Below are 52,435 nucleotides of genomic sequence, written 5' to 3'. Positions count from 1 at the left end.
TGAAAAACACCAACCGCGGGGCAATGGACCAACTATTTGGCGAGGCGTTCCCGACGTAGTTGGGCAACATCCTCGAGATCAAGCGGAGCCAACTCCGCAAGCGGCACGTCCAGCGCGCGTGCAATGAGCAAATCCGCCAACTGCGGGTTTCGCGCGAGCGCCGGACCGTGCATGTATGTGGCGATCACGCTGCCCTGCACCACGCCATCCACCTTCGCGCCAGTGGTCGCAGCGGTGCCCGCAGCACCGGCACTAGCGCCATCACCGGCACCGTTGCCGACGCCGCGCGTCACCACGCCCAGCGCCTGCGCCTCGGGGCCGAGCACGGTGGCGCCCATGTGGTTCTCAAAACCAGTTAGCGGCTCGGTCAGTTCGGCGGTGATGCCGGCCTGCGTCGGCTCGGACAGGAGTTCGCCCGTCGCGCGGGTATCCAACGGCGACGTGGTGATGTCCAGAAGCCCCACGCCCTCAACCTCCTCGCCATGCGCACGGAACGTATGTCCCAACACCTGCAAACCGGCGCACACCGCGAAGACCGGACGACCATCAGCGGCAGCCGCCTGCAGCCCCGGCGAGGCGTTCAGGCGGGCAGCGGCGATCAACTGGGCGGAGTCCTCGCCGCCGCCGAGGGTGTAGATGTCACAGGTGGCGGGGATGTCGTCGTTAAGTAAAAAGCGCTCGATGTGCACATCGATACCGCGCAGGCGCGCACGCTCACGCAACACCAACGCATTGCCGTCATCGCCGTACGTGCCCAACACGTCGGGCAACACAAGACCAATGGTGAGTTTAGGCACGGTAATCCTCCTGCTTCGACAGCGCGCGGCGCAGATTCAGCAACGCCGTGTAGTTGGCCAACACCTCCACGCGACCCGGAGGGCAGGCACGAATCGCCTCCACAGGGTCGGGGATGCGCTCGTGGTCAATGCCGCCGTACGTCAGGCGCACCGCAAGGTCAGTGGCGCGCTCGCCGGCGGCGACGACGTGGGTGTCGCCGAAATCCTCAAATTTGACGTCCCACAGCCACGAGACGTCCTCGCCGTCGCCCTGCTTGGCGTTGACGGCGATGACCACGCCGTCGGCGTCGCGGTCGATCATCGACAGCGCCTCCTGCCACCCGGCCGGGTTCTTGGCCAGCAGCAGGTGGATGTTGTGTTCGCCGAGGTGGACGGTGGTGTAGCGGCCGGCGACGTTGTCCACTTCGCTGGCGGCGCGCACGGCGTCGTCGAGCGGCACCCCGAAGGCTTCGACGGCGCACGCGATGGCTTGGGCGGCGTTGCCCCGGTTCGCGCGCCCGGGCAGTTTCAGGTCGAGCACCGCTGCGCCTTGCGGGGTTTGCAGGGCGTTGTCGGTGACGGTGTATTGCGGGGTGGGGCGGCGGAATTCGCGGCCGTCGGGGAGTTTTTCGACGGCGTACCAGTCCATATCGTCGTTGTTCGCGAGGGACGAGCGAACAACGTGCCCGCCGGAGCGTGGGTTGGTTACGGAGTCGCCGAGCCAGCCGGCGCCCGCGGCGACCCAGATGACGTTGGGGTGGTCGTAGGCGATCGAGGAGATGAGCACATCATCGCAATTAGCGACGACCACCGCATCCGGATGCGCCATCACCGCCCCACGTAGCGCGCGTTCGATGGAGTTGATCTCGCCGACGCGGTCTAATTGGTCGCGCGTGAGGTTCAGCAGGACGAACGCTTTCGGCTGCAGACGCTCGGCAACTTTGGGGACGTGCAGTTCGTCGCACTCGAGCACGATGGCCTCCGCGTCCTTGCCGGCGAGTAGGGCGGAGATGATGCCGGCGTCCATGTTGTCGCCGCCGTCATTGGTGGCCACGGTGTGTTTCGTGCGGACGGCGCCGGCGAGCATGCGTGTGGTGGTGGATTTGCCGTTGGTGCCGGTGACCAGCACGGTGGGGCGGCCGCCGCCGAGGGAGGCCATGATGTTTGGGTCGATCGCACCTGCCACGAGGCCGCCGATCATGCCGCCGGCGCCGCGTCCGGTGGCGCGGGAGGCTGCGGTGGCGAGGTTGGCTGCGGTCGTCGCTAGGCGTGCCCGGGCTCGGGAGATGGGTCCTTGCATGCGCACAAGGCTACTCTGCGGGGGTCATGTCTCCTAGTAGGCGGACGAATTCGTCGCCGGAGACGACGGGGATGTTTTTGCGGTCGGCGTGCATGGCTTTGCCGCGGAGTTCGGCGCCGTGGAGTTTGGCGTCGGAGACGGCGACGGAGGTTTCGCGGGTGAGTTTTTCGCGGTAGGTCAGGCCTGCGCGCATGGCGGCGTCGATGAGGTCGTCGGGGTTGCGGCTGATGTCGTCGGAGATGACGAATTCCATGCCGGGTTTGAGTCCGTCGTTGCTGAGTGTGCCGGGGTTTGCGGTGAGTGCGGGGGCTTTTTCGGCGTCGACGCGGATGGCGCTGCGTTGGAGGCCGAATTTGTCGCCTGTGAGGTCGGCGGGGTTGTAGGTGGCGGGGTTGTCGGCCATGTGGAGGTACATGGCGATGAGTTTGAGGGTTTGGTCGCGGGAGAAGTCGGCTTCGGGGGTTTGCGCGCGTTCGAGCGAGGCGGTGGCGGGTGGTGATGCGACGCCGATGAGGTTGGCGACTGCGTTGATGCGGGTGTCTGTGGGGATGTGGCCATTGCGTTGCGACGACGCCAGCACGTCCACAATCATCTCCGGCCGTGGCACGTGGCCGACGCGTTGGCGTCGTTTGTTGCCTCGGCCGCGGCGTGAGCGGTTGGCGCGGGCGGCGGCGTTCATGGCACGTTTCGCCTCGGAGACGATGAAGCCCCAGGTGGTGGGGGCGTCGTGGACGATGAGGGTGCGGCCGTCGAGAAGTTTGTCCAGTGTGCGCAGGTGGCGGGAGAAGCGTGGCGCTTGGGCGAAGTCGTGTGGGGTGAGGCCGTGGGTGTGGGCGGGGCCGGGGTCGGTGCCGGGGTTGATCACGGCGTGGAAGTCTTCGCCGATGCGGCCGGAGGCGTCGAAGGTGACTGCGTCGATGGTGAGCAGGCGTGCGGTGGCCGGGTGGATGCCGGTTGCCTGCACGAATACTGCGACGAAGGGGTAGTCACTCATTGTTCAGAGGGTACTACGGCTCGGTGACCTCATACAGTGGGCGGTCGAGCGGGGCGTTGGATCGGACTTTGAAGCCGCCGATGGAGTATTCGTATGGGCGTGGGTCGGGCGCCGGAGCAGGTGCGGGTGCGGGTGCGGGGGCAGGAGCCGGTGCTTGCTCTTGTGCCGGAGCGGGTGCGGGTGCGGGCGCGGGCGCCGGAGCGGGTGCGGGAGCGGGCGCGGGTGCCGGTACGGGCAGTTGCTGCTGCGGGGTGGGCACTCGCACGGCGGGGGCGCTTGGCGCGGGCGCTTCGGAAGGCTCGGGCGACTCCGACGCCTCCGACGGCTCCGAAGGCTCGGACGTCTCGGGCGTCTCCGACTCAGACGATTCCGACGATTCCGACGTGGTCGTGTTGGTGACGGTTTCGGGGAATGGGGAGACGGAGCGTTGGTCTTCGCGCCAGGATGCGCTGATCATGGCGGTGCCGACGACGGTGACGGCGACGGCGATGACGGCGGCGCCTGCGGCGACGAGTCGGCTGGCGACGCTGCTGCGGCCTGCGGTGTCGAGTTCGGCGTTGTCTTCGGTGTCGGCTGCGAGGGCTGCGGCTTCGGCGTCGACGGTGGCGAAGAATCCGGTGTCGTCTTCGCGCGGCAGGGCGGGCAAGAATGGCAGGGGTGAGATGTTGAGGTCGCCGGTGTGGGGTGCGGCGTCGATGGTCAGCGTGTGGCCGTCGGCGGTGCCGCGGGCGACGATGGTGAGGTCGCGCGCGGTGAGGTCGGCGATTGTGTCGGCAAGCTCCGGGGCCTCTAGCTTTGCGACGACCCGCCCATCGACCGACACGTCCCCATCCGGAGCAATGACGGCGAGGACTTGGGTGGGGTGTTGGTCGGTTCCGTATGGGCCCACCGCGTAGGTCTGGCCGCTGGGGAGGAGGACCCAGGGGGCGCGGGGTGGTTCGTTGGTGGGGATGGACAGGCTTGGGACGGCGAGGTCGAGGACGATGTCGTTGCCGTCGATACGCGCGCGCACTTGGGGTGCGAAGCCGTGGCGGGCGATGTGGTCGAGGTCGGCGCGGCGTCCGGCGCTGAGTGTGCCAACCACGGCGTCACCGTGCAGTACCTCGAACCCGCCTCGGTCGAGGGGGTTGAGGGTGGCGGTGAAGGGGGTGGCGGTGGAGTCGTCGATACGCGGTTGCTCGATGGGGACGTCAAATCCGCCACCGGGTACCGCGTACGTTCGCATCCGTCCTCCTCACCGCCTGTAAAGGTGTGCCCAAGTATAGACCTCTTGGGCAGGGCGGCCTAGTTCTTGACGTAGGAGCGGTTCACAGCCGACACGATCGCTTCAAGCGAGGCACGTGTGGTGGAGCCGGCAATGCCTACGCCCCAGGCGGAGGTGCCGTCGACGTCGGCGTAGATGTAGCAGGCTGCGTCGGCGTCGTCACCTGCGGTGCGGGCGCGCTGCGAGTAGTCCTGCACTTCGAAGTCGATGCCGATGTGCTCGAGTGCGTTGGCGAACGCCGCGATGGGGCCGTTGCCGGAGCCTTGCACTTCTCGACGAGCCCCCTCGTACGACACCACCGCCGACACGCGCGTGTCTTCGCCTTCTTCTTCGGCGGCGTCGATGCGGTAGGACGCCAGGTCCAGCGGCTCGGCCAAGTCGAGGTACGTCTGGGCGAAGATGTCCCACATGTTCTTGGAGTTGACTTCGCCGCCTTCGGAGTCGGTGATGTTTTGCACCACGGCGGAGAACTCGGGCTGCATGGCGCGGGGCATGTTGATGCCGTGGTCGGTCTTCATGATGTAGGCAACGCCGCCCTTGCCGGATTGGGAGTTGACGCGGATGACGGCTTCGTAGGTGCGGCCGACGTCCTTCGGGTCGATTGGCAGGTAGGGCACTTCCCAGGTGGTGTCGCGCAGTTCGTCCCAGGTGACGTCTTCGCTGGTGGCGTCGGGGCGCACGGTTTGGGCGAGCGCGTCGAGGCCTTTGTTAATGGCGTCTTGGTGGGAGCCGGAGAATGCGGTGAAGACGAGGTCGCCGCCGTACGGGTGGCGTTCGGGTACGCGCAGTTGGTTGCAGTATTCGACGACGTCGCGGATGCGGGTGATGTCGGAGAAGTCGATTTGGGGGTCGACGCCTTGGGTGAGCATGTTCAGGCCGAGGGTGATCAGGTCGACGTTGCCGGTGCGCTCGCCGTTGCCGAACAGGCAGCCTTCGATGCGGTCGCCGCCGGCGAGGTAGCCGAGTTCGGCTGCGGCAACGCCGGTGCCGCGGTCGTTGTGGGGGTGCAGTGACAAGATCACGGCCTCGCGGTTGGCCAGGTTGCGGTGCATCCATTCGATGGAGTCGGCGTAGACGTTGGGGGTGATCATTTCCACGGTGGCGGGCAGGTTGATGATCATCGGGTTGTCTGGCGTTGCGCCCATCTTTGCGACGACCGCGTCACAGACCTCCTTCGCAAACTCCAGCTCGGTGCCCGTGAATGATTCGGGGGAGTATTCCCAGCGCCAGTTGGTGTCGGGGTAGTCGGCGGCGATGGTTTTGATCAGTTCGGCGGCGTCGGTGGCCAGGGCCTTGATCTGGTCGCGGTCCTTGCGGAACACCACGCGGCGTTGCAGTTTGGAGGTGGAGTTGTAGAAGTGGACGATGACGTTCTTCGCGCCTGCGCAGGCTTCGAACGTGCGGCGGATCAGGTGCTCGCGGGCTTGGACGAGGACCTGGATGGTGACGTCGTCGGGAATCATGTCCTTTTCGATGATCTCGCGCACGAAATCAAAGTCCGTCTGCGATGCGGAGGGGAAGCCGACCTCGATCTCCTTGAAGCCCATTTCCACCAGCAGGTTGAACATGCGGCGCTTGCGTTCGGGGCTCATTGGGTCGATCAGGGCCTGGTTGCCGTCGCGCAGGTCAACCGCGCACCACTGTGGCGCGTGCGTGATTTTCTTGTCGGGCCAGGTGCGGTCCGGCAGGGTGATGTCTTCTACCTCTTGGGCGAACGTCAGGTAGCGCTCGACTGGCATTTGGGAGCCGCGCTGCTTGTTCCAGGCGGGTTGGCCTTCGTTGCGTGGGCCGGAGGGGGTTTGGATTTCGCGGGGTGCAAAGAAGTCGGACATTGTTGGGTTCCTTCATTGTCGGGGGTGGGGGTGTCCACGGCCGGCAATGAGAAACTCCGCGACGGGGTGCCGGCCGTGTTAGTGGGCCTGATTCCCGCCGCGGCGTAGAAGGAGAAGCGTCCGTTGCGACATGCGTCACACCCTACATCACTTTATGGAAACGCGTGTGAGGAACGCCGCCGAGATGAGCATCACGCCTATCGACGACCCCACCAGCACGTACCCAAGCACCGACTGGTGCCTGAAACTTTCGCCCAGCAACGTCAGGCTGAGCGAGAACGCCAGCAGGGGTTCGACGATCTTGGAGGCTGGCAGGGAGGTGGCCAGGTTGCCGGCGGCGAAGGCGTATTGCTGCACGATGGTGCCGGCGGTCGCCGCGACCAGCATCGCCCACAGTTGCCAGGAGGCGAGCAGGCCTGAGATGCCGCCGTGCACGAACGCGTCCACCGCCACTTTGGAGAACACGGCCTGGAAGCCGAACATGGCGCCGCAGATGATGCCGTCGATGAGTGCGCGGGTGTTGGGGCGTCGTCGAGAAGCAATGGCGAGGGCAAGTATCGAGACCACCGCGCCGACCCCCACCACGGTGACCCACTCCCAGGTCGCGGGCTCGCGCTCGCCGGGGATGGGGCGGCCGAACACGATCACACTCGCCACACTCGCGGTGAGGACGATCGCCCAAAACGCCTCCGCCTGGTGCATCCGGCGATGCTCCGCGCGCGCCGAAAACACCAGCGTGAGCATGAGGGAGAGCGCCAGGATCGGCTGCACTACCAGCAGGGTGCCAAACGCTAACGCCGCGGCCTGGAAACCGTAGGCGAGAAACGCCAGCCCCATCGACGCCCACCACGCCGGCCGACGCATGGACTTCACCACCGAACTGCCATCACGCATGATCCGGTGTCGCCACACGGTGCCCGCCGCCATCGTCGCCGCCGAAAGCAGCGCGAACACAACGGCGAGAAAAATACTATGCACGGTGAATGATATTAGCGAGAGACGCCAACCAACGCTTTTGGGACGCTATTCTTGACCGTTGGAATGCACGAAGGATCCGTGGGAGGCTGACATGGCACTGATTGTCCAGAAATACGGAGGATCTTCGTTAGAAAGCGCCGAGCGCATCAACGCGGTCGCCCGGCGCATTGTGGAGACGCGCCGGGCAGGAAACGATGTGGTGGTGGTCTGCTCGGCAATGGGTGACACCACCGACGAACTGCTCGACCTGGCAGCACAGGTCAACCCGAACCCGCCGGCACGCGAGATGGACATGCTGCTCACCGCAGGCGAGCGCATCTCCAACTCGCTGGTTGCCATGGCGGTCGACGCGCTGGGGGAGAAGGTGCAGTCCTTTACCGGCTCCCAGGCCGGCGTGATCACCACGGAGCGCCACGGCAACGCCCGCATCATCGAGGTCACGCCCGGGCGTGTGAAGGAAGCAATCGACGAGGGCAACATCGCCATCGTCGCCGGCTTCCAGGGCGTGAACCGTGAAACGAAGGACGTCACCACGCTTGGCCGCGGCGGCTCCGACACCACCGCCGTCGCGCTCGCCGCCGCATTGAACGCCGACGAGTGCGAGATCTACTCGGACGTCGACGGCGTCTACACCGCAGACCCGCGCATCGTGGCCGACGCCCGCAAACTGGACAAGCTCTGCTTCGAGGAGATGCTCGAGCTGGCCGCCAGCGGTTCCAAAATTCTTGTACTGCGCAGCGTCGAGTACGCGCGTGCCTTTAACGTGCCCCTGCGGGTGCGCTCGTCTTACAGCAACGACACCGGCACCCTGGTCGCCGGAGCATTGGAGGATATCCCCATGGAAGAAGCAGTTCTCACCGGTGTGGCCACCGACGATTCGGAAGGCAAGATCACCATCCTGGGCATCACCGACGAGGTGGGCGAGGCCGCCAAGGTGTTCCGCGCGCTCGCGGACGCTGAGGTGAACATCGACATGGTGATCCAGAACATCTCCAACATCGAGGACAACAAGACGGACATCACCTTCACCCTGCCGAAGGCCAGCGGCGCCGCCACCATGGAACTGCTGCGCGCCATGCAGGTCAACGAAGGTTGGGACGACATTACGTACGACGATGAGATCGGCAAGGTATCGCTCGTCGGCGCTGGTATGAAGTCTCACCCGGGCGTGACCGCTGATTTCTGCGACGCGCTGCGCGACGCGGGCATCAACATCGAGATGATCACCACCTCCGAGATTCGCATCACCGCCGTGGTGCGCAAGGCCGACGTGGCCGAGGCGGCGCGCGCGATCCACTCGAAGTTTGACCTCGGCGGCGACGAGCCGGCCGTGGTGTACGCAGGCACTGGACGTTAAGGAGTTTTGCACATGACCACGCTTGCTGTTGTTGGCGCGACTGGCCAGGTTGGCCGCGTGATGCGCGACATCCTCACCGAACGTAACTTCCCGGCGGATAAGGTGCGCTTCTTCGCGTCGCCGCGCTCTGCCGGCAAGACGATTGAGTTCCGCGGCGAGGACATCGTCGTCGAGGATCTGACCAAGGTCACGGAGGAGTCCGTCGCGGACGTCGACATTGCCTTGTTTTCCGCCGGTGGTTCCACGTCGCGCGAGTGGGCGCCCGTGTTCGCCGCAGCTGGTGCGACCGTGGTGGATAACTCCTCGGCGTGGCGCAAAGACACCGACGTCCCGCTCGTCGTGTCTGAGGTGAACCCGGAGACGGTGAAGAACTTGGCCAAGGGAATCATCGCCAACCCGAACTGCACCACCATGGCCGCGATGCCAGTGCTCAAGCCGCTTCACGACGAAGCCGGGCTGCGCACCCTTCGCGTCTCCTCCTACCAGGCCGTCTCCGGCTCGGGGCTTGCCGGCGTGGATACGTTGGCCAACCAGGTCGCCGAGTTGGGCGACCCGCACGTGCTGGTGCGTGACGGTGTGACCGACAAGAACAGCGATTTCGGCCCGTACGTCGCCCCGATCGCGTTCAACGCGCTGCCGATGGCGGGCTCGATTGTCGACGACGGCACCTTCGAAACTGACGAAGAACAAAAACTGCGCAACGAATCCCGCCGCATCCTGGACATCCCGGAACTCAAGGTCGCAGGCACCTGCGTGCGCATCCCGGTGTTCACGGGGCACACGATGGTGGTGCACGCGGAGTTTGAGAAGGAGATCACCCCGGAGCGCGCCGCCGAGGTGCTCGGAAACGCGCCGGGCGTGCGCGTCGTCGAGGTCCCGACCCCGCGTGAGGCAACGGGTATCGACGACTCCCTTGTCGGCCGCATCCGCCAGGACCAAACCATCGACGGCAACCGCGGCCTTGTGTTCGTGGTCTCCGGCGACAACCTGCGCAAGGGCGCCGCGCTGAACACGATCCAGATTGCGGAACTGCTGGTCTAGCCGCTAGAGGCGGCGCTCCTCTTCCTCACGCTCGGCGGCTTCGGCTGCCTCCTCGGCGGCGATCATGTCGTCGACGGTGCTGTCGTTCCACGGCTCGTCCGGGTTGGCCTTGTACTCCTCGGCCGACACGGGCTCCGTGTAGGAGATGTAGACCAGGTCGGAGGGGCTTTCGCGGTCTTCTTCGTCGTAGTCGATCTCGTCGTCGTCGAGAAGCTCTTGCGCAACTTCCTCCTCGAGTGCCTCGACGAGTTCCTCCTCATCCACGTTGGACTTGGACGTGATGTACTCGAGTTCGCGTTCCTCGTTCTTGGTAAAGCGCTCGCTCGGGTCCATCTTCTTGCGCGTCAGTTCGAGTGCGCGGCGGCGACGGTCGCCTTCCTTGCGCAGTTTCGGGATGCCGCGAAGCCACGCCAGGGTCATCACGGTGATCAGCAGGATGCCCAGGTAACCCAGGATCGGGTAGACGGTGGACACCAGCGACTGGAAGCCCACAAACGACAGCGCGAAGCCGATCAGGCAGGCGGCGACGAAGATGAGGCGGAATCGTTCTTCGCGGCCGCGGGCGAGGCGCTTGCCCAGGGCGTAGAACATGCTCAGCGAGGTGGCGAAGATCATGCCGAAGATGACCAGGGCCATGATGGTGCCCATGGTCGGGTTGAGGTCGGTGATCAGGGTGAGCAGCGGCATGTCGTCGCCTTCGACGGTCTCGATCTTCACCAGCAGCGACAGCGCCAGCAGGATCAGCATGACCAGGTAGCCCACGCCGCCCAGCAGGCCGCCGAGGCCAGCAGCGCGGGTGTCCAGTTGGTTACCGCCGATGACGATGGCCATGGACGTCACGCAGATGATGTTCAGGCCCGTGTAGTTCAGGGCGGCGACCCACCAATTCGGCAGTGACGTCTCCACGTTGGATGCGGCGATGTTGAGGGCGTCCCAGTCGGGGTGGCCGTTGACCAGGGTCCAGCCACAGCCGACGATGACGAAGATGAGCAGGAACGGGGTCAGCGCACCGATAGCGCCGGTGACCTTGTCCACGTCCAGCATGCCGAAGCCAAGCGTCATCAGCAGCATGAGCACCGCGCCGATCCACACGGGCAGGCCGAACTGTTGGTTGAGGTTGGCACCAGCACCGGCGAACATGACAAAGCCGATGGAGAACAGCGTCACAATGGTGGCGATGTCCAAGATCCAGCCCATGACTTTCGACGAAATCATGCCCAGCACTTCCATATGCTCCTTGGCTTGGAAGAACGAGCCGAGCTGGAGGATGGTTACGCCTGCGATCAGCATGAGGGCGGAGGAGAGGATCGCTCCCCACAGGCCCTGGGTGCCGAAGGCGGAAAAGTACAGCATGGCCTCCTGGCCGGACGCGAAGCCTGCGCCGACCACGGTGCCGATGAACGCGGCAGAGATAAGTAAGGCTTTTTTCAGCATGTAGATAATTTACTCGGTGCCAGCGATGATGTCGCGACGGGCCCGCGCAACCCGGGATCGGATGGTGCCCACGCGCACCCCTGCGATCTTCGCGGCTTCCTCGTAGGTATAGCCCAGGACCTGCGTTAATACGAGTGCTTCGCGGCGTTCGGCGGGGAGTTCGTCGAGAAGCGATCGCGCGTCGATGACGTCACCCCATGTGTTGGAGTTGTCGGGGCTGGGGTCGGAGGCGGCGACGGTTTCGTATTCGGCGGCGGACTTGCGGGGGCGTGCCATGTCGTGGCGGACGGAGTCGACCCAGGCACGCCGCGCGAGCGAGAGCAGCCACGTGCGGGCGGATGAGCGTGCCTGGAAGCGCGGCAGGGAGCCGAGGACGCGCAGGTAGGTCTCTTGGGTGAGGTCGTCGGCGTGTTGGGGGCCGGCGAGGTGGGCGAGCAGGCGCCACACGTCGTCTTGGGTGAGCCGGATGAATTCGGTGAGCGCGGCTTTGTCACCGCGGCCGGCGCGTAGCGCCAGTTCGGTGATGTAGCCTTCGTCGTTCCTGCTCACAACCTGTAGAGATTACAGTTTGTCGGACACCGTCACGCCGTAGAGGGAGCGGCCCATGATGAAGGAGGCGACGGAGCCGACGATCCAGACGCCGAGGATGGCCAGGATGGCGCGGATGAAGTCGTTGAGGTCGAAGCCGGTGGTGGACCAGGAGTAGATGAGTTTCGCGATGATCAGGATCGGAAACGCAATGACTACCAGGGGGCCGAGCAGGTTGACGCGGGTCAGCGCGTCGGGGGCGCGTAGTTGCAGGATGGTGGCTGCGATGACGCAGATGGTGGCCAGGATGACCAGGGCTGCGACGATGATTTCGTAAGCGGTCATTAGCGGCGTCCTCTCGAGATGATGCGGGCCATGGAGATCGTTGGGATCACGCCGCAGACGATGCCGGCGAGGATGGGGATCTCGTAGGCGATGGACGAGGTGTTCCACAGGGTCCAGACGAGGAAGATGGCGATCATGCCGTAGAAGACCATGTCGGCCATGACGGCGCGCGACAATTCGTCTTTGGTCAGGATGACCGCTGCAAGGGAGATGAGTAGGCAGATGGCCATGATGATGAGGCAGGCCTGCATGATGGTGACAAACATTTAGTTCATCCTTTCTGCGGGCGGGACGGTGTCGTCGTCAGGCGTGGGGCCTTGGTCGACGTAGGGCCCCCAGGTGACGGTTTTCGGGTCGATGGGGCTATTGCGTAGCGACGGCCGCACGTGTTCCTCCATATCCGCCAAGCCCGCGATGATGTCTTCCGGGTCGGAGCCGAACGCGGCTTGCACCAGCAGGGTGATGGGGCCGCCGGGCTCGATGGGGTGGCGCAGGCCCATGGAGAGGGTGCCTGGGGTGGCGGTGATGGAGGTGGTGAACCAGAACACTTCCCAGTCGGTGCGCAGGCGCATGGGGTAGTAGATGACGATCGGTTCGATTTTGGCAGCCGGGTTGAATGCCTTGAACACGGCGTCGAAGCCTGCGGCGAAGATTTCTTTGATGATCCAGCAGGTGTAGCCCGCGGCGTGGATGATGCCTCGCATTAGTTATCGCCTCCGATGGAGTCGTCGCCAAGTACGGCGCTGGTGTAGGCGTCGACGTTGAGTAGGTCGTCGACTGCGGTGGTGGTGATGTCCCACATTTGGCCGGCGAAGATGAACATGCCGAGTGAGAGGATCATGAGGACCGCGGACGGCAGCATGAAGCTCACGCGCACGTTGAGCGCTTCGGGGTAGTGCTGCATGGGTCGGCCCCAGAACACGCGTTGCCACAGGCGCATCATGGACAGCAGCGCGCCGAAGGAGGCGACGATGATGGCGGTGATGGCTACCCAGGAGCGCCAGTCGCCGGGTGTTGCAGCGGCGAGCACGATGGTGACTTTGCCGAAGATGCCGGAAAATGGCGGGAAGCCGACGATGGAGAATGCGCCGGCGACGAAGACCGCAGAGGTCCATGGGTCGCGCCGGGCGATGCCGGAGAGTTTGGCCATGGTACCGGTGCCGTAGGTTTCTTCGATCGCGCCGGAGTTGAGCACCAGGGCGGCGATGGTGATCATGTGGTGCAGGGTGTAGAGCAGGCCGGCGGCCAGGGCGTAGCGGGCGTCGTCGTTAGTGAATGCCAGCATGATGAGGATGAACGGCATGCCGTTGACCATCTGGTAGGCCAGCACGCGGCGCATGGTGGATTCCGCCAGGCCTGCGTAGCCGCCGATGATCATGGAGATGACCATGACCACAATCAGCAGGGTGTTCCAGCGTGGGTCCATGTCGAACATGATCACCCAGATGCGGAACAGCATGTAGACGGCGACCTTGGTGTGCAGGCCGGAGAACAGGCCCATCACCGCCGCCGACGTCGATGGGTAGGTGCGTGGCAGCCAGGTGTAGACGGGGAACACGCCCGCCTTGGCAGCAATCGCGATGACGACGATGCCGGCCGCCACCGTCGCCGGGCCGTTGCCCGCAGCCACACCTTGCAGGGAGGCGAGGTTGACCACGCCGGTCACGGCGTAGAGGTAGCCCACGCCGAGCACCAGCATTGTCGACGCCGCCAGGTTGACCAGCACGAACATACGCGCCGACAGCAGGCGGTGGCGAGTGCCCGACATGGCGATCAGGCCGTAGGAGGGCAGGAGGCAGACCTCGATCATGACGAAGAAGTTGAACAGGTCTGCGGTGAGCAGCGCGCCGCACACGCCGGTGATCAGTACGAGCGACAGGGGTGTGTAGAAGCGTGCTTGGGTTTCGCCGACGGTGATGGCGAACCAGTTGGAGGTCAGCGCCACGATCATGGTGGTCACGATCATCACCGCGGAGAACGTATCCGCGGCGAACGAGATGCCAACGCCGCCTTGGTACAGGCCGATGACGTGGGCGATCGTGCCGTGCTCAGCGGTGTAGAGGTAGAGCCACACGCCCATTGCCAGGTTGATCGCCGGGATGGCGATGGCAAGCGTGTTGTTGAGCTTCCTCCAGGGGCTCAGCGCCGTGACCGCGGAGACGATCAGCGGTAGCGCAACGAAGATAGGCAGGATTGCGTCGACGGCCATTAGTCTTTCACCTTCAGATCATCGTTGGTGACGTGGCTGATCTCGCGTGCGCGGATCTCTTCCAGCTTCTTGGGGTTGAGGCGCGCGTTGCGGCCGGCGGTGGACAGTGCGGAGGGGCTGAGCCACATCTTGGAGTAGCCGGCGTCGGTGCCGGTGGGTTGCTCGGCGGTGTCGTCGTTACGCCCGAGCGATGCGAGCATAAGCAGGATCGTGGTGGTTGCCATTGCGATGACGATGGCGGTCAGCACGAATGCCTGCGGCAACGGGTCGCCCATGTCTTCGAAGGGGACGCGGGAGGGGAATGCTTCGCCGCGCCAGGAGCCCACGCCTGCGGCGAGCAGGGTGAGGTTGGAGGCGTGGCCGAATAGGGACATGCCGAAGACGATGCGCACCATGCCGCGTTGGAGTACGAGGTAGACGGATCCCGCGACGAGAACCGCGATGGTAAGTGCCATGACCATGGGTTAAGGCTCCTTCGTGATGACCGGCTGCGGGTCGTGTGCCGGGTTGATCGGGTCGGGGTGTGCGTCCACCGGGTTTTCCGGCGGTAGCGGTTCGGGGATGGACGGCAGTGGGTTTTCGGCTTCGTCGCGCGAGTAGTCCAGGTCGGACAGGTCGGCGCCGGGGCGCAGGTAGCCGCCGAGTGCGTTGATGGCGGCGGTGACCATGCCGAGCACGGCGAGGTAGATGCCGAAGTCGAAGATGAGCGAGGTGGTCATGTGTTCGCCGGCGATCTCGCCGTGGATGGCGTACATGAAGCCGCCTTCGATGAATCCGAGGAAGCCGGAGGAGATCGCGATGATGATGCCCCAGCCGGTCAGGCGGATTGGGGTGAAGTTCTTCACCACGTCGGCATCCGAGCCGCGGGAGAGGTAGTTGATGGCGAATGCGGTTGCCATGACCAGAGCTGCGACGAAGCCGCCACCTGGTGCGGTGTGGCCGCGGAAGAAGATCAGTACCGACAGCACGACGAGCACTGGGGCGACAAGCGCGGCGGCCTTGCGCAGCGGGATGGAGTTCAACTGCGATTGGCCGAACGGGCGCGGGCGTGTGCCGGCTTCGAAGAGGTGGCGCGGCATGGAGGCAACCACGGCGGCGATGACCACGGCGGCCATGCCGAGCACGGAGAGTTCGCCGAGGGTATCGAATCCACGGAACTCCACGATGATCACTGCGACGATGTTGTCGGCACCGGTGACGTCGCCGCCTTCGGTGAGGTACCACTCGGCGAGTTCGGAGCGGCCGCGGCGGCCGGTCAGTCCGTAGACGCCGAAGAAGGCAACGACGCCGGCGAGCAGTGCGAATACAGCAGCAAGTGCTTTTCGACGAGGCTTTGTCTCCGGGAATACACGCGGCTGGTAGCGCAGCACGACCAGGATGACCACGACGGTGAGTGCCTCGACGAGGAACTGGGTCAGGGCCACGTCCGGGGCGCCGAGCATGAACATCTGCAGGGTCATGCCCACGCCCACGGTGCCCAGCAGTACGGCGGAGGCCAAGCGGGAGCGGGTGAACACCATGCCAAGGACCGACATGGCGATGATGGCGAATGGGATGAGGTCCCACCACACGTCGAGGCCTTCGGCGCGGTCGGCTGGGGTAACACCGTCGATGCCGTCGGTGAGGCCGATGACGCACAGGCCCATGGCGGTGACGGAGGCCAGCAGTGGGAAGAGGTGGCGCGACGGGTTGAAGCCGTCGGCCAGCTTGCCCAGTTGCTCGCCGAAGTCGGACAGGCCGCGGGTGAGACGGAAGAGGATGTCGGGGCCGTCGGCGGGCAGGAGTTGCTTGTTGCGCAGTGCTGCGAAGACGGGTTTGCGGAAGGCAACTGCGAAGATCACGCCGGCGATCAGAACGATCAGGGAGACGATGAACGGTGCGGTCAGGCCGTGCCAGATGGCCAGGTGGGTGGTGAAGGTGTCGTCGCCAGTAATTGCGCGCACGCCTGCGGAGACGGGGTTGTCCACCCAGAACAGCATGAACGGCAGGACGACGGACATCCAGCCCGGCAGGGCGGCCGGCAGCCAGAGGGCGACGGGGGCTTCGTGGACGTGCGACATGTCCTTCGGGCCGTCGACGAACGCGCCGAAGACAATCTTCAGCGAGTACAGGAACGTCAGGAACGCGGCGAACCCGGCGATGATCAAAAGAGCCATGCCGTAGGGCGCTTCGTGGAAGGCGTCGAGGATGGATTCCTTGGACACGAAGCCGAACAGCGGCGGCACCGCGGCCATGGAGGCGGCCGCGACCACGGTGGAGGCGAACGTGAACGGCATCTTGTCGTAAAGCTTGCCCAGACGTCGCATGTCGCGGGTGCCGGCCTCGTGGTCGACCACACCGATGAGCATGAACAGCGAGGACTTAAACAGTGCGTGCGCCAACGTGTGGGTCAGTGCGGCAGCCAGACCAATCGGGGAGCCAACACCGATGGCGGCGACGATCCAGCCCAGGTGCGACACAGTGGAGTAGGCGGTGAGGTGCTTCAGGTCCGTCTTGGTGATGGCGAAGCACGCCGACATGATCGCCGTGAACAGGCCGATGATGACCAGCAGGTAGTTCCATGCGGCGACGTCGTGGAAGATCGTGGAGAAGCGCAGCAGCAAGTACACGCCGGCCTTGACCACGGCGGCGGCGTGCAGGAACGCCGACACCGGGGTGGCGGCCGCCATGGCTTCCGGCAGCCAGAAGTGGAACGGGAACTGCGCGGCCTTGGTGAATGCGGAGAACGCGATGAGCAGCGCCACGACAACGGTGACGCGGTTGTCGCCCCACACGTCCGCGGCCAAAATGCCCGCAAGGCGCGTCGTGCCTGCCTGGATGGAGGCGACCGCAAGGCCCGCCAAAAGCGTCAGGCCACCGAAGAACGTCAGGATCAGGGTGCGGTACGAGCCGGCCTCGCCGGACGAGCCGGAGCGGGCGATCAGCATGAACGACGCGATGGAGACGAGCTCCCAGGCGATGAAGAGCAGCACGGCGTCGTCGGCAAGCACAAGCAACAGCACGGACAGCGTGAAGGCCGTCATGATGGTGTAGAAACTCGTGTTGCCTTGCCTTGCGGGCAGGTAGGCGGCGGAGTAGACGAACACCACGCCGCCGATGACCAGCGCAAGCAGTGCGAAGAAGATGCCTAAGCCGTCGGCGCGCAGAGCGAACTCGATCGCGGAGCCGGTACCCATCACATCGCGCGCCCACACAAACGACCACGTCAGGTCGTTGCCTTGGGAAACGTCGGTGAAGTTGGTGCCCAGCACACCTGCGGCAGCGAACAGTAGTGCTGCGAGCGGGTACCCGGCTTTCCTGTCCATGACTCGCACCAGCAGCGGTGAAAGCACCACCGTTGCTGCAACGAGCCCGATGACGAGGGGGAGAGTCATGGTGAACCCTTTTCAAAGGTTTGTAAGGGATTGGCAATGAACGTTAAAGACAGTATCAAGCTGTATAAGCGGGCGGTGCGCCTCCCGCAGAACGCATGTGACTGGTGATAAGAACAGTTGCATGAAATCGGACAACGCGTTGCGGTTGGTGTGTGCTCTGTTAGCGCTGGTGGTTGGCGTGTTTATGCCGTTGTCCCCGGCGTCCACGTGGGCGAACGCCGCGCGCGATGCGGAGGTGTCCGGCGCCCCGCAGGTTGGTGCGGACAACCTTGGGGACGCGCGCCGTGCAGCCGGTGAGGCGGGCCAGCAGGCGAAGGTGCTCAAGGAAGGTGCCGGCAAGTTGGCAGAAGGCGTTGGTGAGGCGCAGGGCCAGACCCAGCAGCTTCTCGACGCCCTCGCCGCCGCCCAGACCGGCTCCCAGCAGTTGTCCGACGGCATGGTGCAACTCCAGGCAGGCACCGGACAGTTGGGAGCGGGCGCGACCCAGTTAGCGGATTCCATCGGCGAGGTAGTCAACCAGGTCACCGGTTTTGAGGCGGTGCGCGGCCAGGTGGTCGGCGCGATTGACCGCTCGCTCGCCGAGTTGAAGGACGCGAAGGATCCGGATGCGGTCCAGGCCCGCGACTCGCTCAAGGGTCTGCGTGAGCAAGCCCAGACCGCCCAGTTGCCGCCGGATGTGGTGGCGAAGATGAACCAACTGCGCGATGGTTCCCGCGACCTTGCCAACCAACTCGCTGTCCCGGGCTACGGGTACCACGACGGTATATATACAGCCACCAACGGTGCTGCCGAGTTGGCCGCGGGCCTGCGCGAGTTGCAGGGGCAGACCGCACAGGCCACCGGTGGCATCGACGAGTTGGTCGCCGGCGTGCAAAAGATCGACCAGATGGCCGGCATGAACGCTGACAAGGTGTCTGCGGTGCGCGCAGCCCTTCCGGTGCCGGCAGTCGCGCCGGGCACCCCGGGTGCGGAGCAGACCGGATCGACGCTTGCGCCTATTGCCGCGATGCTGCTCGCCGCGATGGCGGTGCTGGGCGGTACGGCGCTCGCAGCAGCATTTTGCCTATCGACGCGCACCCGCCGGTGGATCATCCTCCCCGGCGCAATCGTTATCGCGGCGGCCGGCACCATCCTGGCCGGTGTCCTCGGCGCGGGCTTCGGCGCGCAGGAGTATGCAGTGGTGGCTGCTGGCCTGCTCGCCGGTGCGCTGGCATCCGCGGGGCTTGCTGCGGTACTGATGCGCCTGTGTGGCCCTGCGATCGGGTTGGGGGTCGCCGCGGTGGTCGCGCTGGCGCAGACTGGCCTCGTCGGCTGGGTATGGCGGACCGCTACCACCGCACAGGTGGACGCGGTGTGGGCAGCGCTGTCGCAGGCAGCGCCCATGCACTGGGCGTCGACTGCGGTGTCCGCCGCCGGCAATGGTGGCGACTACCGTGGTGTGGTCGCCGCACTGCTGCTGTCCGCGTTGCTCGCCGCAGCGGGGCTGGCGGGGGTATGGCGCCGATCCGCCGAGTAAACCGCCACCTAGACACGCGTCCGGTACGCCTCTAAAATGTGATGTCATCTATTGCCTAGCTGTTCCAGCTAGGCAAAGGTCACAACTTGAATACCTGATAACGAAGTCGCTTCCGCGGCCCACGTTCAGTGGATAATAAGAGGAGTACCACATGGCCGAATCATCTCGGCGTCTACGTAAGTCAACGTCCACGGGCATCGCAGCCTCGTCTGTGATCGCACTCGCCCTTGGCGGCCTGAGCGTCGTCGCCCCTGGCCCGCTTGCGCCGTCCGCTGCAGCCGCCACCCTCAGCGGCGGCATCCGCGACAAGTCCGGCGCGGTAGAGAAGGACGCCCAGAAGGCCTCCGATCTTCCGGCCGGCTCGTGTGTTGTCTCGGAAAAAACTCCGGAGGGCAGCCAGGCTGGTTTCAGCTGGTATACCTCTGAGCCGAGTGATAGCAGCCCCAACAAGAAAGCCTGGGGCTTGAGCGTCTCCTTTGATAACTCGAAGGACCGCACGTTCGCTGATTGGGGCTTTACCAATAACGGCAGGATGGGCACGTACCTCGATGCAGCTCAAATTCCCGCTATGAGTGCCGGTCAGACCCTTGTTGACAAGAAAGTCACGCACAAGGCCGACGAAATCCTCGGTATTACTGCTTCTGGGCCACAACGACCCCTGAATCTCAATGCGAAGCTGACCGATGCGAAAGTCAAGCAGTTCGCTGAGGCCACTACCGCTAACCCGGTACGTTATGCCTGGCAGGGCAACTATAAGCAGGAAAATCCTCAAGGTCCAAGGGCCACCAGGGGAGACAATTTGGCCTTTACGGCCGTCGTGAACCCGTGGCCGAGCGAGAACATCGAATGTAACCCGATCACGGTGTCGTGGGATACTCCCGATGTATCCGAGAACCACGTGATTGTCCCTGGAGAAGTATCCAAGGTCGGTAAGATCAACGTTCCTGCTGTGACCGGCGGTGGCACGGATGACTCCATGTCCCGCATGGTCGTGGAAGCCTACGACGGCAACGGCAAGTTCATCGGCACCACGGACCCGGCAGCATCCGGCGGCGAGCAGCTCCTGCGTATCGACAGCAAGACCGGCGATATCTACTTCACCTGGCCCGAGTACCGCGGTACCGACCTGGCAACTGACAAGAACGTGAACTTCTCCGTTCTGGCGAAGCCGCGTAACGTGGACCAGCTCCAGGCCGCTGGTGAGAACAACAATGAGTTTGGCACCACTCAAGTCTTCGACAGCTCCAACTCGCTGACACGCTACAACAAGGCGAACGTCATCGGCTCCCAGGCGTTTTCCCTGGATAACACGGATGAACATAACCCTCGGTATGACAAGGTTGACGCCACGATCATTTCCGGCGTCGATAGCGCTACCGGACCGCTGGCTACCGAGCCGCAGAGGGTCACCTTCACCCAGACCCCTGACCTGATCAAGGAGCTGGCGAAGAAAAAGGGCGACGGCGGTTTCGAGGCGAAGGTCGCCCTGGATAAAACGTACGTCTACGAGGGCTGGACCGTCGAGATGGACGAGGACTACAACGTCACCGTCACCGCACCGGAAAACCCGAAGCCAGGCACCTTCGCGCAGCCCAAGATCACGCTGGAGTACTCCAACGGCTCCACCGATGTTCTCCAGCTCTTGGTGGTCGTTGACCCGAACAACACCCAGGTCACCGACCTGGTACGCCCGGGGCTGACCAAGGGCAAAATCGGTGAGGACCTCACCGCGCAGGTGGGCACCAAGTCCATCATGAAGGGCCACAAGCCAGTCCACCCAGCAAAGTTTGAGGTTGACCCGGACACCGTACCGTCCGGCTGGACCGTCACGGTCGATGCGACCGGCAAGGTCACCGCGAAGGCAGACGATTCTGTTGCGCCGGGCACCGTCATCACCCCGAAGGTGAAGGCCACCTACCCGGATGGCACCGACGATGAGATTGAGACCCAGTTCCAGGCGATCGTGGACATCAAGGTCCCTGAGTACGATACGGTGACCAACAAGCCGAACGCCAAGGTCAGCCTGATCCCGAACGTTCCTGAGCGTGGCCTCAGCGGTAACACCTCTGACGAGGTTCCGAAGCGCTACACCTTCGAGAACGGTCAAACCACGATTACCCTCACAAGTAAAGAGGGCAAGACGTGGACCGTTAAGATTGACGAAAACACCGGCAAGATCACCACGACCATCCCAAAGGATGCGCCGGAAGGCGACATCCTGGATGTACCGGTTCTCGCCTACTACGATGGCGCTGACCCGCAGAAGGTGAAGGGCACCGTCGTTGTGATCAAGGGCGACGTCGCCCCGCAGTACAACGTGCAGGTCACCGGCCCGAACCAGGCTGTTGACCACCAGGTAACGGGTGCGCCGCAAGACTCGACGTACTCCTTCGGTAACGACGAGGACGGCAATCCGGTAACGGAGCAGGAAGTCGACGGCTGGAAGTACACCATCGACCCGAAGACCGGTGTTGTGTCTTCCACCCCGCCGGCAACCGCTAAGCCGGGTGACAAGAAGACCATCACGGTTACGGTCCAGACTCCGGACGGTTCCCGCCCAGAGGTCCCCGTCACCACTGTGGTGAAGCACACCAACAGCTGGGAAGCTGAGCCGGTATACCCCGTGGAAACCGTCTACCCGGGTGAAGCTGCAACGTTGCCAGTTGATCTTCAAAAGCCGGAGGACGTCAACGTCGCGAAGGAAAACCCCTACAAGCTGGGCGATGTTCCGGCTGGTTGGAATGTCAGCATTGACGACAATGGCCAGATCACTGCAACCGCACCTGCGGATGCAAAGCCGGGCACGCAAGTCAAGATTCCGGTCACCGTGACCTACGAAGACGGTTCAACGGATATTGCATACGCTGTCGTCAATGTCCTCGGCCTTCCGACGCGTGAGGAACCGTTCAAGGTCGAGTACAAGTACGACGACACCATCCCTGCCGGCGAGTACAAGGTTGAAACCAAGGGCGAGCCGGGTGCAGCGAAGATGCACAAGGACGGCACCTGGGAGCAGACCAAGGCGCCGGTCAACGAGGTCGTCGTCATCGGCACCAAGCCGGCCGAGAGCGCCAAGGACGTGACCTGGAAGTTCCCGATCCCGTACCCGACTGAGGTTCGCGAGAACCCGGACCTGAAGCCTGGTGAAACCCGGGTTGTTCAGGAAGGCGAGAACGGCGAGAAGACCTACACCGCTAAGTTCACCGCCAAGGGCTCTGAGGCACAGGTCGCTGAGGAAGAGACCACCAAGGAAGCCAAGCCGCGCATCATCGAGTACGGCCCGGGCATTGCTCCGAGCGAGCTCGTGACCACTGTGAAGAAGCCAGTGCCGTTTGATACCGAAGTCGTATTCGACGACACGCTCGCTGCGGGTGAGCAAAAGGTGGATCAGGAAGGCAAGCTCGGCGAGGACACCGTGACCTCCACGCAGAAGCTTGTCGACGGCAAACCTTCGGGTGACCCGGTCGTGAAGACTGAGCGCACCGCGGAGCCGACGAAGCAGATCATTCGCGTCGGTACCAAGACCACCGGTGAAACCAAGAAGACCGTCGAGTCTGAGGTCCCGTTTGGTGTGAAGATCGAGTACGACCCGAACATGCCTGCTGGCAAGTCCGAGGTTGTCACCGAAGGCAAGCCGGGTAAGAAGACCACCACGGTGACCCAGAAGGTCACCAACTCCCAGCCGGATGGCGAGGCCACCGTTGAGGAGAAGATCACCGAGCAGCCTGTCGATCAGGTGATCAAGGTCGGCACCAAGCCGTCCGAGACCTCTGAGAAGGTCGAGTGGAAGGCGCCAGTTCCGTTCGAGGTTGAAACCCGTCCGAACAAGGATCTGAAGCCGGGCGAGATCAAGATCGTCCAGAAGGGCGAGCCGGGCGAGAAGACCTACACGGCCAACTTCACCTCCAAGGGCGACGACTCTTCGGTCACCCCTACGGAGAAGCAGACCAAGGATCCGGTCAACGAGATCATCGAATACGGTCCGACCGCTCCTGACCAGACGCTGACGTCGAAGACGACCCGCGAGGTCAACTTCGAGACCGAGTTCATCGTGGACAACACGGTGCCGGTCGGCCAGACCAAGGTCGAGCAGGAAGGCGAGAAGGGCGAGGAACTGATCACCTCGACCCAGAAGATCAAGGACGGCAAGCCAGACGGCGAGCCGAGCATCACCGTCGAGCAGACCAAGGCGCCGAAGAAGAAGATTGTCCGTGTCGGTTCCATGACCGATGGCTCGTACGAGCTGGAAGAGAAGCTGCCGATTCCGTTCGACACCGTGATTGAGTACGACCCGGAGATTCCGGCCGGCGAGTACAAGGTTGTCACCGAGGGCAAGCCTGGTGAGAAGATCACCAAGATCACCCAGAAGATCGTGAACAGCAAGGTCGTCGAGGCAACGCGTGGCAGCGAAACCACCACCACCGAGCCGGTCACCAAGGTGATCAAGGTCGGCACCAAGCAGGCAACTGCTACCGACAAGGTGGAGTGGAAGGAGCCCATCCCGTACCCGACGGAGCTGCGCCCGAACTCGGAACTCGCTCCGGGTGAGGTTCGGGTTGTTCAGGAAGGCAAGGACGGCGAAGCCACCTACACCGCAACCTTCACAGGTACCAGCGGTGAAGCCACCAAGACCGAGGTCACCGATCGCACCGAGCCGACTCCGCGAATCGTCGAGTTCGGCCCAGGCCTTGAGGACGACAGCGTGGTCTCTTCCACGACCCGTTCCGTGGAGTTCGGCACTGACGTCATCGAAGACCCGAACCTCGAAGAGGGCAAGCAGGTCATCGAGCAGGGCGAGTTCGGCGAAGAGGTCGTGACATCGACGCAGAAGCTTGTCGACGGCAAACCGTCCGGCGATCCAGTCGTCGAGACGAAGCGCACGAAGGAACCGAAGAATGCGGTCATCCGCATCGGCACCAAGAAGCCTGCGAATCCGACGCCGCCGACCGATGAGCCGGAGCAGCCGACTCCGCCGACCGACGAGCCGACCCCACCGGTCGAGCCGAAGGAAGTCGAGCTTCCGTACACCACGAAGATCATCTACGACGAGACGCTCGAGCCTGGTCAGGAAATCGTGGACCAGGAAGGTGCGAACGGCAAGGTCGAGGTGACCGTCGAGAATGGTCAGCCTTCGGTGAAGACGGTCAAGGAGCCGGTCGAGAAGATCATCCGTGTTGGCACCAAGCCGCCGGCTGGTCAGGAGTGGAAGGAACGGATCCCGTTCGAGGTGAAGGTCAAGCTTGACCCCACCATCCCGGCGGGTGAGCACAAGGTTGAACAGGAAGGCAAGCCCGGCCTGGTTCAGCACAACTCCGACGGCACCGAAGAGACGCTCGTTGAGAAGCAGGATCATGTCATCCTCATCGGCACCAAGCCGGCCGACCCGACTGACCCGGAGAACCCGGATCAGCCGACGCCTGAAGGTGAGCTCGATATCAACGTCCGCTACACCACCCGGATCGTTTACGACCCGAACCTGAAGCCAGGCGAGGAAGTCGAAGACGTTGCTGGTAAGGACGGCCGCTACACCATCAAGGTTGTCGACGGCAAGCCTGTCGCCGAGATGGTGGAGAAGCCAGTCGAGCGCGTTGTCCGCGTCGGCACCAAGCCGCCGGCGGGCACCAGCTGGACTGAGGAGATCGCCTACGACTACGAGGTCATCGAGGACTCCGAACTTGAAGCTGGCAAGCACGAGGTTGTGCAGCCGGGTAAGCCTGGCGAGCGCATCCACCGTGAAGACGGCAGCTTCGTCGAGGTTCCTGCGCAGAAGCTGATCATCAAGGTTGGCACGAAGAAGCCGGCTGATCCGAGCGAGCCGACCGACCCGAGCAAGCCGACCGACCCGTCGACGCCTGCCGATCCGAAGGACCCGCAGGGCTCTTCCGATAAGGCGAAGCGCTGCGTGGCCAACGCGTTTGCGAAGAACAGCCCGATCCTGTGGCTGCTGCCGATCGGCGTCCTCGCCGGCATTGGCTACGGCGTGAACGAGGTGTTCGGTCCGCAGATCCAGAAGGCATCCGCGGAGCTCAACGCTCGCTTCCAGGAGTCCTTGCCGAAGCACGATTGGGGCCACGGTAACCGCGGCCGCCAGTGGGAGCAGCCTGAGTGGGCTCGTGAACTGCAGATGAAGGCAGACGCCATCAACCGCCAGTTCGCAGGCTACGGCGAGCAGCTCCAGCCGCTGGGTATTGCGCTCGGTGTCATCGCCGCAGCCAGCCTCACCGGTGTGCTGATTGCACAGGCCTGCCGCGAAGAGGGCTTCGACAACGGCATGACGGTGCTGGGTTCCTCGGAGCGTGTGACGTCCTCGGGCGAGACGGGCTCGTCGTCAAGCAAGGGCTCATCGGAGAACGCAGGTTCGTCGGAGAACGCAGGCTCCTCCAGTAAGTAGTCTGAACGCGTAAGCGAAGGGCGGTACCCGGTTGGGTGCCGCCCTTTTCGCATCTGCCGTTACCTAAAATTCACCTGAGTGTTCCTTATTAGAAATTTGCTGTGTTTAGGGTGCGTATCGGTTCAAAAACCGTTTCATATTCTTCGGCTTCTCGTTATAAGGAACCCAACATGCGTTTCTCGCTAAAAGCAGCTACCGCGGTAGTCAGCGCTTCTGCGTTGGCTATTGCGAACCTGCCTACCTCCCTCGCACAGTCGGCGGAGCAGTCCTTCAACGGCAAGGACACCTGCATTTCCATCGATTCCAACGGCAACATCGTCGCCCCGCAGCCGGGCGACTGCACACAGTTCGGTAAGGGCGGCCAGGGCAACACCGACGCCCAGGCACGCAACGTCATCTTCATCCTGGGCGACGGCATGGGCCACCAGGAGATCACTGCTGCTCGTAACTACCTCAAGGGCGCTAACGGCCGCTTCGAGGGCCTCGACGAGCTGACTGCGGCAGGTGCTTACACGACCTTCGCCGTGGGCAAGGACGGCAAGCGTCAGTACGTCACCGACTCCGCCGCGTCCGCAACGGGCTGGTCCACCGGCACGAAGACCTACAACGGCGCGTTGTCCGTTGACATCACCGGCAAGCCGCACGAGAACCTGTTGGAGATGGCGAAGAACGCCGGTATGCGCACCGGTAACGTCTCCACCGCGGAGATCCAGGATGCGACCCCGGGCGCGATGCACTCGCACATCTCCAAGCGCGGCTACTACGCGCCGTCCGGCGACGCGAAGCCGGTCAAGGGTGCTGAAGCTCGCGAAAACGGCGGTCTCGGCTCCATCTCCGAGCAGATCATCGACACCCGCGCCGACGTCACCCTGGGCGGTGGCCGCAAGTACTTCGACGCCGAGGTTCAGCAGGGTGGCGAGAACCGCAACCCGTTCCTGACCGACAAGAACGACGGCGGCGTCGACTGGGAGGCCGGCAAGTCCGTCCGCGAAAACGCGATTGCCAAGGGCTACCAGGTTGTCGACGACAAGCAGGGCCTCGAGGGCATCACCGTCGCGAACCAGGACCAGCCGGTGCTCGGCCTGTTTCACGACAAGAACATGACCCGCAAGTTCGAGCAGACCGTGCCGGTGAAGTCCGACGGCACCACCGAGCCGGAGGTCTGCAAGGAAGCTGATCGCGGCGACGAGCCGTCCGCAGCGGAGATGACCAAGAAGGCCATCGAGCTTCTCGACGACCCGTCGGCGGACAAGGGCTTCTTCCTCCAGGTCGAGTCCGCCTCCATCGATAAGGCGGACCACGCAGCCGACGCCTGCGGCATGATCGGCGAGACCCAGCAAATCGACGAGGTTATTAAGGAAGCCCTCGACTTTGCCAAGGCGGACGGTGAGACCATGATCGTTGTCACCGCCGACCACGCGCACACCGCGGAAATCATCCCGGACGGCCGCCCGTCAGTGTCCGCCGTAACTCGCCTGAAGACGCCGAAGGACGGCACCACCATGTCCATCGGCTTCGGCACCCAGCCGTGGCTGGATGAGAACGGCAACCCGGTCTTTGACAAGAAGGCCAACGGCGACCCGTTCGACACCCCGAACTTCTCCATGATGCACACCGGCACCCAAGTGCGCATCGCAGGCTTCGGCCCGGGCTCCGAAAACGTCAACGGCCAGCTCGACCAAACCGACGCCTTCTACGTCATGGCGAATGCGCTCGGCCTCAACGGTGGCACCGAGGGTGGCCAGGAGCCGTGGAAGATCAACAAGGGCAACAAGGTCATCTCGCTGGCCAACCGCTCCAAGGCGAAGCCGGGCGACCAGCTCTGCTACCTCGTCTCCGCAGGCGAGGCACCGAAGGTCGGCGATTGTGCCCAGTTCGGCACCGAGGGCCAGGGCATCGACAACGCCAAGGCGAAGAACGTCGTCCTGCTCATCGGCGACGGCACCGGCGACTCCGAGATCACCGCAGCGCGTAACTACCTTAAGGGCTCCGCAGGCCGCTTCGAGGGTCTCGACGACCTCGACTACACCGGCTACCTGACCACCTTCTCCCTGGACAAGGAAACCGGCCTGCCGAACTACGTCGGTGATTCCGCTGCAACCGGCACTGCATGGAACTCCGGCGTGAAGACCTACAACGGCGCGGTCGGCGTGGACAACGCCGGCAAGCCGGTTGCCACCCTCGGCGAGATCGCAAAGGCCAAGGGCCTGAAGATCGGTAACGTCACCACCGCCGAGATCCAGGACGCTACTCCGGCAGCCTTCGCTGCACACGCAATCAAGCGTTCCTACTACGCACCGTCTGGCGACAAGAAGGTCGCAGAAGGCGAGCAGCTCCGCGAAAACGGCGGCCTCGGCTCCATCTCCGAGCAGATCGTCGACCTGCGTGCAGACGTCACCCTCGGTGGCGGCCGCAGCTACTTCAACACCGAGGTCGTCCAGGGCGGCCAGTGGGGCGAGAACGGTAACACCTGGACCGCAGGTAAGACTGTCCTGGAAAACGCGAAGGACAATGGCTACCAGGTTGTCACTAACGCCTCCGAGCTCGACGCGATCGCAGAGGCAAACGCCGACAAGCCGGTCCTCGGTCTGTTCTCCGAGGGCAACATGCCGCGCGCGCTGAACCAGTCCATTCCGACCACCGACGGCGGTGACCTCGAGCCGGCCACCTGCGTTGCTAACCCGGAGTTCACCGCTGAGACTCCGCGACTGGCAGCCATGACCTCCAAGGCGCTCGAGCTGCTGCAGAACGACAAGGGCTTCGTGCTCCAGGTCGAGTCCGCCTCGCCGGACAAGGCCGACCACCAGGCTGACGCCTGTGGCCTGATCGGCGAGGTCGGCCAGCTCGACGAGGCCGTCCAGGCTGTTCAGGATTGGGTGGAGAAGACCGGCGAGGAGACCCTGATCGTCGCCACCGCCGACCACGCTCACACCGCACAGATCACCTACGAGAACCAGAACACCGCTGGTCGCGTCACTCAGCTGACCACGGTTGAAGGCTCCACCATGGCCGTCAACTTCGCCACCTCCAAGACCAACGAGGACGAGGATGCGCTCGGCGGCCAGCAGCACACCGGTGCGCAGCTGCGTGTCGCAGCCTCCGGCCCGGGTGCCGCGAACCTCACCGGCCAGATCGACCAGACCGACCTCTTCTTTGCCAGCCTGAACGCGCTGGGCATCGATCCGGTCAACCACAATCTGACCTTTGAGAACAAGATGCAGCCGGTGGAGGAGACCACCGAGGAGAACACCGCCGCCGGCTCCTCCGTCGACTCCCCGGCGCTCATCGCCACCCTGGCCATCGCAGGTATCGCGGGCCTCATCTCCCTGATTGCCCTGCTGGCACCATTTGCTGTCGACGGCGCCCTCGGCCCGATCGCGAAGTTCTAGCCAGAACTCGAAACCAAAAATAGCCACCGAGAACAAGATGTGTTCTCGGTGGCTATTTGCTAACTGCCAATCGGTGTGGGGAGATTGGCTAGCCTTCACTTTCCGAGATGGCTTCGGCTGCAGCAATGTAGCCAGCGATCATTGTCTTACCTACGTTTGACAGCGCCTCGTCGGACGGGAGAAATGATGGATCGTGCAGAGACGCCGTTTCGTTGTCGCTGTCTGCGACACCGACAAAGCACATAAGGGATGGGCAGATCTCTCCATAAAATGAGAAGTCGTCGGCGCCCATCGAACGCATCGTCTCTGCATTCGCGATGCCGAGGGAAGCGGCGTAGGCATCGAATTTCTCTGACAAAACTTCGGCGTTTACGAGCTCTGGTTCGCCTGGTTTGTATTCCACATTGACGGTGCAACCATATCCAGTTGCGATACCGGTTGCCATCGTGCGGATTGCCTCAACGATGTGCTCATTAATCGCAGATGTAGTGCTGCGGACAGTAGCGAAGATCCGTCCCGATCGTGGCAAAACATTCGCTGCACCCTGTCCTACCGCGATAGTGCCGATGCTTACCAAAGCAGGTGACATTGGGTCGGCGATCCTGCGTACAACCTCCGAGATGCCTACAGCGATTTGCGCCGTGGGAACAGCAGCGTCACACCCGTTGTGTGGGTACGCGCCGTGACCTCCCTTACCGGTTACCGAGATTGCAATCTCGCCAGCAGCAGCATTGACAAATCCAGAGCCTGCGGCAACTGCACCCGTGGGAATTGAGGGGTGAACGTGTGCGCCGATGACATGGCGGACGCCGAGTTGTTGAAGTTTTCCGGACTCTGCGATGTCGAGCGCACCGGATGGGTACGTTTCCTCACGCGGCTGCAGGATTGGTACAAGGCCATATGGCAGATCGAGGTTCTTCGCTGCTCTGATCACACCGGCCAAGGCTGCAAGGTGTACGTCGTGACCACAGGCATGCATCGCATCGTTTGTTGATGACCATTCCACCCCCGTCTCCTCTGTTACCGGCAGTGCGTCTAACTCTCCTCGGATGCCGATGGACGCCCCCTCTGTCGGCCCGATTCGGCCGACCGCGCCAGTTTGAGCAACCGGCTCGAGTCGTACGCTCATCGTTTCGATCATCAAGTCAGTAGTGGGCTGTTCTTCGCCACTCACGAAGGGAGAACTGTGAATTTGTTTCCGTAGCTCCACGACATCGCTGAGGTACTTGTTGAATTCAGAAACCCACTGTTCCGCCAGCTGTTGAAGGTTTTCGCGCATCCTTAGCTTGGCTCCTTTTCGTTGCTGCTAGTTGTAGATACACCGTACAAGCGCTGTGCGTTTTCGAATCCGATCATTTGCGCGACGCGGATGCATTCATCGATTGGCCATCCGTTGTGTTTGTGAAACTCTTCAAGCACTGACAAAAGTCCTTCACGGAACAGCAAAGTACCGATGTAATAAAGCTCGGGTAGGCCGAACGCATCTGTACTGAACAGAATCTTGCCGAAAGGTGCCAGTTCCAGTGACTCCGCAATTACTGCGCGTGACCGGGCACCGGTGTAGTTGATAGCCAGTCCAACATCGAAGTACACGTGTGGGAAAACATCTGCAAGGTAGCCCGCCTCTCGATGGAACGGATAGCAGTGCAGCAGGGTGAAGCGGGCACCGGATTCTAGAGAGGCGCGGAACAGATTCGTGAGTAGTAGCGGATTGCAGCGATGCAAGTCCACATCGTCGTCACCGTAGCCGATGTGGAGTTGGATCACCTGCGCACGATCGATGGCGAACCACAGCAAATGGCGAATGAGAGTGCTGTCCTCTAGTCGAAGCTTCCCGGAGGTTCTTACAAACCTTTCCGCCGCTGCAAGTACCTCCTGTTCAGAGGGGCGATCTGCATCGAAATCGAGACCAGTTCGGTATGCAGCGATGGACTTCACACCAGCTGCTGTAACAAGATGCTCGTCAAGCGTTACTCCGAGCTGGGTGAGGAATTCAGTGGCTTTGTCACCAACGGCTTCACCATCACGAACAGCTTCTGCCACTTGCTCTGCGACACGCTCGAGTCGGACAATCTCGTAAACAGTGCCTCCAGATGTTCGTCGAAAAGCATCCGGGTCAGTGATCGTGTCAGCGGCATGTCCGGTCTCCACGCCGAACTCCGCGATACCGGTCCTGCGGATGAAGCGTTTGTTGACTTCTTCTGATTCGAGTTCAGCACGGGCGGCGATGTAGTCGTCAGGACTTGCGAACGGATCAAGTCCCAGAACCGGTGCACACAGGTTGCGGACCTGGAAACCGATCTGCGAGTCGAACCGTGTCGTACCTGGAGTGGCCGCGCTTGAAGACTCAGAGATGAGCGCCTCGAATTCCTCGCGGGTTAGAGTGTCTGTGACCACGCCATGGCAATGGTGATCAAAGAGGGGGATCCGATCGATAGCATCTTGCAACTCGTTGTTAGTAGACATTCGCGTAAACCTCACACTGCTCAACGATGCTCTTGTCCTTCAGATGCTGGATCTCGTCGCGCTTGACCTTCAAGAATGTTTCTACCCAGGCATCTGAGAACCAAGAGCGTACGACCTCGTTTGTTTCAAAACGGTCTAGGGCTTCTTTAAGGCTCGCAGGTAGGTTTTCGTTGTCCTGCGATTCGAGCTCAGAGTAATCGTCGCCAGTCACTACCGGCACTGGGTCGAGGTTTTCCTCTATTCCGGCCATCCCCGCTCGGATAATCATGCCCATCAGGATCCAAGGGTTAGCGCCGATATCGCCGCCGCGGAATTCGAAGTGGAACTGTTTATCCGGTGTGCGTCCGTCGGCTTCGTTCGTCGGACAAATGCGTACCAAAGCCTCACGGTTCTGTTCGCCACAGAATGCTTGGGCAACCGACCAATTGTGTGGCTTGAGGCGCTCGTAGCTAACTGTCAATGGGGCAAATAAGCAGGTCATCGGCGCAGCGTACTTAACCAGTCCCGCGTTAAACTGACTCGCAATGCGCGACATCCGTCCGGGTCCGTCCGGATCAAATGCGACAACTTCGCCGTCGGTGCCGTACAACCCGTAATGGACATGAACTCCAGAACCGCCCTCGGAGGCAACCGGAACAGGGGAGAAAGTGACCTCACGGTCGTAGGCCTTAAAAACAGTGCGGACAATATCGCGAACCAAAATTGCACGATCCGCAGCAGTAACAGGGTCTGTCGGCTTGACAGTCAGCTCGTATTGATACGGCGCATACTCCGGCAGCCAGCATTCTGGGTTTACACCTGCGTTTTCCAGAACATTGAAGAGTGCACTCCCCACTGGCTCTCCGTCGACGAAGCTAGCGAACGAAAATGGGTGTGTCGCTTCTTTCGCGTGGCGTTCGGTGAACTCATGCTCAAACGCTGCGGTCATGACTAACCCATGTCGGTCGCGAAGCTCGTCGACCGCTTCCTTGAGGAAGTTACGAGCGCAAGATTCCCACGGAGTGCCATCGGTGTTGATCAGGTTTGCGAAGCTCAAAGAAAACGTTGGGATTTCCGGGATACCGGCGATTTCATAGGTTGCATCAGCATCTGCCACAAGACGAATATCACCAGTGGCATCGTAGGGAATTCCATCGACAATGTGACCGAGTGGCCCGATGCCTAGATTCGCTGGAACCCAGCCAACGCTCGCACCTTTTTCAAAATCTTTGGTGCTTATCGCCCGTCCTTTAGTGCGTGCGGAGATATCTGTGGTTGCCAGGAACGTGAACGTGCCGTTGTTGTGGATGCTCATGCGTCAATGTCTTCTTTCGTAAGTTTCTGCCCAATGTTCTGGGCAAGCTTGGGATTGAGGATGATGATTGCGAGGCCCAACAAGCACCACGCGCCAGAGAGCCAGGGGAAATATGTGTACGGTGCAACCTGTCCCACGACTTGGATGAGGTAAACGTAAACGAGGTAGCCCAGCGCCAAGATTGGGAAAACGATTTCCCAGACGGGAATGGAGGATTCCTTTTTCAGGATGAACCGGATCGCGCCAACAGAAGCCATGCCATAGGCGATGACCATGCACAGCGTCGCAATAGTTGCGTACCAGTAATAGACCTCAACATTGGTTCGGCCAGCGAATGCCATTCCAAGCGCAAACACCAACGCGATAATGTTGGTCGCCCATACTGCTTGTTTCGGAACACGAGTGTGCGGATCGCGGTTTGCAAAAACGGTCGGGCCGAAACCATCGCGGGCGAGAGTGTAAATGAGGCGTGACGTCGCAGTACTCGAGCTGAGGAACGCGCCAAATGCCACCGAGAACGCAATGACAGAGATCAGCACCGCGAACCATTGGCCGATGTACGCGGAGCCGAGCTCGGTCAGTGTCGACGATGCACCTGCGAAGCGTTCAACGCCGGCTTCGTCAGTGCCGAAACCGATTGTCTGAGCAAACATGACGAATACATAAATGACACCGCCGGTAACCACCGCGAGCAAGAGAGCCTTAGGGACCGTCTTTTTCGGCTCCGTTGTTTCCTCCCCGAGTGAGGAACCAGACTCAAATCCGGCCCAGGACAAGAAGGCGAAAACCGATGCGGTCATGATCGCGGACCATGAGTTTCCTGCAGGAGTGAGTGCTCCAAGATCAATCGATGTTTCGTACGGCGCTGTGCCGGCACTTACCTTTGACAGGATCACGACGGAGAGAATCAACATGGCGATGATGCCGATCAGGCCGATTACCAGTGTGACTCTCGCGGCCGAAGTGGAGTTTCGCAGGTTGAGGTACAGTCCTAGCGCTCCGATGAACAACGGAACCAAAATGCCGACGAACTGTGAAGATCCGGAGGAGAGCTCCGTCAGCATCGCTTCGAAAAACACCGAGCATGCGCCGAGGATGCATGTAGTCATGAAAATGTATGTGCCGAGCAACGCGAAACCACTAAAGAACCCGGCTTTTGGTCCGACTGTCACGCCAGCGAGGGCGTACACCGAGCCAGCGTGCGTAACTCGTTGCAATAGCCGTACAAAAGCGTAAGCAACGAACACTGCGCCAGCGAATGCCACTGCGAATGCGAACGGAACGGCTTTGCCGACAAGCCCCGCCACACCGATGCCGTTCAGTGACATTGCCATCACCGGGGCCATGAACCCCACCGAGATGGCAGTCACCTCCCATGTAGAGAGCATTTTCCGCTCAAGAGGAGGAGAAATATCTGCAGTTGTCGTCATCGATCATTCCTTCCAAAAAGCGGGATGAACGAATGCTACAAAAACTATGACTTAGGTCGCAGTAAATCATTGAATATGATTCAAAGCACACCAGATGCGAGATAGTAAAAGGCCCTGCCTCCAACGTGGATAAGGAGACAGGGTCGGTTTGGGGGGGGAGAACTACATGCCCAGCATCGGCAGTGTGATGCCGAAGTGGGGCAGCGCGAAGACGAGGCCTGCCATCACCAGCAGCGCCGCAATCACCCCACCGACAATGGCAGGCACGTTCACGTCCGCCTTGGCGGTGGGGTATTTCACATCCGCTTGCATGCCCTTGGTGCAGGTTTCGGCGGCGGTGGCGTCGGCGTCGTCGATAAGCATGCGCTTCGCGGCGACCTTCCCGGACGGGGTCTCCGTCCACGCCTTGTATACGTCGCCATCCTTCGCGGTCAGCGGCGTCTCCGTGCGCTTCGTGTCCGGGCCAACGCGCCACGAATCCGTGTCAATCGCCTCCAGCGTGCGATTCACCGTCGGCTCCGACTCCTTCATCGTCTTCTGCGCATCCGCATACTTTGCGACGAGACCCTCCGGCAACACCTTGCCAAACTCCGCCTTCTCACCCTTGAGCGCCTTCTCGTTCTCCGCGACAACGCCGGGATAGACCTGCTCGATCGCCGCGATGAGGTCGCGGGCCTGCTCGTAGTCACCGATCGCCTTGAAGTCATCGAACCACGACTGGATGAAACGCTTCTCGGCCGGCGCGAGCTTCACGACGCACACGCCGTCCTTGTCCTTTGCCGCGACGGTAGCGGCGTTCGCCGGGGTAGCTGCGCCGACAACGCCGGCTGTGCCGAGCGCGAGCGTTGCTGCGGTTGCGTACGCGGCGATACGGGTGGTGGTGCTGGTCATGGTTTCCTCCTCGGAGTGTGAGTGTGTGTACGGGCTGTACCACCTCAGTATCGAGGGAGACGTGTTGCGACAGCGTTAACGCGCGATGGTGGTGGCGCTGCCTAGTAGGATCCTGGGCGAAAACACCGTGTCAGAAGCAATGTGATGAACCAGGGGTGGATGGAAATTTCACAAATGCAGTTAGCCGCTTTGCTAGGCAATGGAGTTTCTCCATTGGAACCATCTCCGGTCGATTACGTTTTTATGTTGCTCACGTTGGTGGCTGTGGTGCTATTAGTTGCCAGCGTGATTGTATTTTTCAGGCAACCTAATAGACCACCTAACAGACGGTGGTCGGATGTCTGGATCGTGCTCTTTCTGGTGTTCATACCCGTGGTAGGGCCGTTGGTGTATCTGTGGCATGTGCGGTCCAGCAAAAAGAGCGACAAAAAATCGTAGATGTGTGGGGCAAGGCCCAGCTTTGGGTTAAGCCGTGGGGGCGTGGCCTGGGCAAAATAAAGAGTGGCCCCCGCATCCCACTGAAGAGATGAAAGGCCACTCAAGTTTGAAGCGCGCAACCACTTGCGCTTTCCGGGACTGCGAACTTAATCCCAGCCGGCTCGAGAGGTGGTGGGTTTTAGCCCAAATCCCTCGAGAACCCCAGTATAGAACTGGCATCAGTTAAATCAAGCATTTTCTGACCCAATCGTCACAATATTGACTTTGCCTTGCTGAATGTCAGCGAAACTGTCTAATTCGAGGGCTCGTCTCAGCCGACCAGCAACTCGAGCTTTCGGTGTATTTCGGACTGTTGGGTCCATTCGACCATGCCGGCGTTCGTAGGCGATGGAACTAGCAACAATATCTGCCAGCTGAATAAAGTCACTAGCCTCTGAATTGAAATCGTATGCTTCAAGAACGCAACGACTACCAATCGCGCGGTTTACATCACTCTTAACGAACTGTGCGACCGACTCTCCTCGTGGAGTTTGGACTAAGTCAAGGAAAACATTAACCAGTTCCCCGCGGTTAATGTTCCCACGGATAAGCCGAGAAGCCATCTTCGCTTGCTGCAGCCAAGTGTCATGGTCCCCGAAAGAGTGAGTGGAATCATAAACCGAGCCTCCAACTCTCACGTCGGCTGCGGCGAGAAGCTCAACGAGATCAAAATAGAAATTTAACTTGTTGTTCTTGATCTCCGAGAAATGGATTTCTTGATAGAAACCGTGGGACTGGCGAAGATGGCGAATCTCCCGATCGAGTACTTGTAGGTTCCTAATTTTGACGAACCCGACAACAAAGAACCCACCTGAAGAGTTTCGGGTTCCTGACTCGTCCAAGAAGATGGAGGATACGGGCACTCGATCAGGGAGCGAAAAAATCTTCTTCTTATTCATCGCGATAATCTTAGTGGCGCTGCCGACACGGACTATCGAATGCGAAAACCCGCCTCGGAAGGCGGGTTGTGTTGGTCGGGATAACAGGATTTGAACCTGCGACCTCTTCGTCCCGAACGAAGCGCGCTACCAAGCTGCGCCATATCCCGGTGGTATCTCGGACTGTTGTCCGCGGTACTCGAAACACAATACCCCTGGGGTTCGGTTTGGCCAAAACGGCAGGTTGTGTGCGTTTTGTTGCCGGTGTGGGGGCGTGGCGGTGGCTGCAGTGTGGCGGCGCGGTTCGGTGTGGCGGTGCGGTTCGGCTTGGATCCACCGCTGCAAAAGACGATATCGTCTTTTGTGGCCTCGTTTTTGCAAAAGCCCAGGTCGCGTTCCGGGAAAATCGGTAAACGACGATATCGTCGTTTAGGCAGTTCGCGCGACCTGCGGCGGAGCAGACGAGCAGGCGAACGAGCAGGCCGCCACGCAACCGACCGCCCCGCAACCGGTTTACCCGCGCTCGACGACCCGGATCAGCGACGCGGACGGCGGGCAGAACAGGCGTACGGGTGCGTACTTGGACTGGCCGAGCCCGTTGGATACCTCCATCCACATGCGGCCGTAGCGGTGCAGGCCGGAGGCGCGTTCGCGGTCGATGTCGGCGTTGGTGACCAGGGCGCGGCCACCGGGTAGGCAGATCTGGCCGCCGTGGGTGTGGCCGGCCAGGGCGAGTTGGTAGCCGTCGGCTTCGAAGGCGTCGAGTACGCGCCGGTAGGGGGCGTGGAGGAGGGCGATGGTGAGGTCGGCGTCCCTGTTCGGTGCGCCTGCCACCTCGGAGTACCGGTCCAGCTCGTGGTGCGGGTCGTCCACGCCCGCGAGCGCCAGGCGTACGCCGGAGGCTTTGAACTCCAGGCGGTTGTGGGTTGCGTCGTGCCAGCCGCGCTCCATGAACGCGGCGCGCATGCCTTCCCACGGCAGGTCCACGTACGACGGCTCGCGCTTGGCGCCGGTGAGGTACTTCAGCGGGTTGACGGGGCGCGGCGCCCAGTAGTCGTTGGTGCCGAAGACAAACGCGCCGGGGCGGTTGAGCAGCGGGCCGAGGGCGTCGAGCACCCAGGGCACGCCACCAAGGTCCGACAGGTTGTCGCCGGTGTTGATCACCAGGTCCGGGTCGAGCGCGTCCAGGCCGGAGACGAACTCCACCTTCTCCTTCTGCCCGGGGATCATGTGGAGGTCGGATACGTGCAGCACCCGAAACTCCCCGCGCCCCTGCAACACGCCTGGCTCCAGCAGCGGCAGGGTGTATTCGCGCAGTTGGAAGTTGTTGCGTTCGGTGTACCCCCAGGCGAGTGCGGAGGCTCCGGCGGCGAGGGTGGCTGCGGCGGCTTTCTTCAACGTCTTCACTCGCACCACTGTAATCTCGCAGGCATGAGTGCATTGAAAGACCAGATCCGCGCAGACCTCAAGGAAGCCATGAAGGCGAAGGAGAAGGAGCGCACCGGCACGATCCGTATGCTGCTGGCGGCGATCCAGACCGCTGAGACCGAGGGCACGAAGCACGAGGTTGATGATCAGGAGATTCAGAAGATCATCGCACGTGAGATTAAGAAGCGCCGCGAGTCCGCCGAGATCTACCAGACCAACGGCCGCGACGATCTCGCTGAAACCGAGCTCGCCGAGGCGAACATCCTCGAGGCGTACCAGCCAAAGCAGTTGACGGACGATGAGCTCGCAGTGCTTATCGACGACACCGTGGCCGAAACCGGCGCCACCTCCATGGCGCAGATGGGGCAGGTCATGAAGGCCGCCACCGCCAAGGCCGCCGGCCGAGCCGATGGCAAGCGCATCTCCGAGGCTGTCAAGGCCCGCCTGAGCTAGCCAGCCGCGTTAGTTGTTGCCGAAGGCGTTGGCGATGGCGTCGCGGGCGTCGTTAAGCGATTGCTCGATGCCGCTGAAGTCCGGCGCCGGTGGGGCAGCGGGGCTCGGGGGAGCAGACGGGGACGGGGATGGGCTCGGCGCGGTGCTGGAGGGGGCCGAGCCGTCCGAGACATTCAGGGTGATGGTGGAGCCGCGCGCGAGCGACTCGTCCGCCGGGGTGATGGACACAACCTGGCCGGCCGGGGCACCGCCGCCCGGCACCGTCTTCAACACGACCTTGTAGCCCTGGGCCTCCAGCTGGGATTTCGCGGCGGAGGAGTATTGGCCAACCACGGAGTCCACGGCCGCGCGGCGCGCACCGGTCTGGTACTTCGCGCTCGCTGCCGGAAGGCCTGAGGCCGCACCGGGCACACCAGCGGCGGCCTGGAACCAGGTGTTGGCTGCCTCGTTGCCGCCGAAGAGGTTGCCCACGCCGCACTGGCGGACCGGGGCGGTGCACAGCGGGGTGGTTTGGGTGCCGTCGTTGAAGATGTACGGCGCCGCAGACATGCCCAGCGTGAAGCCGAGGAACGCGGAGGACTGGTGCGACTCGGTCGTGCCGGTCTTCGCGGCGGTGGGGGCGCTCCAGCGGTTGCGTTTTGCGGCGTCGGCGCCGGTGCCGTCGACAATGTCGTGCGACATGCCGGCAGCCAAAGCGGCAGCGATCTCCGGGTCGATGGCTTGCTCGCAGGCGGGCCGGTCGATGAAGACCTCACGGCCGTTCTTATCGGTCACGCTCGCAATCGGGTTCGGCTCGCACCAGCGCCCGTTGGACGCCAAGGTGGCGCCCACGTTGGACAGTTCCAGCGCGTTGACGGCTAAGGGGCCGAGGGTGAACGAGCCCATGTTTTCTTCCTTGGCGGCCTGGGCGATGGAGCGGCCGTCCCCAAACGAGTTGTCGTCCTTGTAAGAGCGCAGGCCCAGGCGCACCGCCAGATCCACGACCGGGGCAACGCCGACGGTCTGAATCAGCTCAATGAACGTGGTGTTCGGCGACTGTGCAAGCGCGTCCTGCAAGCTCATCTTCGGTGCATAGACGCCGGCATTTTCTACACAATATGCACCCGGCGGACAGTTCGCGGCGCCGCCTGCGCCCATGCCGTACACCACGGAACGCGCCGGAGTGTTCAGCATGGAGTTCAGCCCGTAGCCCTGCTCAAGCGCGGCGGCTGCGGTGAAGATCTTGAATACGGAGCCTGCGCCGTTGCCCACCAGCGACACAGGCTGCGGCAGGATCGTCTGGCTTTGGTCCAGGTCCAGGCCATAGAAGCGGGAAGACACCATCGCCTTGATGTTGCGCGAGTCCGCGCCGGGCTCCACAATGTCCAACACCTGCGCCACGCCTGCGGTGTGCGGGCTGACGTTGTTGCGCACCGCGTTAAGCGCGACCTGCTGGATGTTCGGGTCCAACGTGGTCTTGATGGTGTACGACCCGTTTTTGATGGTGTCCAGGTCCAGGCCCTTTTCCGCCAGGTAGCGCAGGGCGTAATCGCACATGAAGCCGTTGTCGCCAGCGGTGATGCAGCCTTCCGGCAGTGTCTTCGGCTTGTCCAGAATGCCCAACGGTGCGCCCGCCCAGCGGTCGGCCTCGGACTGCTCGATGTAGCCCTGAGCGGCCATGTTGTTGAGCACTACGTTGCGACGACGCACCGCCCCTTCCGGGTTCGTATACGGGTTCAGCGCCTCCACCGACTGCAGCAGGCCCACCAGCATCGCAGCCTGTGCCGGGTTGAGCTTGGCTGCGCTGGTGTCAAAGTAGGTTCGGGCGGCGGCCTCGATGCCAAAGGAGTGCTGACCAAACGACACCAGGTTCAGGTACCGGGTAAGGATTTCGTCCTTCTCCAGCGTCTTGTCTAGATCGGATGCCATGCGCATTTCGCGCAGTTTGCGGGGAATGGACTGTTCGGTGGCGGCGAGCGCTTCCTCTTCGTTTTCCGCGTCGATGAGCCAGAGGTAGTTCTTCACATACTGCTGGTTCACCGTGGACGCGCCCTGCTCCACACCGCCGGCCAGCACGTTGGTCACCAGCGCGCGGGCAAAGCCCTGCATATCCACGCCCTCGTGGACGTAGAAGCGGCGGTCCTCCGTAGAAACCAGCGCGTCCTTGGCGTACTGCGAGATCTGCTCGCTGGGTACCTCATAGCGGCGCTGTTTGAAGATCCACGCCATGGGTTTGCCGTTGACGTCCGTAATCGTGGTCACGCCCGGCACGTCGCCGTGGGTGAGGTCGGAGAGGTTGGACTGCATGGTTTCGTCGGTACGCGCAATTGCGGCACCCCCAAGACCTGCGATCGGCGCCAGGCATAACGCCATGACAAGCGCTGATGCGATGACGGCGACCAGCAGGTTTCCTAAGCTTTTCAGGGCAGACACGCCAACACCTTAATTCAATCTGTGGCGTGGGGGAATACCATGCTCCCCCCAAAAATGTGATGCATTCGACATGGAATTTCCTGTGTGATTCCATTTACATGGGATCGCTAATATGCGGTCGATTGTATAAAAGGAGTCCGCTCCGCTTCCGGATAGGGATAGGACGTCTAAGGAGACGCACGATGACCACGAGTTTGAAAAAGGCACCGGCAACCAACCTCCGACCGACCACCTCCAAGAAGTGCGACTCCACGGGAACACTGGTCTTCGACCGTGGCGAGTGGGTCACCCAGGCCCAGTGCCGCGGCGGCGACCCGGACGCACTCTTCGTCCGCGGTGCCGAGCAGCGCAAGGCAGCAGCCATCTGCCGCGCCTGCCCGGTGATGACTGAGTGCCGCGCAGACGCACTGGATAACAAGGTGGAATTCGGCGTATGGGGAGGCCTGACCGAGCGTCAGCGCCGCGCAGTACTGCGTAAGAACCCGCACGTGAAGGACTGGGCAACCCACCTGTCCAGCGGCGGCGAAATTATTGGCCTCTAGGTAGGGTGAATCCCATGAAGAAATGGGAATACGCAACCGTTCCGCTGTTGTCGCACGCCACCAAGCAGATTCTGGATTCTTGGGGTGAGGACGGCTGGGAACTCGTCGCAGTCACCCCGGGTCCGAACCCGGACAATGTTGTCGCCTACATGAAACGAGAGGTTGAGTAAATGGCACAGTGGTCTGAGCGCCTGAAAGAACTGGGCATTGAACTTCCGACCGTGGCCGCACCCGTGGCCGCATACGTCCCAGCAACACGCACCGGCAACCAGGTGTGGACGTCCGGCCAGCTGCCGTTCGTGGACGGCAAGCTGCCGGCCACCGGCAAGGTTGGCGCCGAGGTATCCCAGGAGGATGCATACGGCTACGCCCGCCAGGCTGCGCTGAACGCGCTGGCTGCAGTGGACGCACACGTGGGTATCGACAACGTCGCCCGCGTGGTCAAGATCGTGGGCTTCGTGGCCTCCGATCCGGCATTCACGGGTCAGCCCGCCGTGATCAACGGTGCATCCGAACTGGTGCAGGAGATCTTCGGCGAAGCCGGTGCACACGCACGTTCCGCAGTCGGTGTTGCTGTCCTTCCGATGGACACCCCGGTTGAGGTTGAGATTGTCGTGGAGCTCGAAGGCTAGTTTGCCCATCGGCGCAGCCGTGACGGGGTAGGGTGGGAGCCATGAAACATCCCGCATACAGCCAGCTGCGCCCTGTGACCCCCAACGCCGCGGTGGTCCTGGTGCCGAACCCCAGCTACGCGGCGCTCGAGGGCACGAACTCTTGGGTGATCCGAGGTGAGGGCGACGAGGCGAGCATCGTCGTCGACCCGGGTCCGGCCGATGAGGGCCACCTCAACGTGCTGCAGGCAAAGGCCGACAAGGTCGCCTTGATTCTGTTGACTCACCGTCACCACGATCACGCAGATGGCGCGGAACGGTTCCGCCAGCTCACTGGCGCACCGGTCCGCGCCCTTGATCCGTCTCATACCTCCGGCGCTGAGCCACTCACCGACGGCGAAGTGATCTCCGTTGAGGGGGTTACCCCGCGCGTGAAGGTCGTCGCTACGCCGGGCCACACCAGTGACTCTGTGTGCTTCTTCGTCTACCCGGGCGAAGACACCGACGGTAAGCCGGAAGGCATCATCACCGGCGACACCATTGCGGGTCGCCACACCACCATGATCTCTGAGACCGACGGTGATCTGGGTGCCTACCTGGACACCCTGGAGATGCTCGAGGAAAAGGGCAAGGGTGTCATGCTGCTTCCGGGCCACGGTCCGGAAGGTGAGGACCTGTCTGCGTACGCCCGCAAGTACATCGATCGCCGTAACCAGCGCCTGGATCAGATCCGTCAGGCACTGAAGGAGCATGGCGATAACGCGGACATCAATACGCTGGTCGATGCGATTTACGACGATGTCGACCCGGTCCTGCGCGGTGCCGCAGAACAGTCGACTCGTGTGGCGCTGCGTTACCTCAACGCCAAGTAGCGGATTTTCGACCCGCCGCGGGCGCCTCCGTTAGCGCGCGCGGCGAGCGAGGTGCTCAGTGTTAACAATGAGCACGCTTTTACCCTCCAGGCGGATCCAGCCGCGGTGAGCGAACGTGGCCAATGCCTTGTTCACCGTCTCACGCGACGCACCCACAAGCTGGGCGATCTCTTCCTGGGTGAGATCATGGTTGACGCGGAGTGCGCCACCCTCATGTACACCGAAGCGGTTTGCCAGCTGGAGCAAGGTCTTGGCTACGCGGCCAGGCACGTCGGTGAAGATCAGGTCTGCCAGCGACGCGTTCGTGCGGCGTAGGCGGCGGGCCAGCACGCGCAGCAGCTGCTGGGAGATCTCCGGGTGGTTGTCGATCCACTCGCGCAGCATAGTGGAGTCCATGGTGGCGCAGGTGACGTCCGTGACGCAGACTGCGGAGGAGGTACGCGGGCCCGGGTCGAAGATGGAGAGCTCGCCGAACATGTCGGACGGGCCCATCACGGACAGCAAGTTCTCGCGACCGTCCGGCGCATGGCGGGCAAGTTTAATTTTGCCTTCGACGATGATGTAGAGGCGATCGCCGGGCTCGCCTTCGTCGAAAATCGTGGTGCCCTTCGGGAAATCCACGGTGTCCATATCGTTGATCAGCGCGGCGACCGCGTCAGGGTCGACGCCCTGAAAGATGCCGGCGCGGGCAAGAGTGTCTTGAACGCCTTCCATGAGTCCTCCTCAGACTGTCGCTCACGCATTTTGCGTGGGATTGGTCACGAACGGTGCCATTAGCGGTGACCGTCACACAAATTGGAACTCTACCAGCTCAACTAATCAGTGCGATAGTCTTTCCGCGACTGGGAACTGTGTTAGTCGATGACCGCTGCTTCCACACGCTCCATGAAAAGCGGAAACACCCCGAGCACAAGCGGATTCAGCGCCACAAGCAAAAAGGTCATACCCATAGTGTACGGCTAGCATGTTGGGCATGGCCGCTTCGACCTCTCCATTGAAACATCGCCGCCCAGGCGCTCATCCCGCCGCGAAGGGGAAAGAGACTCCGATCGGGCGTAAGCGCAGGGCACGCCGTATTAACCGCACGTTGGCGGCAGCGTACCCGGATGCGCACGCGGAGTTGGACTTTACTAACCCGCTGGAGTTGCTCGTTGCTACGGCATTGTCCGCGCAGACCACGGACGTGCGGGTGAACATGGTCACCCCGGCGCTGTTTGCCAAGTACCCCACGGCCGCCGACTACGCGGAGGCCAACCAGGCAGAGGTGGAGGAGATTATCCGCTCGACCGGGTTTTACCGTTCCAAGGCGGCGAACCTGATCGCGATGGGCCAGAAGCTGGTCACCGATTTTGGTGGCGAGGTGCCCGAGAAGCTTGAGGACTTAGTCACCCTGCCCGGGGTGGGCCGCAAGACGGCGCATGTGGTGCGCGGAAACGCCTTCGGCTACCCGGGGCTGACGGTGGACACCCACTTCCAGCGCCTGGTCAAACGCATGATGCTGACGGAAGAGACGGATCCGGTGAAGATCGAGCACGCGATCGCCGAACTCATCGAGCGCCGTGAGTGGACCATGTTTTCCCACCGCATCATTTTCCACGGCCGCCGCGTCTGTAACGCCCGCAAGCCAGCCTGTGGGGCGTGTCCGATCGCGTTCGACTGTCCCTCCTTCGGCGTAGGTCCCACCGACCCGGAGGAAGCCGCCGAACTGGTCACCGGCCCTGAGCGCGACCACATTTTGAGGATGGTGGGCCTGTGAAACGCACAATCTGGGTCAGCGTTGCTGCGATCCTTGCGGTGACGCTTTTGGTCATTGCGGGAGCCAGGGCGTTGCTTATCGACGACGCCACGCCCCCGGCCGGTGACGGTGTCGTCGAGAAGCAATCGGCTCCGGTGACGGGACGACCGGACTGCCCGGAGGGCGCAGTCGGTGGCGTGGACCTGGCGTGCCTCGGCGGCGAGGCGGCCGGCGCGCAGCAGGAGATCACCGTGGCCAACGTGTGGGCGTGGTGGTGCGAACCGTGCCGTGCGGAGTTGCCCGTGGTGGAGGAGTTCGCCCGCGCGCACCCCGAGTACACCGTGGTAGGCGTACATGCGGACCGCGATGGGGCACGTGGTGCGGCGCTGCTGGATGACTTGGGCGTCAACCTGCCGAGCTTCGCCGACGATGCCAACGTGTTCGCTGGTACGCTCGGCCTGCCGCCGGTGGTGCCGCTGACCGTCGTGTTCCGAGGCGAGGAAAAAATCGGCGTGTTTGCCAAGGAATTCACCTCGGCCGAGGAGCTGGCCGAGGCCGTGCGCGGGGTGCTGTGATGGTTGCCGTGCAGCCGGAACGGGCACCGGTGTGGCTGCGGGGGCTCGTGGATAAGCTACGCGCTGGCGAGGGCGATGCGCGGGTCAAAGCGATGCTGGGCCCGCGCGTGCCGCAAACGCCGGGGGAGGACCAGGCGGCGGTGCTCATCGTGTTCGCTGGCGACCCGGACGCGGAGGAACTGCCGGAGGACGCCCGGGTGCTGATCACGCACCGCACCCCGTCTATGCGCAGCCACTCCGGTCAGATGGCGTTTCCGGGCGGGCACATCGACGCCACAGATACAGGCCCGGTGGCGGCGGCGTTGCGCGAGGCGTACGAGGAGACGGGGCTGGCCCCTGAGCGGGTTGTGCCGCTGGCGGTGATGGGGCAGGTGAAAACCGGTGGCAGCCGCAGGCTGGTGCGCCCCGTGGTGGCGTACGCACCCGACCCGGGTGAGGTGTACCCGGCAAGCGAGCTCGAAACCGACGACGTGTTCTTCGTTCCCATCCGGGACTTGGTGGATCCGGCCAACCGCGCGAAGCTCGGCTGGAAGCACTGGACCGGTCCGACGTTATGGGCCCGCGACTATCTCATCTGGGGTTTTACCGGAATCCTGCTGGCGGTCGTGCTGGAATTAGCCGGCTGGGTGCGCGCCTGGGACGAGCGTCCGGGCGATCTTTACGAGGCGCTGGCCCGATCCCGCAACCGCGAGCTGTAACATTTGCGGAATGCACCTGGTCGTTGACGTTCTGCTTGGGCTTGCCGTCGTCGCTGCGTTTGTCAGTGGCTGGCGCCAAGGTGCGTTTTCGGCTGTGATCTCCGCAATCGGCATCATCGCGGGCCTCGTGGTGGGGCTGGCGGTGGCGCCGTTGCTTCTCGACGTCACCGAGTCCCAACCCATCCGCATCACGCTGCTGCTGTCGGTGGTGGTGCTCTTCGTTGGGCTGGGCAACCTGCTCGGCGTGACCCTCGGGGGCAACTTGCGGGCGCGGGTACGCAGCCGCCTGACGCGTTTCGTGGATTCGGTGGTGGGCGCACTGTTCCAATCGGTCGCACTGGCGCTGGTGGTGTGGTTTATCTCAATCCCGCTGGCGTCGGCGGTGCCTGGCGAGTTGGGCGACGGGATCCGCAACTCGCACATCCTGGCCAAAATCCACGACACCGCTCCGGAGAGCGCCGGGAAACTGCCCGCGAAATTCGCAGCGCTTCTCGACGAGTCCGGCCTGCCCCCGCTCGTTTCCCCCTTCCAATCCCCGCACGGCGCCCAGGTGGACGCACCCGATAACGCGGCGCTTCGCCCCGAAGTTGTGGAGGCGGCCCGCCCGAGCGTGGTCCACGTCATGGGCGATGCAGAAAGTTGCCGCCGCCGGCTCATGGGCTCCGGCTTCGTGTTTGAGGATGGCTACGTGCTCACCAACGCGCACGTCGTCGCCGGCACCGAGCGTGTCTCCCTGGACACCGTCGTCGGCGTGAAGCCGGCGGATGTGGTGCTCTACGACCCGGATACCGACATCGCGGTGTTGCACGCCCAGGGCTTGGGTCTGCCGCCGCTGCGTTGGGCTGCACGCGAGCTGCAGCGTGGCGACGACGCCGTGGTCATGGGCTACCCCAAATCCGGCCCCTTCGAGGCCGCACCGGCGCGAATCCGCAGCCAACTGACCATCGCAGGCCCGGACATTTACACCACCGGCCGTGTGGAGCGCGAGGCCTACACCATCCGCGGCGACATCCGCCAGGGCAACTCCGGTGGCCCGCTGCTCACCCCGGCAGGGGAGGTGGCAGGCATGATCTTCGGCGCGTCCCTGGATGCCTCAGAAACGGGTTACGCGCTGACTGCACACCAGGTGCAGCAGCGCGTAGGGGATGTGACCAGGCTGAACGCTGTCGTCGATACGCAAGCCTGCGTCAGCGGTTAGCGGCTGGTGTAGAGCCCAGCCTCGTTTTTGGTCAGGTTCTTCTGAGCCTCGCCCGGCTTCAGGTTCTTCAACTCGTTGACCGAGCTGATGGTGCGCTCCGGAGCCTTGATCTTCTTGACCTTCTTCAGGCCAACCAGCGCGAGCAGACCAGCCAGGGCGATCATGATGAGGAAGACGATCAGGAATGCCCAGCCACGGTGCATCCAGGATGCGAGCATCTCCGCAAACGCGAAGAAGAGGAAGAACGAGGAGTACAGCGCAATCACGCCGGCGACGCCGAACAGGCCACCGCCAACGGCGCCCTTCTTCACCTCGCCCATGACCTCAGCCTTGGCCAGCTCGATCTCGCCGCGGACCAGGGTGGACACCTGCTCCGACGCGTTAGAGATCAGCGTGCCGATGGACTGCTGGCCCGGCACCGTCACATCGGTATCGCGCAGCGGAATCGAATCCACCTTGGCGGTTACGGCGCTCGAGCCGCTGGTGTACAGACCTTCGTTGCTCACTGTTTACTCACCTTCCTGGGTGGCTATGCATGAGGCACCCTGGGAAGGTGCCTGGAATTCTCCCAACGATGTTAGCGATACATCACAGTGTTTGCCTGAATCGGGGTGAAACATAACGTCACGCGCTGTGGCGCTTGTCGCCAGATTTGCCGGACACAGCACGGGCGATGAGTACCCCAGCCACCGCCAACGCGGTCACGCCGGCGATCACGCTCGCGCCGATGCCGACCTCGCGGGCGTTCGGCATTTGGATGAGCGGCTCCGGGTTTTTAAAGGTCCGCACCTGCCAATCGTGTGACAGTGCGTGCTTGCGAAGCGCCCGGTCCGGGTTCACCGCCACCGGGTTGCCCACCAGTTCCAGCATTGGAATGTCCGTGGCGGAATCGGAGTAGGCGTAGCTGCGCTCCAGGTCGTAGTCGTGGTCGGCGACAAACTGGCGCACAGCCTCCGCCTTCGCCCCGCCCTTGAGGTAACGGGTGATCTCGCCGGTGAGCTTGCCGTCCTTCTCCGCGAGTTCGGTGGCCACGACCGTGTCTACGCCGAGTTCGCGCGCGATCGGCTCAACCAGAATTGATGCGGAGGCGGAGATGATGATGACGTCGTGGCCTTGGGCGCGGTGGTCGTCGATAAGTTCGCGCGCTTCGGCGTAAATCGCGGGCGTGACCACGGTGCGCATCGTTTCTTGGGTGATGCGCTGGACGTCCTCGATCGACCAGCCTTCGATGAGTTGGGCGAGCGAATCGCGCGTGGCGTCCATCTTCTCGCTGGAATGGCCGACCAGCATGTACTGGGCTTTGGTTAGGTAGAGGTCCCACGCCTCTTGTCGCGTGATCATTCCGTTGTTGCGGAATTCTTTGCCGAAGGCGAAGGCGGAAGACGTCGCAATGATCGTCTTGTCCAGGTCGAAAAACGCCGCCACCGGCCGTGTGGGAGACATGCTTTAGCAGTCTAGCCCCACTTTGCTGGTGGGGCAGTGTAGGCCCGCTGTGAAAGAAGTGAACATTTGGGACGAGTTGTCCACAGGCGATTCGTTGAAATGTCACTTAGATTGCGGGTTGTCCACAGGGCGGTTGCCACATTTGCGCTGGTGAAAAACACTATTGGCATGACACGCACACACCCACACACCGGCCCGATCGTGGTCGCGGTCGCCGATCCCGCCACCCACTCCGAGGCCGTTCACCTCGCCGCCGCGACCGGCCGCCAAGTCATCGACACCGCCGATGCGGCCGAGCTCGCCCGCCACGCGCCCAAAGCATTCGCCGTGCTTATCGACGACACCCGCGCCCCCGAACTTCCCCCACCCCACGGGCCGAACGTGTTCCGCGTCGGTGGGGAGCTGGTCGATTCAGCCGAGCGGGTCTTCGTCCTGCCCGCCGAGGCCGCGGACCTCCTGCGCGCCATTGGCGCCCTTGCCGTGCAGCCCGCGGCGATGGCGGCGCGCGGGAAGGTGATCACTGTCGTCGGCGCATCCGGTGGGGCAGGGGCGTCCACCCTGGCAGCCGCACTATGCCGGGTTACGTCACGGGGTGACTCGGCAACGCTGCTCGACGGGCACTGGCTCTCCGGCGGACTCGACCTGCTGCTTGGCATCGAGCACGTCCCCGGCGCGCGCTGGGGCGAGATCGACTTCGGCGAAGGCACCGTGGCGCGCACCGACGTGCGCCGCGCGCTGCCCGCCACCGCCGACGACATCGCGGTGCTGACCTTTCCGCGCCAGCGCGTGGCGGACCCGTTCCGGCTGGAGGCGGCGGCGTTGGAACACGTCGCCGGCGCCGTCGGTGGGGCAGGGGTGACGGTCGTAGACGCACCCGCCGCGCTGATTCCCGGCCGCAGCGACCTGGTCGTCGTGGTGGTCGTGCCCGAGGTGCGCTCAGTTGCCGCCGCGACCCGCATCGTCGCCGAGTGCGCCGCCGCCGGCCTGCCGTGTGTGGTGGTTGTGCGCGATAGTGCCTGGGCCGCGCTGACCGACGAGGAGATCGCGCACACCACCGGCGCCACCGTACTCACCCACCTGCCACACGTGCGCGGGCTGACTCGCACGGTGGAGAAGTCCGGCCTGCCCGCGCGTGTGCCCCGTTCGCTAGCCGCCTGCGCCAACGCGGTGCTCGAGGAGGTGGCCTAAATGATCGACCGCGACCTCATCGCCCGCGTCAAGCGCCGCCTCGCCGACGAACCCACCACCCCGGACCCCGCCCGCATCGCAGCCCTGATCCGCGAAGAAGCCGTGGTGATCAGCGACATCGGCGTGCTGGACGTGATGCGCACACTTCGCGACGACACCACCGGCACCGGCCCCCTCGAAGCACTGCTTGCCGACGACACCGTCACCGACATCTGCGTCAACGGCCCCAACTGCGTCTACGTCGACTCGGGTGCGGGCCTGGAACGCTCCGCGGTGCGCTTCGAATCCGAAGCCGCCGTGCGCCGCCTCGCCTCCCGCCTGGCCGCCAGCTGCGGGCGCCGCCTCGACGACGCGCAACCGTTCTGCGACGGCCACATCACCCGCGACGACGGCACCCTCCTGCGCTTCCACGCCGTGCTCGCCCCAACCGCCCAGGCCGGCACCTGCATCTCCCTGCGCGTGCTGCACACCGCCTCTGCCACCCTCGACGACCTGGTGGCGCGAGGCGCTCTGAGCGGTGAGGTTGCGGAGGTGCTGCGTGGGGTCGTCGCAAAGCGAAAAGCGTTCGTGGTGGTCGGCGGCACCGGCTCCGGCAAAACCACGCTGCTGTCCGCCCTGCTCGCGGAGGTCGACCCGGCCGAGCGCATCGTGGCCATCGAAGACACCCTGGAACTCACCCCCGACCCCCCGCACGTGGTCAACCTGACCACGCGCGGCGCGAACTCCGAGGGTGCCGGCGAGATCACCATCGCGGACCTGGTGCGCCAGTCGCTGCGTATGCGACCCGACCGCGTCGTAGTGGGCGAGATCCGCGGCGCCGAAGTCGTCGACCTGCTCGCAGCACTGAACACCGGCCACGACGGCGGCGCCGGCACCCTGCACGCCAACTCGATCGCGGAGGTCCCCGCCCGCTTCGAAGCGCTCGCCGCGCTGGGCGGGCTGGATCGCGCCGGGCTGCACGCCCAACTCGCCGCAGCTATCGACGTGGTCATCGTGGTCAAACGTCACCCCGACGGCACACGCCGCCTCCACCAGATCGGCGTGCTCGAAGGCCAACCCGTGCGCGCCAAGGTGGTGTGGGACGCCGACGCCGGCCGCGCCGACGGTTACGAGGAGCTCCTGTCATGACCACGCTGTTGCTTCTCGCCGGCGCCGCTGCCTGCCCGCCGCCTGCCCCGAGTGCTCGCATCGCGCCACGCTCGTTGGCTGTTCCACCTCGCGTTGCCATCCCGCTGGGCATCGGTGCCGTGGTGCTCGCTGCCCTAGCGTTCGACCGGGCCAGCCTGGTCATCGCGCTAGCGATGGGTGCGGCGACGGTGGTGTGGGTTGTAGATACCCAACGGCGCGCCCGCGTCGCCTCCAAGCGCACCGAAGCGGTTGCCACCTTCCTCGGCCATCTTGGCACCAACGTCGAAGCCGGCGCGCCACTGCACGCCGCGTTAGAGCGCACCGCCGAACACGCACCGCGCGAGATCGCCCGCGACGTCGCACACCTCATCCACCACGTCAGCACTGGCACACCGCTTGCCGCCGAGACGGACGAGTTCGCCCGCATCGCCCCGCTGTTCGCACTGTCGGCCAGCAGGGGAGTGCCGCTGTCGCGTCTGGTCGCCGCCGCGCGCGACGACATCGACCACACCCGACGCCACCGCGCCGCCACCAACGCCGCGCTTGCCGGACCCAAAACCACCGCGGTTGTGCTCGCCCTGCTGCCGTTCGCCGGCCTGCTCATGGGTGCGGCGATGGGTGCGAACCCGCTCGCGCTGCTCACCGGGGGAGGCCTCGGCGGAGCGCTGCTCACTGTCGGCACCGCGCTGGTGTGCGCCGGTGTGATCGTTTCCCAACACATCATCCAAGGAGCCACCACATGATCGCCGCAGCCCTGCTCATCGCCATCGCGCTCGCCGTCAGCCCCACGCAGCCCGCCCGGCGCGTCACCCGCCAGGTGCCGCCCACGCCGAAGACCCCGCGCGACGGACCCGACTACGCGCTGCCGGACCGCTGCGCCGCCGACATCACCCTGTTCGCGGCCTGCTTCGAGGCCGGCCTGCCGGTCAGTGCCGCAGCCGCCGCGGTAGCCGAAACTCACGACGGCGACCGCAGTCCGTGGCACACCGTCGCAGCGCTGCTCGCACTCGGGGTCGAACCTGAGCGCGCCTGGTCGGAACTCCACGCCATTCCCGGCGGGGAGGACTTGGCCAGCCTCGTCGCTATGACGCACGCGTCCGGCGCGGCGCTGGCGCAAGGGTGCGAACGTATCGCTTCAAACCTGCGTGCCGACGCCGCCGATCACGCCAAAGCCAAAGCGGAACGCGCCGGCGTACTCATCGCCATCCCGCTCACCGCGTTTTTCCTCCCGGCGTTTTTCGTCCTCGGGCTCGCGCCTGTGGTGATCAGTCTCGGGAGCAACCTCATCAACTTCTGAAAGGAACAATCATGACTCGTATTTCCACCTTCTTCATCCAGCGTTTGCGTAACGACGCCGGAATGTCGACCATCGAATATGCTTTCGGTTCGTTGGCGGCTGCCGCCCTTGCTGGAGTATTGTATCTCGTGGTCAACGGCGACGGGGTCGTTTCCGCGATCGAAAATGTGATCACCAGCGCGCTGACCAACACGCCGGGCTAATGACCACGATTGAAACGGCGCTTTCGCTGGCCACGCTCGTGGTGGTCACGGCTGCGATCGTGGGCGGCATTGCCACGATGTCCGCCTACATCGCCGCCGTGGACATCGCCGGTGCTGCTGCCCGGGCGCACGCGATGGGCGTGGATTACACCCCGCCGCGCGGCGAGGTGAGCATGCACGAGTCCGCAGGCCTGGCCACCGTTACCGCCGCCGTACCCGCCCCGATTGGCACCATGCGCGCCACCGCGGTCTTCCCCGTGGAGTTCTAATGCGCAGATTGCTTATCGACGACACCGGCTCCGCCACCGTCACCACCACAGGCATCATCACCGCAGTGGTCTCCTTGGCCCTTGCGGTGGTGGTCACCGGGGCCGGCACCGCCGACGCGCACCGGGCCCGCGTGGCCGCAGACCTTGCCGCCGTCGCCGCCGCCACCGCGCTCTACCGGGGTGCTGATGCCTGCGAGTGGGGCAACGAAACCGCCAGCA

Annotated in this window: 46 protein-coding genes and 1 tRNA gene (1 of these 47 only partly in view); 21 read left to right on the top strand and 26 right to left on the bottom strand. The window is 63.2% G+C overall.

Features of this window, described 5'->3' with window-relative positions; genetic code table 11:
* Positions 1-32 precede the first annotated feature (32 nt).
* The 6 genes from HMPREF2690_RS10210 to HMPREF2690_RS10185 all read right to left on the bottom strand — a co-directional run bounded on the left by HMPREF2690_RS10210 (position 33) and on the right by HMPREF2690_RS10185 (position 7,144).
* Positions 33-797, bottom strand: coding sequence for a type 1 glutamine amidotransferase (locus HMPREF2690_RS10210; RefSeq protein ID WP_070820820.1), 765 nt, complete (start codon positions 795-797; stop codon positions 33-35).
* Complete coding sequence (locus HMPREF2690_RS10205; protein ID WP_070820819.1) at positions 790-2,076, bottom strand: Mur ligase family protein; 1,287 nt, start codon at positions 2,074-2,076, stop codon at positions 790-792. Before HMPREF2690_RS10205 ends, HMPREF2690_RS10210 begins: the two co-directional genes overlap by 8 nt.
* Positions 2,077-2,086: 10 nt before the next feature.
* Entirely contained in the window at positions 2,087-3,070 is a 984-nt protein-coding gene (locus HMPREF2690_RS10200) for an exonuclease domain-containing protein (RefSeq protein WP_070820818.1), read from the bottom strand.
* A 13-nt stretch (positions 3,071-3,083) separates the two neighbouring features.
* Positions 3,084-4,295 carry a hypothetical protein gene (locus tag HMPREF2690_RS12295; RefSeq protein ID WP_070820817.1) on the bottom strand — a complete coding sequence of 404 codons (1,212 nt, stop codon included), beginning with the start codon at positions 4,293-4,295 and terminating at the stop codon, positions 3,084-3,086.
* A 59-nt stretch (positions 4,296-4,354) separates the two neighbouring features.
* Complete coding sequence (gene leuA / locus HMPREF2690_RS10190) at positions 4,355-6,166, bottom strand: 2-isopropylmalate synthase (protein WP_070820816.1); 1,812 nt, start codon at positions 6,164-6,166, stop codon at positions 4,355-4,357.
* Between the two features lie 147 nt (positions 6,167-6,313).
* Entirely contained in the window at positions 6,314-7,144 is an 831-nt protein-coding gene (locus tag HMPREF2690_RS10185; RefSeq protein ID WP_070820815.1) for a DMT family transporter, read from the bottom strand.
* A gap of 91 nt (positions 7,145-7,235) precedes the next feature.
* Between HMPREF2690_RS10185 and HMPREF2690_RS10180 the strand changes: the two genes are divergently transcribed.
* Complete coding sequence (locus HMPREF2690_RS10180; protein ID WP_070614347.1) at positions 7,236-8,501, top strand: aspartate kinase; 1,266 nt, start codon at positions 7,236-7,238, stop codon at positions 8,499-8,501.
* 12 nt (positions 8,502-8,513) lie between these two features.
* Complete coding sequence (locus HMPREF2690_RS10175; RefSeq protein ID WP_070820814.1) at positions 8,514-9,542, top strand: aspartate-semialdehyde dehydrogenase; 1,029 nt, start codon at positions 8,514-8,516, stop codon at positions 9,540-9,542.
* A gap of 3 nt (positions 9,543-9,545) precedes the next feature.
* Here HMPREF2690_RS10175 and HMPREF2690_RS10170 read toward each other — a convergent pair whose 3' ends face one another.
* Genes HMPREF2690_RS10170 through HMPREF2690_RS10135 form a run of 8 tightly spaced genes read right to left on the bottom strand, consistent with a single transcriptional unit; the run spans position 9,546 to position 17,432 of the window.
* Positions 9,546-10,976, bottom strand: a complete 1,431-nt coding sequence (locus HMPREF2690_RS10170; protein WP_070421571.1) for a YkvI family membrane protein — start codon at positions 10,974-10,976, stop codon at positions 9,546-9,548.
* A 9-nt stretch (positions 10,977-10,985) separates the two neighbouring features.
* A complete protein-coding gene (locus HMPREF2690_RS10165) occupies positions 10,986-11,525 on the bottom strand; it encodes an RNA polymerase sigma factor (RefSeq protein ID WP_070820813.1) in 540 nt (179 codons plus the stop codon).
* 12 nt (positions 11,526-11,537) lie between these two features.
* A complete protein-coding gene (locus HMPREF2690_RS10160) occupies positions 11,538-11,849 on the bottom strand; it encodes a Na+/H+ antiporter subunit G (RefSeq protein ID WP_070820812.1) in 312 nt (103 codons plus the stop codon).
* On the bottom strand, positions 11,849-12,115 hold the full coding sequence (locus HMPREF2690_RS10155; protein ID WP_070614343.1) for a cation:proton antiporter: 267 nt from the start codon (positions 12,113-12,115) through the stop codon (positions 11,849-11,851). The genes HMPREF2690_RS10160 and HMPREF2690_RS10155 overlap by 1 nt, the downstream gene beginning before the upstream one ends.
* Positions 12,116-12,553, bottom strand: a complete 438-nt coding sequence (locus HMPREF2690_RS10150) for a monovalent cation/H+ antiporter subunit E (RefSeq protein ID WP_070820811.1) — start codon at positions 12,551-12,553, stop codon at positions 12,116-12,118.
* On the bottom strand, positions 12,553-14,058 hold the full coding sequence (locus HMPREF2690_RS10145; protein WP_070820810.1) for a monovalent cation/H+ antiporter subunit D family protein: 1,506 nt from the start codon (positions 14,056-14,058) through the stop codon (positions 12,553-12,555). Before HMPREF2690_RS10145 ends, HMPREF2690_RS10150 begins: the two co-directional genes overlap by 1 nt.
* Positions 14,058-14,519: a cation:proton antiporter subunit C gene (locus HMPREF2690_RS10140; protein ID WP_070570765.1), complete on the bottom strand. Its 462-nt coding sequence runs from the start codon at positions 14,517-14,519 to the stop codon at positions 14,058-14,060. The genes HMPREF2690_RS10145 and HMPREF2690_RS10140 overlap by 1 nt, the downstream gene beginning before the upstream one ends.
* Positions 14,520-14,522: 3 nt before the next feature.
* Complete coding sequence (locus tag HMPREF2690_RS10135; protein ID WP_070820809.1) at positions 14,523-17,432, bottom strand: DUF4040 family protein; 2,910 nt, start codon at positions 17,430-17,432, stop codon at positions 14,523-14,525.
* A 121-nt stretch (positions 17,433-17,553) separates the two neighbouring features.
* Here HMPREF2690_RS10135 and HMPREF2690_RS10130 point away from each other — a divergent pair, with 121 nt between their 5' ends.
* The 3 genes from HMPREF2690_RS10130 (at position 17,554) to HMPREF2690_RS10120 (ending at position 28,728) form a co-directional block, all read left to right on the top strand.
* Positions 17,554-18,948, top strand: coding sequence for a hypothetical protein (locus HMPREF2690_RS10130; protein WP_070820808.1), 1,395 nt, complete (start codon positions 17,554-17,556; stop codon positions 18,946-18,948).
* Positions 18,949-19,099: 151 nt separating this feature from the next.
* Positions 19,100-25,339: a G5 domain-containing protein gene (locus HMPREF2690_RS10125; RefSeq protein ID WP_070820807.1), complete on the top strand. Its 6,240-nt coding sequence runs from the start codon at positions 19,100-19,102 to the stop codon at positions 25,337-25,339.
* Between the two features lie 170 nt (positions 25,340-25,509).
* Positions 25,510-28,728, top strand: a complete 3,219-nt coding sequence (locus HMPREF2690_RS10120) for an alkaline phosphatase (RefSeq protein ID WP_070820806.1) — start codon at positions 25,510-25,512, stop codon at positions 28,726-28,728.
* 88 nt (positions 28,729-28,816) lie between these two features.
* Here HMPREF2690_RS10120 and HMPREF2690_RS10115 read toward each other — a convergent pair whose 3' ends face one another.
* The 8 genes from HMPREF2690_RS10115 to HMPREF2690_RS10080 form a co-directional block, all read right to left on the bottom strand.
* A complete protein-coding gene (locus HMPREF2690_RS10115) occupies positions 28,817-30,007 on the bottom strand; it encodes a M20 metallopeptidase family protein (protein WP_070816064.1) in 1,191 nt (396 codons plus the stop codon).
* 2 nt (positions 30,008-30,009) lie between these two features.
* Entirely contained in the window at positions 30,010-31,194 is a 1,185-nt protein-coding gene (locus HMPREF2690_RS10110) for an amidohydrolase family protein (RefSeq protein ID WP_070421559.1), read from the bottom strand.
* Complete coding sequence (locus tag HMPREF2690_RS10105) at positions 31,184-32,488, bottom strand: type I glutamate--ammonia ligase (RefSeq protein ID WP_070570775.1); 1,305 nt, start codon at positions 32,486-32,488, stop codon at positions 31,184-31,186. Before HMPREF2690_RS10105 ends, HMPREF2690_RS10110 begins: the two co-directional genes overlap by 11 nt.
* Positions 32,485-33,918 (bottom strand): APC family permease, encoded by a 1,434-nt coding sequence (locus tag HMPREF2690_RS10100; RefSeq protein ID WP_083320371.1) that lies wholly within the window; start codon positions 33,916-33,918, stop codon positions 32,485-32,487. The genes HMPREF2690_RS10105 and HMPREF2690_RS10100 overlap by 4 nt, the downstream gene beginning before the upstream one ends.
* A 162-nt stretch (positions 33,919-34,080) precedes the next feature.
* Positions 34,081-34,809, bottom strand: a complete 729-nt coding sequence (locus HMPREF2690_RS10095) for a hypothetical protein (RefSeq protein WP_070820804.1) — start codon at positions 34,807-34,809, stop codon at positions 34,081-34,083.
* A gap of 665 nt (positions 34,810-35,474) precedes the next feature.
* Complete coding sequence (locus HMPREF2690_RS10090; RefSeq protein WP_070820803.1) at positions 35,475-36,185, bottom strand: DUF3800 domain-containing protein; 711 nt, start codon at positions 36,183-36,185, stop codon at positions 35,475-35,477.
* Between the two features lie 72 nt (positions 36,186-36,257).
* Positions 36,258-36,334 (bottom strand) — tRNA-Pro (locus tag HMPREF2690_RS10085).
* 343 nt (positions 36,335-36,677) lie between these two features.
* The gene (locus HMPREF2690_RS10080; protein WP_246819544.1) at positions 36,678-37,571 is read right to left on the bottom strand and encodes a metallophosphoesterase; all 894 of its coding nucleotides are present in this window, start codon (positions 37,569-37,571) and stop codon (positions 36,678-36,680) included.
* A 24-nt stretch (positions 37,572-37,595) separates the two neighbouring features.
* On the opposite strand from HMPREF2690_RS10080, the gene HMPREF2690_RS10075 reads away from it, so the two are divergent.
* Positions 37,596-38,045 carry a GatB/YqeY domain-containing protein gene (locus HMPREF2690_RS10075; protein ID WP_070614334.1) on the top strand — a complete coding sequence of 150 codons (450 nt, stop codon included), beginning with the start codon at positions 37,596-37,598 and terminating at the stop codon, positions 38,043-38,045.
* Positions 38,046-38,054: 9 nt separating this feature from the next.
* Here HMPREF2690_RS10075 and HMPREF2690_RS10070 read toward each other — a convergent pair whose 3' ends face one another.
* Positions 38,055-40,457: a transglycosylase domain-containing protein gene (locus HMPREF2690_RS10070; protein WP_070820802.1), complete on the bottom strand. Its 2,403-nt coding sequence runs from the start codon at positions 40,455-40,457 to the stop codon at positions 38,055-38,057.
* 182 nt (positions 40,458-40,639) lie between these two features.
* Here HMPREF2690_RS10070 and HMPREF2690_RS10065 point away from each other — a divergent pair, with 182 nt between their 5' ends.
* The 4 genes from HMPREF2690_RS10065 to HMPREF2690_RS10055 are packed head-to-tail and all read left to right on the top strand — an operon-like array spanning position 40,640 to position 42,482.
* The gene (locus HMPREF2690_RS10065) at positions 40,640-40,999 is read left to right on the top strand and encodes a WhiB family transcriptional regulator (RefSeq protein ID WP_070421552.1); all 360 of its coding nucleotides are present in this window, start codon (positions 40,640-40,642) and stop codon (positions 40,997-40,999) included.
* A 14-nt stretch (positions 41,000-41,013) separates the two neighbouring features.
* Positions 41,014-41,169 (top strand): Sp36 family protein, encoded by a 156-nt coding sequence (locus tag HMPREF2690_RS12020; protein WP_092101229.1) that lies wholly within the window; start codon positions 41,014-41,016, stop codon positions 41,167-41,169.
* Positions 41,170-41,631: a RidA family protein gene (locus HMPREF2690_RS10060; protein ID WP_070483019.1), complete on the top strand. Its 462-nt coding sequence runs from the start codon at positions 41,170-41,172 to the stop codon at positions 41,629-41,631.
* 41 nt (positions 41,632-41,672) lie between these two features.
* Entirely contained in the window at positions 41,673-42,482 is an 810-nt protein-coding gene (locus HMPREF2690_RS10055; protein WP_070421550.1) for an MBL fold metallo-hydrolase, read from the top strand.
* Between the two features lie 30 nt (positions 42,483-42,512).
* Here the strand turns inward: HMPREF2690_RS10055 and glxR are convergent, their stop codons facing one another.
* Positions 42,513-43,196 (bottom strand): CRP-like cAMP-activated global transcriptional regulator GlxR, encoded by a 684-nt coding sequence (gene glxR / locus HMPREF2690_RS10050; RefSeq protein ID WP_070421549.1) that lies wholly within the window; start codon positions 43,194-43,196, stop codon positions 42,513-42,515.
* A 250-nt stretch (positions 43,197-43,446) separates the two neighbouring features.
* On the opposite strand from glxR, the gene nth reads away from it, so the two are divergent.
* From nth to HMPREF2690_RS10030, 4 genes are read left to right on the top strand one after another with little or no spacing between them, the layout of a single operon-like run.
* A complete protein-coding gene (nth, locus tag HMPREF2690_RS10045) occupies positions 43,447-44,238 on the top strand; it encodes an endonuclease III (RefSeq protein ID WP_070453000.1) in 792 nt (263 codons plus the stop codon).
* Entirely contained in the window at positions 44,235-44,792 is a 558-nt protein-coding gene (locus tag HMPREF2690_RS10040; protein ID WP_070820801.1) for a TlpA disulfide reductase family protein, read from the top strand. The genes nth and HMPREF2690_RS10040 overlap by 4 nt, the downstream gene beginning before the upstream one ends.
* Positions 44,792-45,490 (top strand): NUDIX hydrolase, encoded by a 699-nt coding sequence (locus HMPREF2690_RS10035; protein ID WP_083320370.1) that lies wholly within the window; start codon positions 44,792-44,794, stop codon positions 45,488-45,490. Before HMPREF2690_RS10040 ends, HMPREF2690_RS10035 begins: the two co-directional genes overlap by 1 nt.
* Before the next feature lie 10 nt (positions 45,491-45,500).
* Positions 45,501-46,688 carry a MarP family serine protease gene (locus HMPREF2690_RS10030; RefSeq protein ID WP_070452994.1) on the top strand — a complete coding sequence of 396 codons (1,188 nt, stop codon included), beginning with the start codon at positions 45,501-45,503 and terminating at the stop codon, positions 46,686-46,688.
* Here the strand turns inward: HMPREF2690_RS10030 and HMPREF2690_RS10025 are convergent.
* On the bottom strand, positions 46,685-47,194 hold the full coding sequence (locus HMPREF2690_RS10025; RefSeq protein WP_070483007.1) for a phage holin family protein: 510 nt from the start codon (positions 47,192-47,194) through the stop codon (positions 46,685-46,687). The two genes, HMPREF2690_RS10030 and HMPREF2690_RS10025, sit on opposite strands and share 4 nt — an antisense overlap.
* Before the next feature lie 118 nt (positions 47,195-47,312).
* Entirely contained in the window at positions 47,313-48,131 is an 819-nt protein-coding gene (locus HMPREF2690_RS10020; RefSeq protein ID WP_070820800.1) for an HAD family hydrolase, read from the bottom strand.
* 168 nt (positions 48,132-48,299) lie between these two features.
* Between HMPREF2690_RS10020 and ssd the strand changes: the two genes are divergently transcribed.
* The 7 genes in view from ssd to HMPREF2690_RS09985 are tightly spaced (at most 11 nt apart) and all read left to right on the top strand, a layout consistent with a single transcriptional unit that may run on beyond the window.
* Positions 48,300-49,319 carry a septum site-determining protein Ssd gene (gene ssd / locus HMPREF2690_RS10015; RefSeq protein ID WP_070820799.1) on the top strand — a complete coding sequence of 340 codons (1,020 nt, stop codon included), beginning with the start codon at positions 48,300-48,302 and terminating at the stop codon, positions 49,317-49,319.
* A complete protein-coding gene (locus HMPREF2690_RS10010; RefSeq protein ID WP_070820798.1) occupies positions 49,320-50,447 on the top strand; it encodes a TadA family conjugal transfer-associated ATPase in 1,128 nt (375 codons plus the stop codon).
* Positions 50,444-51,190, top strand: coding sequence for a type II secretion system F family protein (locus HMPREF2690_RS10005; protein WP_083279329.1), 747 nt, complete (start codon positions 50,444-50,446; stop codon positions 51,188-51,190). The genes HMPREF2690_RS10010 and HMPREF2690_RS10005 overlap by 4 nt, the downstream gene beginning before the upstream one ends.
* Positions 51,187-51,744, top strand: a complete 558-nt coding sequence (locus HMPREF2690_RS10000) for a type II secretion system F family protein (RefSeq protein ID WP_070421542.1) — start codon at positions 51,187-51,189, stop codon at positions 51,742-51,744. Before HMPREF2690_RS10005 ends, HMPREF2690_RS10000 begins: the two co-directional genes overlap by 4 nt.
* Before the next feature lie 11 nt (positions 51,745-51,755).
* Positions 51,756-51,947 (top strand): DUF4244 domain-containing protein, encoded by a 192-nt coding sequence (locus tag HMPREF2690_RS09995; protein WP_070421541.1) that lies wholly within the window; start codon positions 51,756-51,758, stop codon positions 51,945-51,947.
* Positions 51,947-52,216 (top strand): hypothetical protein, encoded by a 270-nt coding sequence (locus tag HMPREF2690_RS09990; RefSeq protein ID WP_070452979.1) that lies wholly within the window; start codon positions 51,947-51,949, stop codon positions 52,214-52,216. Before HMPREF2690_RS09995 ends, HMPREF2690_RS09990 begins: the two co-directional genes overlap by 1 nt.
* Positions 52,216-52,435 carry the 5' portion of an Rv3654c family TadE-like protein gene (locus HMPREF2690_RS09985; protein ID WP_070820797.1) on the top strand. 101 nt of this gene lie beyond the right edge of the window, so 220 of the gene's 321 nt are visible here — the first part of the coding sequence; it begins with the start codon at positions 52,216-52,218; its stop codon lies off the right edge, out of view. Before HMPREF2690_RS09990 ends, HMPREF2690_RS09985 begins: the two co-directional genes overlap by 1 nt.

It is taken from the genome of Corynebacterium sp. HMSC034E11 (genome assembly GCF_001835905.1).
GTDB classification, from domain to species: Bacteria; Actinomycetota; Actinomycetes; order Mycobacteriales; family Mycobacteriaceae; genus Corynebacterium; species Corynebacterium coyleae.
Note: the sequence above shows the minus strand (reverse complement) of the source record. Positions and strands in the feature narration are given on the sequence as shown.

Bases quoted from the DNA above. Each gene is read 5' to 3' on its own strand.
- HMPREF2690_RS10205 (WP_070820819.1), bottom strand. From the start codon at position 2,076: ATGCAAGGACCCATCTCCCGAGCCCGGGCACGCCTAGCGACGACCGCA.
- HMPREF2690_RS10200 (WP_070820818.1), bottom strand. From the start codon at position 3,070: ATGAGTGACTACCCCTTCGTCGCAGTATTCGTGCAGGCAACCGGCATC.
- HMPREF2690_RS12295 (WP_070820817.1), bottom strand. From the start codon at position 4,295: ATGCGAACGTACGCGGTACCCGGTGGCGGATTTGACGTCCCCATCGAG.
- leuA (WP_070820816.1), bottom strand. From the start codon at position 6,166: ATGTCCGACTTCTTTGCACCCCGCGAAATCCAAACCCCCTCCGGCCCA.
- HMPREF2690_RS10180 (WP_070614347.1), top strand. From the start codon at position 7,236: ATGGCACTGATTGTCCAGAAATACGGAGGATCTTCGTTAGAAAGCGCC.
- HMPREF2690_RS10175 (WP_070820814.1), top strand. From the start codon at position 8,514: ATGACCACGCTTGCTGTTGTTGGCGCGACTGGCCAGGTTGGCCGCGTG.
- HMPREF2690_RS10170 (WP_070421571.1), bottom strand. From the start codon at position 10,976: ATGCTGAAAAAAGCCTTACTTATCTCTGCCGCGTTCATCGGCACCGTG.
- HMPREF2690_RS10160 (WP_070820812.1), bottom strand. From the start codon at position 11,849: ATGACCGCTTACGAAATCATCGTCGCAGCCCTGGTCATCCTGGCCACC.
- HMPREF2690_RS10155 (WP_070614343.1), bottom strand. From the start codon at position 12,115: ATGTTTGTCACCATCATGCAGGCCTGCCTCATCATCATGGCCATCTGC.
- HMPREF2690_RS10150 (WP_070820811.1), bottom strand. From the start codon at position 12,553: ATGCGAGGCATCATCCACGCCGCGGGCTACACCTGCTGGATCATCAAA.
- HMPREF2690_RS10145 (WP_070820810.1), bottom strand. From the start codon at position 14,058: ATGGCCGTCGACGCAATCCTGCCTATCTTCGTTGCGCTACCGCTGATC.
- HMPREF2690_RS10140 (WP_070570765.1), bottom strand. From the start codon at position 14,519: ATGGTCATGGCACTTACCATCGCGGTTCTCGTCGCGGGATCCGTCTAC.
- HMPREF2690_RS10135 (WP_070820809.1), bottom strand. From the start codon at position 17,432: ATGACTCTCCCCCTCGTCATCGGGCTCGTTGCAGCAACGGTGGTGCTT.
- HMPREF2690_RS10130 (WP_070820808.1), top strand. From the start codon at position 17,554: ATGAAATCGGACAACGCGTTGCGGTTGGTGTGTGCTCTGTTAGCGCTG.
- HMPREF2690_RS10125 (WP_070820807.1), top strand. From the start codon at position 19,100: ATGGCCGAATCATCTCGGCGTCTACGTAAGTCAACGTCCACGGGCATC.
- HMPREF2690_RS10120 (WP_070820806.1), top strand. From the start codon at position 25,510: ATGCGTTTCTCGCTAAAAGCAGCTACCGCGGTAGTCAGCGCTTCTGCG.
- HMPREF2690_RS10115 (WP_070816064.1), bottom strand. From the start codon at position 30,007: ATGCGCGAAAACCTTCAACAGCTGGCGGAACAGTGGGTTTCTGAATTC.
- HMPREF2690_RS10110 (WP_070421559.1), bottom strand. From the start codon at position 31,194: ATGTCTACTAACAACGAGTTGCAAGATGCTATCGATCGGATCCCCCTC.
- HMPREF2690_RS10105 (WP_070570775.1), bottom strand. From the start codon at position 32,488: ATGAGCATCCACAACAACGGCACGTTCACGTTCCTGGCAACCACAGAT.
- HMPREF2690_RS10100 (WP_083320371.1), bottom strand. From the start codon at position 33,918: ATGACGACAACTGCAGATATTTCTCCTCCTCTTGAGCGGAAAATGCTC.
- HMPREF2690_RS10095 (WP_070820804.1), bottom strand. From the start codon at position 34,809: ATGACCAGCACCACCACCCGTATCGCCGCGTACGCAACCGCAGCAACG.
- HMPREF2690_RS10090 (WP_070820803.1), bottom strand. From the start codon at position 36,185: ATGAATAAGAAGAAGATTTTTTCGCTCCCTGATCGAGTGCCCGTATCC.
- HMPREF2690_RS10075 (WP_070614334.1), top strand. From the start codon at position 37,596: ATGAGTGCATTGAAAGACCAGATCCGCGCAGACCTCAAGGAAGCCATG.
- HMPREF2690_RS10065 (WP_070421552.1), top strand. From the start codon at position 40,640: ATGACCACGAGTTTGAAAAAGGCACCGGCAACCAACCTCCGACCGACC.
- HMPREF2690_RS12020 (WP_092101229.1), top strand. From the start codon at position 41,014: ATGAAGAAATGGGAATACGCAACCGTTCCGCTGTTGTCGCACGCCACC.
- HMPREF2690_RS10060 (WP_070483019.1), top strand. From the start codon at position 41,170: ATGGCACAGTGGTCTGAGCGCCTGAAAGAACTGGGCATTGAACTTCCG.
- HMPREF2690_RS10055 (WP_070421550.1), top strand. From the start codon at position 41,673: ATGAAACATCCCGCATACAGCCAGCTGCGCCCTGTGACCCCCAACGCC.
- glxR (WP_070421549.1), bottom strand. From the start codon at position 43,196: ATGGAAGGCGTTCAAGACACTCTTGCCCGCGCCGGCATCTTTCAGGGC.
- nth (WP_070453000.1), top strand. From the start codon at position 43,447: ATGTTGGGCATGGCCGCTTCGACCTCTCCATTGAAACATCGCCGCCCA.
- HMPREF2690_RS10035 (WP_083320370.1), top strand. From the start codon at position 44,792: ATGGTTGCCGTGCAGCCGGAACGGGCACCGGTGTGGCTGCGGGGGCTC.
- HMPREF2690_RS10030 (WP_070452994.1), top strand. From the start codon at position 45,501: ATGCACCTGGTCGTTGACGTTCTGCTTGGGCTTGCCGTCGTCGCTGCG.
- HMPREF2690_RS10020 (WP_070820800.1), bottom strand. From the start codon at position 48,131: ATGTCTCCCACACGGCCGGTGGCGGCGTTTTTCGACCTGGACAAGACG.
- ssd (WP_070820799.1), top strand. From the start codon at position 48,300: ATGACACGCACACACCCACACACCGGCCCGATCGTGGTCGCGGTCGCC.
- HMPREF2690_RS10010 (WP_070820798.1), top strand. From the start codon at position 49,320: ATGATCGACCGCGACCTCATCGCCCGCGTCAAGCGCCGCCTCGCCGAC.
- HMPREF2690_RS10005 (WP_083279329.1), top strand. From the start codon at position 50,444: ATGACCACGCTGTTGCTTCTCGCCGGCGCCGCTGCCTGCCCGCCGCCT.
- HMPREF2690_RS10000 (WP_070421542.1), top strand. From the start codon at position 51,187: ATGATCGCCGCAGCCCTGCTCATCGCCATCGCGCTCGCCGTCAGCCCC.
- HMPREF2690_RS09995 (WP_070421541.1), top strand. From the start codon at position 51,756: ATGACTCGTATTTCCACCTTCTTCATCCAGCGTTTGCGTAACGACGCC.
- HMPREF2690_RS09990 (WP_070452979.1), top strand. From the start codon at position 51,947: ATGACCACGATTGAAACGGCGCTTTCGCTGGCCACGCTCGTGGTGGTC.